The sequence below is a fragment of the Hymenobacter crusticola genome (assembly GCF_002154225.1).
Lineage (GTDB): Bacteria > Bacteroidota > Bacteroidia > Cytophagales > Hymenobacteraceae > Hymenobacter > Hymenobacter crusticola.
The window spans coordinates 1-52,758 of the sequence record NZ_MTSE01000026.1; the positions used below are offsets into that span (position 1 = coordinate 1).

A 52,758-nucleotide genomic window follows, 5' to 3' on the forward strand; every position below is an offset into this window, starting at 1 on the left:
AGGCACTACCTCAATCTTACCGGCTGGGCCTTGCGCGTGGTAGTTGAGGGCGTCTTGTTTGTTAATCTTGGACATGGGAAAAAGTAGAGGCAAGGGGTGGAGGAATTTGCATCTGGCAGGCAAGTTGGCAATTTTGAACGGAATGGAAGGTTCCAGCAACCAACTTAACCATAAAAAAGCCCTGAGCTACAGGATAGCTCAGGGCAAAGAAAATATCTGAATGTCAGCGGTTTGGTAACCTAGCTAGTGCCAAGTTGAAATTAGATTAATCTGGACAGTGCTTTGTCGTAGCAACTAGCCAGCCCCAGCTCTAGATGAGTATGTTAGCTTTGCTCCAGCACTAACTTTTGACCAGGCTTTACTTCGTCCGATTTCAGGTGGTTGAGCTTGCGGAGCTGTTCTACCGTTACGCCATGATAGCGGCGCGAAATATTATAAAGTGTATCGCCAGGCTGTACTAAGTGCACTTTGGGCAATGGCACAGTAGCTGATTTTATTGCAGCCTTAGCGGTAGCACGAGCAGCTACTACCGGGGTAGAGCTGCTAGCTACCACTGCTGGTTCTGGAGCAGCTTCTTCTGCCTCCGAACCATAGAAAACTAGTTTTTGCCCAATACTTAAACTTCCCGACTGAAGGTGGTTCAAGGCCATCAACTGGGCAGTTGTCATTCCGTGCGTACGAGCTAGCTTACCTAGGTTATCGCCGCGTCGCACGCTGTAGCTGATCAATGCACTATCAGTCGTAGTATCGAGGCCAGTAGTTGTTTCTAGCGGCGCCGATATAGGTTTTGATTCTTTGGATACGCGAGCTACCGAAGTTGCTTTAGGAGCTGTTGGAATGGCTTGCGCAACTGCGTCAGAATCTTTTTCGGCTGCAATTAGTACGGAAGGTTCTTGCGCTGTCCTGTGCGTTGCCAGCGCTTCCTTGCCACCAAGCAGCGGTAGCTTGTGGGGAATAGCTAGTTTCTGAACGGCTACTGTCGTAAGGGTGGCATCTATTGGATGCTCAATTGGGACATAGACAACCAGCTGTTGCTTTGGCGTTAAAGCGCGGCCTCGGCGTAAATTATTCCAGCGAGTAAGCTGCGCTGACGTTACATCATACTGCTCCGCTACAGCAGCTAGGTTCTCTCCACGTCGCACTGAATGGCGCAGGCGGCGGTAGCGCACCGCTGCTTTCGGAGAAGTAGCAGCTAGCATGGGCTGGGTAACGGCTGCGTCGAGCAAACTAGGTGAGCGAGGTGTAAGCAAACCCGGAGGTGGTAGCGCTACTTTGCAGAAATCAAGCAACGTGGTGCGGTCGAACGCAGCTAGCTCCGGCCGAATGCAAGCAGGAACGGTAAGCCGATAATTGCGCATCGTTTCCGGCAAATAAGGCTTCTTGATTTCCGGATTTTGACGCGAAATTTCCGCTGAATCCAGCCCGAACTGAGCCGAGAACTTGCGCAAGTCCAAGGACCGGCCCGAGATAATAAGTGTATCCGTTGGCTCTGGATAGAGGTAGTGCAACGAATCGGAGTGGAGCCCGTGTTCATGGGCGTACTTTAGCGTGTAAAGAGCCGCTGTAAAAGTCGGCACGTAGTTGCGTGTTTCTTTGGGCAAATAGGGATAAATAGCCCAGAAATTTCGCTGTCCGCCTGCCCGGCGAATAGCTTTCATAATGTTGCCCGAGCCATAATTGTAAGCCGAGAGGGCTAACTCCCAATCACCAAACATGCGGTACAAATCGCGCAAAAATCGGCAGGCAGCTTCGGTAGATTTTTCAGGGTTCATGCGCTCATCGATGTAGTCGTTGCGCACGAGTCGAAAATCATTGGCCGTGGGTCCCATAAACTGCCACAACCCGACGGCGCCTACACGCGAGCGTGCTTGTGGCACCAGCGCCGATTCTACTACCGCCAGATACTTTAGATCTTTTGGAAGGTTGTATTTCGCTAAGTATTTCTCGAAGAGAGGGAAATACAAGTTCTCCCGCTCCAAAATCCGCTGCGTATAAGCCCGATTATTTATCGTGAAGTAATTCACGAAACTCATCACCGTGTTATTAAACAGGTGTGGCACGTCAGTGTCGAGGCAACCAATGCGGTCCGCTACTAAATCGCGCAGAGTAGGAGGGGTACGTAGCCAAGCAAGCTGCACCGAATCAATTAAGACCGGCGCAGCTACTAGCGAATCCGGCAGCATAAGCTGCACCGAGTCGGTTCGCTCATAGCCTAGGTTTTGTTCAGGTACGATTTGCGCCACCGTCGGCGAGGCAAAAGCGAGCAGCAACAGAAGCCCGGCAATGGTACGAACCAACATGTTTTTCATCAGGGCAATGCAGGGGTGAGCGACTCCGTAACCAGCTTCGAAAAGGCCAGCAGGTGTTCTTCCCGGAACGCGCCGCTGAGAATTTGCAAGCCAATGGGCATACCTTCTGAATCGGTGCCCGATGGCACTGAAATGGCGGGTATGCCAGCCAACGACGCTTGTACCGTAAAAATATCAGCTAGGTACATCGCCAACGTGTCTTGCTCTACATCACCTATATGGAACGCCGTAGTAGGCGTAGTCGGCAACACCAGAAAATCGTACTGACGCAATAATTCGTCGGTTTTTTCCTTGATCAACCGGCGTACCCGTTGAGCCTTCGTGTAGTAAGCATCATAATAATCCGCTGATAACACAAAGGTGCCCAGTAGGATACGACGCTGTACTTCTGGCCCGAACCCTTGTGAACGAGTCTTCTTATAGAGCGACTCTAGATCGGTAGCATCAGGAGCCCGATAGCCATATTTCACTCCATCAAAGCGGCTCAAGTTAGAGCTAGCTTCGGCTGTGGTCAGAATATAGTAAGAAGGAACAATGTAATCGAGGTAAGGAAAATCCACTGCCTCAACTACGTGGCCTTGCCCCCGCAACACTTCTAGTGCTTCTTCCGTAGCTGCTTTAATCTCAGGATTAAGACCTGGACGTTCCAAACAGTCGCGAATGTAACCGATGCGATAGTGAGGCGCGGGCGTGAGCAACTCACTGTAGGCTGGCACAGGCTCCTTGCTTACAGTGCTGTCGAACTCATCTGGGCCCGCCATCACTTCTAATAAAAGTGCAGCGTCTTCTACTGAGCGGGTTAGTGTACCTATCTGATCAAATGACGATGCATAAGCAATCAGACCATAGCGCGAGATGCGCGAGTAGGTAGGCTTGAAGCCCACGATACCACAAAAAGCAGCCGGCTGACGTACTGAACCGCCCGTATCAGAGCCAATAGAAGCTAGGCAGAGGTCAGCTTGTACCGCTACTGCCGAGCCGCCTGAAGATCCGCCTGATACCCGGTCTGGGTCCAACGCGTTACGTACCGGCCCGAAATAAGAGGTTTCATTGGAGGCCCCCATAGCAAACTCGTCGCAGTTCTGGCGGCCAATGAAAATGGCATCTTCCTCCAACAGACGTTGTACAGCCGTGCCCGTGAACAAAGACTTGAAGCCATCGAGGATATGGCTGCTGGATTGCAACGCGTGGTCTTTGTACGCTAGTACATCCTTTAGCCCGACAACCATGCCAGCTAGCTTGCCTGCTGTACCAGCGGCTAGCTTCGCATCCACAGCGTCGGCTTGAGAGCGGGCTTCATCCGCCCAAACCTCCAGGAAGGCGTTCAAATGGCTTTCCCGCTGGATGTTATCCAGATAATACTCCACGAGCTGACGACAGGTGGTGGTGCCTGCCGTCAGCTCGTTTCGAACTTCAATAAGAGAATTAAACCGTCTCAAATCACAAGGTTAGTTGGTGGTCTGATCAAGGCGGGACCGCTCGGAAGTTGGCGGCGTAATACCTCCATCCATAGGCGGCGCTACGGTTGGCTCGGGGCCAGCGTAGGGCTGCGGCTCAGTAGGGGTACCCGGATATACAGGTTGGGTGGGTTGCTGATAGCTCGGAGCGTTGTAGTGCTGCTGGGGAGTAGGACTCTGGCCAGCGTTTTCAATTTCGCTGCGAATCTCACGCGAAGCATCTTTAAACTCGCGAATGCCTTTACCAAGGCCACGCGCTAGCTCAGGGATTTTGTTAGCACCAAAGAAAATCAGGATAACGACCAAGATCAACATCAGCTCGCTACCGCCGATGTCACCTAGAAAAAGCAAAAGGGGAGTGTTCATGGCTATTCTTATCGACGTGGTTGGGTGGGGTCATTAGGGTTGACAGGCCGGTCGCGAAACTCGGGTTTTTCCTCTTTCGAAGCATCTTTGAACTCGCGAATACCTTGCCCCATGCCCCGGAATAACTCCGGAATGCGCTTGGCGCCAAACAGTAAAATGATAGCGACAACAATAAGCAGAATCTCCGTTGTGCCAAAATTGCCGATCAGGAAAAGCGAAGCAAGTGTCATAAAGATGTGGCCTGAAGCCGAGTTAAAGGTGGTGAGCTAGCTATACGCAGTGCAGCCTGGTTCAGGATTGGTAAAAGTACCGCTTAATTTTTAAAGGAGGCGTACAAGTCTTAATCTTTTCAGCATCAGCCGTTATATTCAATCTGCGTTCTGGTCAGTTGCGTACGCTTTTATAGTACTGATCAAATCAAAACTAAGTTCATCGAAGCAAGCAGGTATTTCGCCGAAAATAGTACGAAATACCTGACGTAGAAGCCGTATTTTGTATCCTTGTAAATGCATTTTATGCGTTTGCTACGGTTCTGCTTACACCTGCAGTCGTAATCCGCCCTTTCCTAGCTCTGTTCTAATGCCGTCGAAATCAAATTCTGCTTCTGAAATTACTCGGCCCTTGCTTTCTTCCCTTCGTTCTGTAAACGAAGCAGAACGCCTCGAAGTATTACGGAATTATCAAATTCTAGACACTCCTCCCGAGAAAGCTTTCGACGATTTAGTGCGCTTGGCTGCCTACATCTGCGGTACGCCTGTTTCATTGGTCTCGCTAATTGACGCCGACCGCCAGTGGTTCAAAGCTCAAATTGGGTTTGAGGGTATTCAGAGTACCAGCCGCGATAAAGCCTTCTGTCAGCATGCCATGCTAGCCGATGATGTGTTCGAAGTAGAAGACACAACTAAAGATCCGTTATTCAAGAATAATCCTTTTGTCACGGATACAGCTAGTGGGATCCGCTTTTATGTTGGCGCTCCTCTCATCACACCCGAAGGACAACCTCTAGGTACTATCTGCGCGCTCGATACAGTGCCACGACGGTTGAGTGACGAGCAGCGCGAAGCAATGCGTATTTTGGCTCGGGAGGTTGTTGCACACCTAGAACTGCGTCGGGCGCGGCTACAGTTAGAGCAAGAACAGCAGAAGCTTGATGGGCTACTGCGTATGGCCAATGATGCCGCCGAGTCCATGTATTTAGTTAGTCGGGCCGAGATATTTATTAAGCAGGAGCAGAAGCTACTGCGCCTCAAAACGGCCGACATTCGGTACGTAGAAGCGCTTGGAGACTACGTGAACATCTACACGGGGCGCGAGCGTTTTACGGTGTACAGCACCATGAAAGAGTTGGAAACGAAGTTGCCTGCTCGTGACTTTGCTAGGGTGCACCGCAAGTATATCGTTCGGCTCGACCGCATCGTATCTATTGAAGCAGATGCTGCGCTGGTTGATACTGGGCGCGGCACAGAAGCCAACAACTTGATGCCTGTTTCGATTGGGAATTCTTATAAAAGTGCCTTGCTAAGCCGGCTTAATCTGCTTTAGGTGCTATCGTTAGCTTTCAGTGTTAGCTCCTAACAGGCAGAAGCGCGTAACTAGTCGAGAAAAAATGCCATTTGGCCGAATAGCTATGCGTAAAAGTTAAGGCTTTTTCTATCTTTCGGAATGTTAGCAGAAGAGTCTTTCAGCCAGCGGGCATTGCTGCCTTGTCGCTGTTAGGAGCTTCTGTTAGCTAAGTTTGTTTTCATAGCTTGGAAAGGCACCGTACGCTGTACGGTGTTTTTTTATTTTCCAACTGTGGGTCAAAACAACTAGGGCAAACGCGTGAGTAAGTAATGCCTAGCTATTTGCGACCTAGCCAATTTTCGGGGTTTAGGTTTGCGCTATTCCGCCATACCTGGAACTGAAGCTCAGAAGTTCCTTCCGTGTTGGTGTATACAGTGCCTATCTGTTGGCGCATCTGTACCTGCTCTCCCTCACTTACGCTCACGCTACGCAGCTTCGCATACACCGTGAAATACTCGCCGTGTTGAATCATGACGATGTTATTCATGCCGGCAATATTGGCAACAGTAAGCACCTTGCCATTGAAAATAGCCCGTACCGGCTCACCCGCATTGGTTTGAATATCAACCCCGCGGTTTTCGACTATCACATGCTTGAGTACCGGGTGGGCATGTCGGCCAAAATGTTGTGAGATAAAGCCTTTTGAGACAGGCCATAAGAGCCGGCCCTGGTTTTCGGCAAACGAAGAAGAGAGAACAGCCGCTTCGGGTGTAAGTGTCACACGGTCGACGCGCTCGGCGGCGGCTACTGCGGCATCCTCAGCAGCACTAGTGCGACTCGTGGCGCCTGGACTACGCCGCGTAGCCATATTGCTGCGGGCGGCGGCTCGGGCCGCCGCGCGAGCAGCAGCGGCTCGGGCGGCTCGGGCAATTTCTTCCCGCACGCGCTCCGCAATAAGGTTATCAAGCCGTACTACTGCTTTCTGACGCTCCGCTAACTCTTGACGCAACTGCTCCTCTTGCTGGCTGAGCTTCGTAACGACTTGGTCTTGCTGAGTTTTCAGGGAAATCAGGTTGCGGTTCTCTGAAAGTTGCGTGGTAAGTAGGCTACTCTTTTCTTGCTTTTTCTCCGTCAGACCTGTGAGTTGCTGGGTCAAGCGTTGTTGGGTACTGGCAATCTGGGCGGCTTGGTCGCGGCGCACCTCTGAGTACTGGCGCACGTAGCGCAAGCGCTGCATAAACTGGTTGAATGACTGCGCCGCAAACAGAAACATGATACGATTGTAGCTGTTCGCCGTCTTAGAAGAGGCATACACCAGCCGGCCGTATTCTTCCTGTAGTTGCTTCAGGCTTTGGGAAGTGCGCTGCACTTGCGTCTCCGTCTGCTGCACATCCGACTCGATGTACTTCAGCTCGGAAGAAATGTTGCGGATAACGCCCTGCTGTACGGTGAGCTTTTCCTTCAGTGCATTCAACTGACCTAGGGATGCTTCTTTTTGGCGCTGGGTTTGGGCAAGTATGCGGCTCGTCTCGTTAATGCGGCGCAATGTTGCCTGGCGTTCTCGCTGCAGCTGAGCCTTGGTTTTGGTCCTGGTAGTGGTACGTCGCCGCTGTTGCGCCAACGGAACCGTCACCTGACTCAGCGCCAGCAACCCCACAACTACCCAAATGCTCCAGACTTTACTTTTTCCGCGCATAGCCAGAAGGCACGGAGAAAGGAAACGCTAGGCGCTCCTTGTCTACGTCTACATTGCGGTAGTTAATAGTGGCCGACGAAGTTGGGCCTTGTGCTTGCTGAACCTGAAGCACCACGTTATAGGCAAATAGCTGGTTAGTTGGGGCAACGGCGCGGAAATCGCTAAAGTCAACGGTTACGTTATTTTGACTTTGCGAGTCTTTCACATTAAGCTTTTGCACCTTCTGCTGACCTAGGTTGATCAACTGCTCCACTAGCAAGCTAGCTTGTTGGAACTGTACGCGTTGTGTATTCCCGTCCGTCGTGACCTCCGGCGTAGTGCCACTGGGAGCCAACAAGTAGTTGCCAAGCAAAATAGCTTGCACTTGGTCGAAGGTAACAGGCACATTTAGCCGTTGGCTTAAGTACGCAAAATCACCGGCGTAATACTCCCGCTGTAGCTTGTTGAGCACCCGAACAGAGTCGCGGGTGATGTAGGCACGTGCTCCTTCAAAACCTGCCACCGAAACGGAGAGCCAAATGATGCTGTCCTTGCGGACGCGCAGCGTCAAGTTCGCTGTTGGTAGCTTGTTGCCCTCTTGGTCGATCTGTGCCTTTCCCTTGGCGGACAGATAGCGAAAATCGACGCTAGACGCCCGCGCCACGTCAACTACTGGAGTTGGCGCAGTGCTAGGGTTCTTCGAAGTGGTCGGGACGGCCTTACGAGCGCACGCTCCTAGCAGAAAAGTTGCTAGGAACAACACCAGCGGGAAGCATCTATTCATATAACTTTTTTTCTTTGATTTTGCGGTCAACAAAGGGTGAAGCACCCCCGATGGCCTTGGCACGCTGCCATTGCGCCAGCGCTTTTTCCTGGTCGCCCAATTGGTAGAGAACGTCTCCGTAATGCTCGAAAATAGTGGCGTCCTTTGAGGTCTTCAACGCTCTTTCCAAGCTTTGGCGGGCGCCAGTATAATCTTTTTGCTTGTAGAGCACCCACGCATACGTATCTAGGTAGGTGTCGTTGTCGGGATACTGCTTGACGAGTTTAGCCGCCATCTCTTTCGCTTTTTCGAGCTTTTCGCCACGTATCGACAAGAAATAGCTGTAGTTATTTAGCGCTTGTGCGTTATTGGCATCGAAAGCTAGTGCCGCCTCGTAGGCTGCATCTGACTTGGCGTTATCCTTTAGTTCGTGGTAGGCATCTCCGAGTTGTGTGTTGAACTGCGCTAACAATTCCGGATTGTCAGTGGCTAGCTTGCGCCCATATTCCAGCGACTTTACCCCTTTTGCCGGCTGCTTGTTTAATAAATGCGCTACTCCGTTATAGAACCATAGCGACGCCTGATTTGGGAAAAGCTCCAAGGCCCGTTCGGAGTGTCGCAACAGGGAATCCGTTTGGCTCAGCTCAGCGTCGATCAATACTACTTGTTGCCACAACTGAAACTTAGAGTTGTCGAGATGTATGGCCTTCAAGTACGTATCACGGGCATCTTTCTTATGCTCCGTTATTGTTTGAATATCACCTGCAACAGCATACGCTTTTGCTTCCTTAGGATGCATTCGGGTAGTGATGGCTGCTAGGTCGAGGGCAGTTTGCTCCAACTTGGGGTTAGGTAGCTGCCGAATATAATCAACCAGAATCCGCACTTTGTCGTCGATATCAAGCGCCGGGCTTTCAAAAGCTTGCTTGATTTGCTTTTCTGACTCGGGTGTGTTGCCTTGCTGCCGGTACACGTCCGCCAAGATCATGCGGGCCTGTGGATTATCCGGATCCTGTTTTAGCGCTTGTTGGGCAACGCGAATGGCATCGGGCAAGCGGTTGTTGGAGGCGTACAGTTCAGCTTGGGCAATTACATAGCGAATCTCTTCCGGATTGGTGGAGATGAGCGTTTCACCTTCCTTTAGCGCTTTGTCGAGGTTGTTCTGCTTCAGGTAGATCTGCTGCTTTTTGAACGATACCTCATCGATGGGGCCAAATTGTTTCTCGGCTTGGTCAAATGTAGCCAGTGCCTCGTTTAGTTTGCCCTGCGCCATGTACAGATCAGCTAGGTTGAACAAGTAGTAGCCCGAGTTGGGTACGTCCTGAATAAGGCTGGTATAAACCTTCGTCGCTTGATCGAACTGTTTCTGATTCGTGTAGATCTGGGCTAGTAGCAGGTAGTAATAGGCATTCTTGGGGTCGAGTTTGACGGCCGCATTCGCGAAGTTCGTCGCATCCTTGTAATTGCCACTCAACAAATTAGTCTCGGCAATCTTATAGTTGATGGCCGCGTTGCTGGGGTTGAGTGCGTAGGCTTTCAGCAGCCGCTCTAGCGCTTTGTTGTAATCTTCTAGGAGCAAATACTTTACCCCATCCACGAAAAAAGACTCGCTGATTTCGCGGTCCTTTTCCGAAAGCGGCTGGGCTTGTTGCTTGGCCGACTCCAGTGTAGCACGACGAGCTAGCTCTTTGCGCTCTTTGCGACTGAGTTTGCGCGGTTTTGCCGTAGCTGCCTCGGAACCTGAGCTAGCCTGCTGGGCATAGCTCTCCTGGGCAAGCAACAGACTTAGGAAAAGAAAAAAAGAAAGTGAAAAACGACTCATGGACGCAAGAGCGCGGACAACAGTCCGCCATTCGGATAAAGGAGTTAAGCCAACTACGCAAATAGGCAAACAAATGTCCGCGCTCCTGATAACGTCACAAGTAACAAAAATATCACACGCGCAGCGTGTTATAGTCACCTAGGCTCAGGTCTTTTGGCGTGCTCGCTACTGTAGCGAAGTTACCAATCATAGAGTTAGTTACCGTCGTGTGCGCAACCGTAGCCGACTGTTGTACGATAGAGTTCGACACAACCGAGCCGCGAACATTCGATTGATTACCGAGCGATACGTGCGGACCTACCACCGAATCAGTGATAATTACACCTTCTCCCACGTACACGGGCGGAATCAGAACGCTGTTGGTAACCTTGGCCGATTCGGCTACTAGGTTTTCGCCGCGCTCCTGCAAGTATTCTAGGTAGCGCTGGTTGGTGTACACGGTGGCGTCTTTGTTCCCGCAGTCGAGCCACTCTGTTACGCGGCCTGGTACGAATACCGTGCCTTTGTTCTTCATGTTCTCTAGTGCGTTCGTGAGCTGGAATTCGCCTTTGTCCTTGATGTTGTTGTCCAGCAGGAACTGAAGCTCTTCGCGCAGATAAGCACCATCCTGGAAGTAGTAGATACCAATGATAGCTAGGTCCGATACAAACTCCTCTGGCTTCTCCACGAAGTCGGTAATCTCACCGTTTTCGTCCAGCTTCACTACGCCGAATGGCTTAGGATCATCTACGCGCTGCACCCAAATTGTGCCAGCTGCTGAGCTGTCGAGTGTGAAATCAGCTTTGAAGAGCGTGTCAGCGAAAGCCACTACTAATGGGCCGCTCAAGGAGTCTTTGGCTGCTAGGATAGCGTGGGCAGTACCTAGGGGTTCATCTTGGTAGTAGATAGAACCTTTAGCGCCTACTGATTCAGCAATCTGGACAAGGCTTTTCTCTACCGTTTCGCCGAAGCGGCCGATAATGAAAGCTACTTCGTCAACTGGTTCCCCACACACCTTCGCAATATCTTCCACTAGGCGTTGCACAATAGGTTTGCCCGCAATTGGAATAAGTGGTTTGGGAACCGTGAGCGTGTGCGGACGCATGCGTTTGCCCATGCCGGCCATCGGGACGATGATTTTCATAGTAGGAATGGTGATAATAGGGAAATGAGAGGTGAGTTTTGTTGAGGACAGGTAAGAAAGGAAATTATGACAAAGAAGCGAAGTACAGCGGCAAAACTAGCGTGCTATTGTACGCCCGTACTGCCGTAGCCGCCCGCACCACGCACCGTTTCGCTTAGCACCTCGGCTAGCTCCCACGTGATGGTTTCGTGCCGCGCCACAATCAGTTGCGCTATCCGCTCGCCATCTTGCACGACAAACACTGTGTCGGAAAGATTGACCAGCAATACCATCAGTTCGCCTCGGTAGTCGGCGTCGATGGTGCCGGGGCTATTAACGATGGTGATGCCGTGCTTGTAGGCTAAGCCGCTACGCGGGCGGACCTGTACTTCATATCCCACCGGGATTTCCATGAACAGCCCCGTTGGGATAAGCGCCCGTTGTAGGGGCTTCAACGTAACCGGCTCCGTGAGGTTGGCTCGCACGTCCAAGCCAGCGGCGTGGGCCGTCTGGTAGGCGGGCAGCGGATGCCGGGAACGATTGATGACAGGTATTTGCATGAGCAGAACAGGAGGCGTTGGTCGTATTTCGCAACAAAGATAGACCGAACGTAATGTTAGGTACGGTAGTCCAAAAGATTTTGGAAATTTACGCAGGATGATACCTACTACCTAGGTATTACTTCCTCGTTAGTTGGGGCGCCGTAACCTGTTTGGCTGGGCGCTCAACTAGATAAAGCAGCCCTACAAAGAGGAGGCAAAGCCCTACGTGGAAAGTATGTCGCAACCAATATTCAGTTATCGGGGTGAACCAGGACACGGCTACTATTCCAATGGCAAATAATAGCCACGCTGCCAAGCGGCGCACAGGATACGGAATGGGATAATGCCGCTGCCCCAACCATCCGCATACGACCGCCATCATAAAATAGCATGCTAGGGTAGTAATGGCGCTGCCCATATAGCCGAGCACTGGAATCAGTAGGAAGTTCAGCACGATAGTTAGCACGGCACCAGCTAGGCTGATGTAGGTACCAAAGTAGGTCTTATCAGTTAGCTTAAACCAAACTGATAGATTGTAATACATACCCAAAAAGAGGTTGGCTAATAAAAGCACTGGCACCACAGCTAGGCCCGTGCGGTATTCAGGGCTGCGAAGAAGCAAGCCGAAATCCTCGATGTTGACGCTAATGAATACAAAAATGAATGCGCAACACAGCGTGAACCACTTCAGGATCAGCGCGAAAGTTGCTGGTGAATTCTTCTCAGTTGATTGGGAAAAGAAGAATGGCTCGGCTGCATAACGGAAGGCCGTAATAACCAGCGACATAAAAATGGCGAGCTTGTAGCAGGCACCATAAATCCCCATTGCTGCCTCACTCGATTTGCCAGGATAAAAGCCTTCCGGGAGCCAGTACTTGAGGAGTGGTCGGTCAAAGGTTTCGTTTACCATGCCCGCTAATCCCATGAACATAAGTGGATAAGCGTATTGCAGCATGGGCCGTAAGAAGGCTAGGTTTAGCCGGAACTGAAAGTCGGTTAGCTCTCGCCATAGCATCGGAATGTACAGCAAGTTTGCCAGTAGCCCGATAAGGAAAACGTAGCCAACCCCTAGGTTCGGACTATAGACCAAGTTCACCAGCGGTTGCAAGGCGGTCAAGTACTTGCCAGCTAGTATATCGGGACATAGCACGATGAAAAACAGCGACAAACCAACATTAAGCAAGATGTTGACGAATCGTACAGTTGCTACTTTGCGCGCTTTGTTTTCTAAGCGCAGCCGGGCAAAAGCAATGGCTGACACTGCATCAATGCCCATTACCAGTGCCAGCCAAATTAAGTACTTCTCCTTCCCTGGATACTGTAGAACCTGTGCTAGGGTAGGGGAAAGTAGCACAAACAAGCCGCTCAATACAAAGCTGGTGACTAACAGCAGGCTCAGTACTCGGTCGTATAGTTCTTGCCGATCTGCGCCAGGACGGGTAGCAAACCGGAAGAAAGCCGACTCCATCCCGTAGGTAAAGAAGATATTCAGGAAAGCTACGTACGCATACAGCTCCGTTACGATGCCATACGCAGCGGCTGGAAATCGACTTGTATACAGTGGCACTAGCAAGAACGTCAGCGCACGGCCGACGATACTGCTCACGCCATACACGGCCGTTTGCCCGACCAATTTTTTGGCTACACTCATTTAAAATAAGGCAAAGGTATCGTCGCCATCATGTGCGGCAGGAAACCAAGCAGAGAGGCTTAGTTTCCCTTGAAGACAGCCGGACGCTTCTCAAGAAATGCGCCCGTGCCTTCCCGAAAATCGTCGGACCCGCAGCAGCGGCTGAAGGCATTCGCTTCCGTTTGGTAGCCGTGGCGCTCCTGGTCGAATGCTGCATTCACACAGTCGATGACCAAGCCCACGGCAAGCGGAGCTTTTGTGAGAATACGCCCTAGTAACTGTTGGCAGAAAGGCAGGAGTTCAGCCGCCGGCACCACGTGGTTGACGAGGCCCAACCGCAATGCCTCATCGGCTTTGATCTGGTCACCCGTTAGCATGAGCTCTAGGGCCTTGCCCTTGCCAATAAGCTGGGTAAGACGCTGCGTGCCGCCGTAGCCCGGAATCAAACCTAGGTTTACTTCTGGCTGGCCGAAGCGGGCGTTTTCGGAAGCTACACGCAAGTGGCAAGCCATGGCTAGCTCGCAGCCGCCGCCGAGCGCGAAGCCATTCACGGCGGCAATTACTGGCTTAGAGCTTTCCTCGATCAAGCAGAAGGCCTCTTGGCCAAGCTCAGCGGCCCGCCGACCCGTTATTTCGTTCAGATCAGCTAGCTCGGCAATATCAGCCCCTGCTACGAAGGCTTTCTCGCCGCTGCCCGTTAAGATGATGCCACGCACATCGGCGTCATCCAGCGCTTCCTGCATGGCCTGCCGAATATTCTCAATGGTAGCTGCATTCAGCGCATTGAGCTTAGTCGGCCGGTTCAGGGTGATGGTCAGGATGCCAGAAGCAGCGTCCAGGGTGTACAGTAGGTTTTCAAAAAGAGCCATGAGCAGCAGAAGCAAAAGCCGTCAGATAAGGCGCAAAGATAGAAGCAAAACCTTGGTAGCTCGCAGATGCCGCCAACGGCCACCGCGTAAACTCAATTTCGCAACACAGATAATGAAACATTAGTCTCTATATTTAGCCGGGCTGTTCATGTTTCACTTATAAACCTTTCTAAGCTAATGGGTTTCGTAAACGAATTCAAAGAGTTTATCTCCAAAGGAAATGTGTTGGACTTGGCAGTGGGCGTAATTATTGGAGCTGCTTTCGGTAAGATTGTCACTTCCCTAACCGAAGATGTGTTGATGCCAGTCCTAGGTCTGGTAACTGGGGGAATAGACTTTAAGAACTGGTTTTTTGCCTTGGATGGACAATCCTACAAGACAATCGAACAGGCGAAAGCTGCGGGTGCTGCTACCATTAACTATGGCTTGTTCTTGAATGCCATTTTCTATTTCTTCATTATTGCCTTCTGTGTATTTCTGATTGTAAAAGCCGCAAACCGCATCAAGCTGCGGCCTCTGGCCGCGCCTGTTATTGATCCAGGGCCAACGAAAGAGCAGATATTATTAATGGAAATCCGAGATGCGCTACGCGGACCTACTCTGAAGTCCTAAAGAAAGAAAGCAGTAAGTATCTCTTTTTCTTGTAATTTGAACGAAGTTATTACGTTACCCGTTAGCGGCTTGCATGAGGTTATGCACCGCAGCTTCAGCCTAGCGAGTGGTACGACCCTTACTTCTTCCTTGCATGAAAAGACTGATTGCTGCTACTTGGTTGGCAGTTCTATTTTTTGTTTCCCATGGACAAGCGCAAACCACAGACTCGCGCTCTTCGTCCATTGTACAGGGGGCGCCAGGCACTGAAAGCAACCCGCGCAAAGCTAAAAAGAAGGATTCTGCGTCGGATGTTGCTCGTATGCAACGCCGGATGAGCATGAACCCCGACGAAGCAAAGCGTGACCAGCAGATGGAAATTCTTGCGGCACGTTCGGGAGGAACGTCCAATACCAGTTTCGGACGAGCGACCGGACCTGCTCGGCAATTTGAAAAGGGCAATGGCGGTTTCACAGTGCGCAAATTCAAAGACAGCCGCATTGGTACCGCCCGTCAAAAGCGTGGCCAGTCTCGGCCCGCCCCTGGTATCGACCCTAAGGGCAAGCCTCTTAAGCATACGTATAAAAAGAAGCACCATTTTTTGTTCTTCTAAACACGAAAAAGCCCTGGCAATGTTGCCAGGGCTTTTTCGTGTTTAGTACGGTCGAGTCATGCCAGTTATATCAGCTTACGCTAAGCGCTGTTGGCATCCGCTGGCTCTGCGCTCGGACTTAAAACTTAGCAGTAAGACCTAGCTTTAAATAAGTCATATCGTAACCAGCCTCTGCAAAAACGCCTACTTTTTCCGTTACAAAGTAACGGCCACCTAGAAAGATACCCGTTGCTAGGTGCAGGCCGTCGTCCTTGTAAGTATCCCGCAGAGTAGAATTCGTATTAGAATAGGTGTTAAGACGTACACCTACCGTCAGACCGGCGTACGTATCTATCTGCGGATTGCTAGTCAGGTTATAATGGTAAGTGCCACGAGCCATTAAAAGAATATCTGTCCAACTCGCTTTGTAATCCGTTTTCGGAAATTCGTAGTAGTAGTGCTTATAGCCTAGCAGACCCCCTAGGCTAAGGGTTCCAGGGCCGAAGCTATCCGTGATACCTTGTTCATAGGTGACGCTTAGCGCCGGCGATTGTTTGAGGCTTCCGAAGACGTCATACCCATGGTTGGCGCCTAGTAACCCAATACCAACGTTCAGTGCCTTATCGCCGGGATGAAATGTGGAGGTGGTTTGCGGTTCATACATAGTGTTCAGTACCGTTTGCACCTGCGTCACGCCCTTCTGTATGGTGGTTGGTTCTTGAGAAGCAGGCGAACTGGCTTTCGTTGGAGAGCTGGCGGGCGCTTTTGAGGTTGCCTTTGAAGAAGAACTTGGCGTTTTTGTCGACTTTTTGGTTTGAGCTAGCCCTGATCCGCTAGCAAGTACAAAGGAGAGTAGGAGTAGCGGACTGGCAAGCTGCTTTATCATGAGCATAGGTGAATGGTGCAAAAGACCTAGGTAGAGTCTACGCCCTATATACGATTTCTTAGGTGTTTGTAGTACAAAACTCTTTACTTAATCTACCATTCGTTGAGCTGAAATCATAGAAGAGGTAGTTGCCGGGAAGAAACAAAAAGCCCCAACGATAATCGTTGGGGCTTTTTGTTTAAGTGTATTTCGCAAGCGAAGCTTACAAAGTACGCTTCACTTCTTTCTCTTCGAAGCCTTCGATGTTGTCGCCTTCTCGCAAGTCATTGAAGTTCTTCACACTGATACCGCATTCGTAACCTTGCCGCACTTCCGATACATCATCTTTAAAGCGCTTGAGGTCCTGAATTTCGCCTGTATGCAACACAATGCCGTCGCGTACTACCCGCACTTTGGTTTTGCGGGTGAACGTGCCGTCGGTAACCATACAGCCAGCAATGGTACCTATCTTGGTGATGTTGAACACCTGACGAACCTCGGCGTTGGCTACTACTACTTCCTGCACCGTTGGGGCAAGCATGCCTTCCATGGCATCCTTCACCTCGTTGATGGCGTTGTAGATGATCGAGTAGAGGCGGATATCGATCTGCTCTTGCTCAGCCAGTTTCCGAGCACTCTGCGAAGGACGCACCTGGAAGCCGATGATGATAGCATCGGAAGCCGACGCCAACAGTACATCCGATTCGGAGATGGCACCCACTCCTTTGCTGAGGATATTCACTTTCACCTCAGGCGTGCTCAATTTCAATAGCGAGTCGGAGAGGGCTTCTACCGAACCGTCCACGTCACCTTTCACCAACACGTTCAGTTCTTTGAACGAGCCAATAGCTAGGCGGCGACCAATCTCATCGAGCGTGATGTGCTTCTTCGTGCGCATGCTCTGCTCACGAGTGAGTTGCTGGCGCTGGGTGGCCAGTTCGCGGGCTTCGCGTTCTGTCTCCATCACCTGAATCTTATCACCCGCTTGTGGAGCACCCGTCAGACCAAGCACCTGCACCGGAGTAGCCGGACCAGCTTGCTTCATCTTCTTGCCACGGTGATCCGTCATCGCCTTTACACGGCCATAATGCGGACCTGCCAGCACGATGTCACCAACGCGCAGCGTACCAGTTTGTACCAGAACGGTCGTTACATAGCCCCGGCCCTTGTCGAGAGAGGCCTCAATAACAGTTCCGACTGCATTGCGGTCAGGGTTAGCTTTGAGCTCAAGGAGTTCTGCCTCTAGCAGCACTTTCTCCAGTAGATCTTCTATGCCAAGACCCGACTTCGCCGAAACTTCCTGCGACTGGTATTTGCCGCCCCATTCTTCAACGAGGATGTTAATGGCCGACAGCTCCTCGCGAATCTTATCTGCGTTGGCAGAGGGCTTATCAATTTTGTTGAGCGCAATAACAAGTGGTACGCCCGCAGCTTGTGCATGGTTGATAGCTTCCTTCGTCTGCGGCATCACCGAGTCGTCGGCTGCTACCACAATGATGGCGATGTCCGTTACTTTCGCACCACGAGCACGCATAGCTGTAAAGGCTTCGTGACCCGGAGTGTCAAGGAACGTTACGCGCTTGCCTGAAGCCGTCATTACATCATAAGCACCAATGTGCTGGGTAATACCTCCGGCTTCGCCTTTCGCTACAGTTGCATTACGGATGTAGTCAAGGAGCGAAGTTTTACCGTGGTCAACGTGCCCCATGATTGTTACAATCGGAGCGCGGGGCTGCAAGTCTTCGTCTGCATCCTCAACACCTAGGTCTGTTTCTTCTTCTTCCGCCGACAAGAACTCTACGTCGTAACCAAATTCATCCGCAATAACGGTGATGGCTTCTGCGTCGAGACGCTGGTTGATGGATACGAACATACCCATACCAAGGCAAATCTTGATTACCTCGTTGACCGATACGTCCATGAGTGAAGCTAGGTCATTGGCCGAGATAAATTCGGTGACCTTTAGCGTCTTCGACGCTAGCTCATTTTGCTGACGTTGCAAGTCAGCTGCCTCAGCGACACCTGCGCGCTTATCGCGACGGTATTTGGCGCGGTTGTTTTGTGAACCACCACGGCCACCGCTAAGCTTCGCTAGCGTAGCTTTGATTTGCTCCTGGATTTGACGTTCGTTCTGCTCGGGGGTAACAGCTGGTGCCGCTGCTGGCCGTGGAGCATGAGCGCCACCTTGACCCGGGCGTTGGTTTGGTCCGCCTGGGCGCTGCTGACCTTGGTTGCCACCTTGCCGTTGCTGGCCAGGAGCGTTGTGTGGACGGTTGCCTTGGCCTTGTTGGTTGCCACCTTGCCCACCCTGTCCTTGGTTATTACCTTGGCCTTGCTGGCCACCACCTGTATTTGGTGCACCAGGGGTAGGCAGACGTTGCCGCTTTTTCTTGGTGTCGGGGCCTAGGCCACTCTTCCGAACGTCGGAAGATGCCACTGGTCGACGGCTGTTATTGCCACCACCACCACGGCGCGAGGAGTCAACAGGCAATTCGATCTTGCCAAGTACGGTCAGGCCTTTCAGCTGATCGGCTTTAGCTACAATTGTACTCGTGTCTTCTGGCGTGGCAGGAGCTTCTACAGCGGCAGGCGCAACAGGTGCTGGTGCAACAGGAGGAGAAGCTACCGGAGCAGATGCCACTGGTGCTGGGGCAGGCGCAGGGGTTGGCTGCGGAGCTGGCGTAGTAGCTACTGGAACAGGCGCAGGAGGAGTAACAGGCGCTGGCGCCGGTGCCGGAGTAGTTACTGGCTGGGCGGCTGGAGCTGGCTTCGCCTCTGCTGAAGGCTGAGGGGTGGGGGCAACCGTAGATGCAGGCGATGGTTTGGGCTCTGCTGGCTTAGCAGCTACCGGAGCAGGCTGGGCAGCAGTAGCTGCTACCACAGGTGCAGGTGCTGGCGTAGGAGCTGCAGGACGCGGCGGAACTGGCCGGCCTTTCGCATCAAGCTCGATCTTGCCTAACACCTTCAAGCCTGGAGCACGCGGGCTCTCTGCAGGGGCAGACGGCGTCGCAGTAGCTGGTGCGGCAGGAGCAGGGGTATAAACGGGCGCCGCCGGTTGCGAAGCCGCAATCGGTGCTGGTTGTGCCGCAGCAGTCTGTTTAGATTCTTCTGGTGCTTTAGGAGCGGGAGCAGCAGGGGGTACAACAGGCGCAGCTACGCTACCATTGGCTTTGGGAGCCACGGGTTCAGGGCGGGTCGGGGCCGCCTCTAGCTCATTTTGGCGCTTTGCCTGGCTGAGCTTTGAGGCTTCTATCTTGTCCTGAGCCGACGATTCGAATGCTTTGTTGAGCAGGGAAACCTGCTCCGACGTTAGCTTCGTCGTTGGCTTGTTTTCGATTTGATGCCCCTTTCCCGCCAGGAAGTCTACAACAGTAGACAATCCGATGTTGAGGTCTTTGGCTGCCTGCTGTAGCCGTTTGGGTGTTGCTTCCGCCATTCTATGCTCGCGAACGATACTCGTATTCAGTTGCAAAGGTACTACATTAAATCTTGCCGAACGGCGTTAAATCACGCCACTTGGCGTGATTTAATGCCCTTGCCGGACCGGCCGCCGCGCACTCATTGCGCGTCGCCGGGATTTGCTTCTTCTTCGGAATCCTCAAATTCCTGCTGGATGATGCGGAAGACGTCCTCTACGGTCTCTTCTTCCAACTCCGTCCGGCGTACTATATCTTCTTTACTTACGGCCAAAACGGCCCGTCCTGTATCCAAACCGATCTTTTTGAACTCAGCCAAGACCCAGGGTTCAATCTCGTCCTGGAACTCGTCCAGTGCGATATCCTCGTCGTAGTCCTCAGCTTCCCGGAACACGTCGATTTCCATTCCTACTAAGCGGCTAGCTAACTTAATGTTAGCACCACCCCGACCAATGGCCAAGCTGACCTGGTCTGGCTTTAAGAACACAGAAACCCGACCAGTTTGTTCATTAATTTTCATTGAACCAATCTTGGCCGGCGACAGGGCCCGTTGGATGTAAAGCTCAAGGTTGTCCGTGTAGTTGATGACGTCGATGTTTTCGTTTTCCAACTCCCGAACAACCGCGTGGATACGCGAGCCTTTCATTCCTACGCAGGCGCCTACTGGATCGATCCGGTCGTCGTAGCTTTCAACGGCTACTTTGGCCCGCTCACCAGGTTCCCGTACAATGTTCTTGATAGTGATTAAGCCATCATAGATCTCCGGAACTTCCTGCTCGAACAGGCGCTCCAAGAACGCAGGGGCTGCGCGCGACAAAATGATCTTTGGCGTACCATTGATGATTTCGACGCGATGTACTACAGCCCGTACAGTGTCTCCTTTGCGGTAACGATCTTTGGGGATCTGCTCCGCTTTCGGTAGCACCAGCTCGTTCTCTTCTTTATCCAGAATAAGCGCCTCACGGCTCCATACCTGGTATACCTCGCCAGTGATAATTTCACCGACTTGGTCCTTGTACTGCTGGTAGAGGTTGTCCCGCTCAAGGTCTTTCACCCGCTGAATCAGCGTTTGGCGGGCCATGAGCACGGCACGACGACCAAAGTCCTCTAACTTTACTTCTTCAGCTACCTGCTCGCCTACTTCGTAGTCGGGCTCAATCTTCTTGGCTTCTTCCAGCGGAATTTTGTCGAAGTCCCAGATATCCTCCGAGTCATCGTCCACGATTTCGCGGTTACGGTAAATTTCAAGGTCGCCCTTGTCGACGTTGAGAATGACGTCGAAGTTCTCGTCGGTCGTGTACTTTTTCCGAATCATCGTACGGAACACGTCCTCCAGGATGCTCATCATCGTGGGGCGGTCAATGTTCTTGGACCGGGCGAACTCGGCAAACGATTCGATTAAGACGTGACTGTTCATTGTACGAATTGATGACTGTTAAGCTGTTGATTATTGTTGCAGGGCTGAGCTTGTAGGCCCTAGGTACCAACGACAATCAGCCTGTTAACTATGCAACCATTTATTTAAATGAAATAACCACTTTAGCTTCCTGAATGTCCGCATACGGAATAAAGGCAGCTGGTAAGGTCTTCTTCTTATTCTTTTCTTTAACTATTTCAGCTAACTGAATCCCGTCGGCATCAGAGGATTCCAGCGTGCCAGTTTTCTCCGTGCTATCGGTCATCTTCAGGCTGAGCGTACGGCCGGCATGGCGTACGTACTGCCGCGGGTTGGTAAGCGGCTGATCGGCACCCGGCGAGGTAACTTCCAAGGTATAGCTAGCTTCCTCTCCGTATGCTTCGTCGATACGACGAGCTAGCCGCCGGCTTACCTGGGCGCACTCATCAATACCTAAACCTTGCTCGCCATCCAACACTGCCGTGACTTTAGGACGGACAGCCGAATCAGACACCGAAAGGCTCACCATAAAAAGGTCCAGGCCAGCAAGGCTGTCCTGAAGCATCTCAGTAAGCTGAGTGGGATTGAATTTCATGGGAATGGAGCTAGGTGGCAAAAGAAAGAGGGGACTACGCGTCCCCTCTTTCTTTTTCAATTGCTGGTGCAAAGATACTACAAAAATCAGCTAAATACAAGGTGGGGCCTCGTGCCAGCCAGAGGCTTGGGTTTGCCGCTAATTGCGAGCCTACGAAGAAACCTGCTGCCTACGACGCATACCATCTAATAGGAGCAGCATTCAGCATGTAAAGCGTATGCATACTGGGTAGACTGCTGTTCGCGAAGCTTTCAGCGAGAATGATAGTACCTAGAATATGGTAGCGCAAACCTCTTAGCACATGGGTGCTCATTCACCAACAACGGCAGCTTGTGATTTAGTCCATATATAAGAGCCAGTAAAACGATCAATGTTTTATTTCTAGCCAACCTTTTGCCGCTCTTCCTTCAGTGTCGCGCAAATGATAGTAATACACGCCGTCCGCTAGGTCGCCGCCGTGCCAGTCGTTGCGGTAGTTGTCTGTTTCGTACACTTTGCTGCCCCAGCGGGTGAAGATGCGCAACGAGGCTGGCTGACAGCTAAAGCGCGGAATGAACAGCTCATTTTTGTTGTCACCATTGGGAGTGATGATGTTTGGGACAAATACTTCGCCTACCTCAACGGGCGCAAAGCGCGTTTCCACTTGGCAGTTAGTGTAGCGCGCGACGAGCTTCACTTGGTAAGTGCCAGGCTTTTCGTAGCGGTGTACCGGCGCCTCCTCTGTCGAAGTGGTTTGGTCGCCAAAGTCCCACTCATAGGTGCCACCCGTTAGTAAGGGCGCAAACTGGCAATTGAAAGGAGCTAGGCCAGTGTACTGCGGAGCTGCTTCACAAATGGGAATATCGAGCGGAACATTGCTGCTGGAAGTAGGCGCAATAAGTACTTTGCGCGTGGCGGCCAGCTCACAGCCATTCTGTGTGAAAGTGTAGCGCAGAGTAAAAATACCGCCTCGGTTGTTTGTATTAGGCGGCGTAAACATGCCGTCAGTCGTTACGCCAGGTCCGCTCCAACTACCGCCAATAGGGCTAGCTTTTAATAGGCGAAAAGAGCGGGTCTGGTCGGCGCAGAGTGTGGTGTCGGGGCCAGCTTGCACAGTGGGTGGTGCACTGACGGTAATCGTCTGTGCGATGCTGCCACAGGCCACCGAGTCGGGCATGGTGTAGCGAATTACGTGCGTGCCTACTCCGGCTTGTGCGGGGTTGAAGCTGTTGCCACTCATACCAGGGCCACTAAATACTCCACCTGCCGGGCTGGCAGTAAGAGCGACGGGCTTGGCATCACGGCAAATAGTAGGTACGCCAGGAAACGTAGGGGAGACTACCGGAACTACAGTCATCCGCAGCGTTTTGGTGCTGTAGCAAATACCGGCTGTTGCCACTACGTACGTGAGCGTATTGCGCCCAAGTAGTGCGGTAGAGGGAGTAAACTGGTAGCCGCCACCCGGCAAGGCGGTTACGCCCGAACCACTCCAGACGCCCCCTGCTGGGCTGCCCCCTAGGCGAATCGGGCTGGCATCGGCGCACACGTTGCGGCTAGGACCAGGGTCAGCCGTGAGTGCACCAAAATCAATCTTGAAGGAGGCATTATTACAGTTCGAGGAGTTGTTGTCGGGGGTGTAGGTCTTGGCTCCAGGTGGCACCGGGAAGCCGGTTATTCCGCCGCAGCCGCCGCACACGGCTTGGTAGATTATTCCCCGTTTGTCGAAGCGCGACGTACCACCGTCGACGTGTTCGCGTGAGCCCGACTGCCCGAAGAAGGTAGCATACTCCAGTGCTTGCATCCCAGGGGTAAACTCAGCTAGGTAAAAATCGGAGCCGTCAGTTGTGCGCTGAATGGCATTGGCGGTAACGGGTAAGTTGCTCGTACTGCCTAGGTCATAATTGGTTGATCCGCCCCACCCGCTGATGTACACCCGCTCGCAATCGTCGACTAGAAAAGCCGTGAGCGCCAAATCCAGAGTAGTGCGACCACTGCCAAACCTAGTAGAGTAGAGACTCTTAGAAAGCGTATTGTCTAGCTTTTGCACGAACTGCCGCCCGTTGGCCACGGCGAACAAGCCCGCAGTAACCGGAAAGGCACCCTTCGATTGCCCGAGCAGGTACACCTCATTGCTGCTATCGAGTTGCAAGAAATAAGCTTGGTCGTACGCGCTGGTGCCGATGTAAGTGCCTCGTTGTAGCACATTGCCAGCACCGTTTAAGCAGGCCACGAACCCATCAGTGCCGCCCTGCGCGGCTGGGTGCAAGCTGCCACTAGTAGTAGGAAAGTTGGGGCTGGTAGTGCCGCCGCACACATATACGTTGCGGCTAGCATCGAGCTGAATAGAATATGCACCATCGTAGCCGGAACCACCTAGGTAGGTACTCCACACAAGCTGTTGCAAATCGGAGGAGAACTTACACACAACGGCATCGGACCCGCCAGCCTGGTAGCTGGTGCGAAAGCCATTCCGAACGGGAAAGTTGTTGCTCGTGGTGGTAGAAGCTAGGTAGATGTTGCCCTCGTCATCCGTGATAACGTCGCCGCGAAATTCGTCGCCGTAGTTGGCGGCTAGGGGCGAATTGATGTGCAACCCATCCGTGCCGCTGCCACCGAGGAAGGTAGCACCCGTTAGAGCTGAGCCATTCGCGCTGAGTTTGGCCACAAACATATCAGCGCCATTTGGATAGTTGGGCCCGGTGTCAGGTTGGAGCAAGGGTGTTGGGAAAGGCTGTACTGCGGGGCCGCCGTTGAATGAGCGGTCGTACGCGCCGTTGGTAGTTGGGAAATTATTAGAGCCCGTCGAGCCGAAAATGACTAGTTCCCCTTGCTTGTTCACGATTAAACTATGAGGAGCATCCGCTTGGTTGCCACCTAGGTAGGTAGCGTATAGCCGGGCTGCTGGGCCACCTACGGTTGTGTTGTACTTGATAATGCTGATATCTTCATTGCCGCTAAAGCTGGTGTCGTAGGCACCGTTGGAGGTCGGAAAACCCACGCCGAACACAATGCCACCCGAGTACATATTGCCCTGGGCATCGTAGGTGGCGGTATAGCCCCAGTTGTCGGCTCTGGAACCGGTGCTGGTCGAGAAGATTACCGTTGGGTCGATGACCAGTGGATACTTGGTGTCATACTTCCCTAGCCTGAAGCTTAGCACCTGGTCTTGCAGGACGAAAGCACATGACACGGGCACGCGCTTGTCACCGATCTGTTGCCACGCTTGCGGCGCCTGCTCTTGCACGTTGCCCACCGAGGTTTGAATCAGCAAGTTGCCATTTTGGAGCCTCAGCCGGTCGGCGCCCTGGTAGCGCAAGCGGATGTCGTTGGGCTGAGCGCCGGGCGCTATCGTGAAGTCATATTCAAGTTGCTGCCGCTGGTTCTCGTAAAGTTTTAGGCCAATGCCCGCGTAGACATCGGCGTAGTTCACTGTGCGAAAACCTTTTACCTCGGAAGCCCACTTACTAGGGTCGGCGCCCACAAAATAATTGTGCCGTTCGGTTGTTGCTTCGCCGCCGCGCAGGCTTGTATTAGGGCTCGCACCTTCGAACGTTACTGAATAAGCGTGCACCCGCAGCTGGCCCGTGCCTTGTTTCGACTGCGTTTTGTTGCTGTTGTGGTCGTGTAGCGCTTGGGCATCTAGGAGGGCATAGGTGAAACCGGCTTCACCCAAAAAGAGTCGGCCGCAAGGTAGCTCAGCCATGTAGCGGGCGCGGGCATCCCATTGCCCTTTGTTCTCCACAAATTCCAAACTGCGATTATCGGGGAGAGCATTTGCGGGTCGGCCCACCGCAGGTAAGAGCGCGACACTACTCAAGACTCCTATAATGAAACCACGAAGAGTAGAAAGGAACATAGGCGAAACCAGATAGAAGGCAGGTGTTTAGTGTGCAAGATACAACGCAATGAGGGGTAGTAAACGCATGCGAACCGCTGAAGCTAGGGAGCTTTCCGGCTGCAACGCCTACCTTTGCCGGCAGACTATTTCTTTGTTTTGGCGGTGCGTCGTTCGTTTGCGTTTACCTGTACTGTGCTCGTGGTGCTGTGGCTGCTGGTGGCCATTGCCTGCGTCCAGATTCCGCCGCATACTTTCTGGCCTGCTGCTTTTGGGGCGCTCACGCTGCCTATTGCTCTTGGGCTTAACCTAGCTTTTGTCTTCTACTGGCTGCTACGCAACTGGCGACTGGCAGTGCTGCCGCTGCTGGTGGCGGTGCTCACGTGGCCGCACTTTCAGCGGGGGCTAGCCTTGCACCCGTGGCGTACTGTGGAAGCGACCAGCACGCCCGACAACCAAGTGCAGGTGCTGAGTGCCAACGTGCGCATCTTCAACGTGTACCCGCAGCTGCGCGACCCCGACCTAGCTTCATCGCGTAATATGGTGCAGTGGCTCGCCGAAAGCTCAGCCGATATCATCTGTTTGCAGGAGTTTTATAATGAGCCGCGTAATATGCGCAGTCGCGACGGCAACGTATTTCGCACCGTCGAGCAGATTGGGCGCAAGGCAGGGCGGCACGCATTTGTGTCGAAGAGCCTGACCAATAGCGCCGGCGCGGAGTTCGGTATTGCCATTTTTTCGCGCTATCCAATTTTGCACCGCGGCACCATTTCGTTCGGCAAGCTCACGCAGAACCACGCTATGTTTGCCGACTTGCGCTTGCCCGGCGGCGACACCATTCGGGTGTACAACTTCCACTTGCAAAGTATGAGCATGGAAGAGAAAGACATTGTGCAGAGCTACTCCAGTAAGAGCGGCTTCGAGCAGAAAAGCCGCGGGTTGCTGCGCCGCTTCAAACGCGGGATGATTGCGCGCAGTGTGCAGATCGATACGCTGGTGCGGCGCTTCGAGCGATGTCGCTACCCGATCTTGCTTTGCGCCGACCTCAACGACTTGCCCTACAGCTACAGCTACGACCAGCTAGCTGATCATTTCCAGAACGCGTGGGCCACGGTGGGCACTGGTGTAGGTAGTACTTACAATGGCCGGCTACCCTTCATACGCATCGATAATCAGTTTGCTAGCTCCCGCTGGACGATTGAGGAGTGTCAGGTGCACCGCGAAATCCCGTACTCCGACCATTTTCCCACCACTGCGATTTACGATTTAAAAGCTAGGAGTAAGGGAGATTAACACGCACCGCAAAGGCACTCATTTGGGTCTGTGCGGTGCATGTGCTGATGCTTGTGATAAGGTTGCTTTGGTCTGATCACTCTAGTTTTAACCGTCTGATAACAAAGCACTGGTATGTATTTCTACGACACCAAAACTGAATAAGATCTATTACTTACTGCAATGCGTTTGTACTGTTCATTGAACTTTATATACTGATCAACTTGATTTTTGTGCCGCACAAACTAGTAAGAGAACTTTGTTGCTGTTAATAAGCGCAATTTGTTCTTCTGAACGCCACAAAATAAGCTAGTACAAAACTTTCTGACGCTTTGAATAGATGAATGATACTCATCTCGATTTTGCGCCGGAAGGCCCATCAAATCTTTCTACTTTTGCCGAATGCAGCACGCGCTTTCGCTTTATAATACCCTGACTCGCCGCAAGGAGGCGTTTGAACCTCTTCATCCGCCATTTGTAGGCGTTTATCTCTGCGGCCCGACGGTCTACAACGACGCTCACCTTGGCAATGCCCGCGGTCCGGTTGTGTTCGATGTGCTGGTGCGCTACCTGCGCCACCTAGGGTACACGGTGCGCTACGTGCGCAACATCACCGACGTCGGCCACCTCGAAAGCGACGCCGATGAGGGCGAGGATAAAATCTCGAAGCGTGCTCGCGCTGCCCAGCTAGAGCCTATGCAAGTGGCCGAGTATTATGCCAACCGCTACCACAGCCACATGGAAGCGTTGGGCTGCTTGCCGCCCGATATTGAGCCGCGCGCTAGTGGCCACATCACCGAGCAAATCGGGATGATTGAAGAAATTCTGGCCAACGGCTTCGCCTACGAAGCGAACGGGTCGGTGTACTTCGATGTACCGCGCTACAACGAGCATCACAACTACGGTAAGCTCTCCAATCGTAACATTGAAGAGCTGCTTGCCGGCACCCGCGACAACCTAGCTGGCCAGAACGAAAAACGCTCACCGCTCGACTTTGCCCTGTGGAAGAAAGCGTCGGAGGCTCACCTCATGCGCTGGCCTTCGCCCTGGAGCGACGGATTTCCCGGCTGGCACTTGGAGTGCTCGGCCATGAGCCGCAAATACCTAGGCGAGACCTTCGACATTCACGGCGGCGGCCTCGACCTAATGTTCCCGCACCACGAGTGCGAAATCGCGCAGAGCCAGGCCAGCCACAGCCACTCCAATGAGGCCCGCGTGTGGATGCACAACAACATGATTACGGTGAACGGGCAGAAGATGAGCAAGTCGCTCGGCAACTTCATCACGTTCAATGACCTGTTCAAAGGCGGCGCGGCGGCCCTGTCGCAGCCCTACTCGCCCATGACGGTGCGCTTCTTTCTGCTGCAAGCCCAGTACCGCAGCCCCATCGACGTGAGCGACGAAGCCCTACAAGCGGCCCGAAAAGGCTACCGCAAGCTTATGAACGGCCTGCGCTTGCTCGAAAAGCTGCAACTGCCTGAAGGCACTGAGCGCGCCGCCGACACCGAGAAAGCCGATACCGAACTGCGCAAGTTGGTGGCCGATTGCTTCACTGGCCTGAACGACGACCTCAACACGGCCCGCACGGTAGCTAGCTTGTTCAACCTGCTGCGCAAATTTAATGGCTTCGGTGCCAACCTCGCCACGCTGGCCACTGTCAGTGAGGCTGCCTTGCAGGAAGCCGTGCAGGCTTACCGCACCATGGTAACTGACATCCTAGGGTTGGTCGACGAGCCACGCGCCAACGCCGAAGACCTGCTTAGCCTTACGCTCTCATTCTATCAGGAAGCTAAAGCCACTAAAGCCTACGACAAAGTCGACCAGATTCGGGCGGCGCTGAAGGAGCAAGGCATTGTAGTGAAAGACACCAAAGCCGGTGTTGATTGGGCGTACAGCGAGGAGTAAAAATATTCACCGGAACTTTAGAACGTCATGCTAGCTTGCGCAGGCATGACGTTCTTTTCTATAACAACCTATGAGCAAATCGTCTTGGCTAGCGCCCGCGCTGGCTTTCTTGCTGCTGGCAGCCGGCTCCGGCTGTAACCGCGACAAGCAACAAACCACCGAAACGGTAGAAACGGAAGAAGCCGAAGTGCCCGCCGCACCTAGTTTCGTCGCTGACTCAGCTTACGCCTACACGGCCAAGCAAGTAGCGTTCGGCCCGCGCGTGCCCAATTCCAAAGCCCATATTGCTACCGGCGACTGGATCGTGCAGAAGTTCAAGGCCCTAGGATTAACGGTAAAAGAGCAACCCTTCGATGCTATGGCTTTCGACGGAAAGATGCTGCACTCGCGCAACATCGTCGCGCAGTTTCAGCCGCAAGCAGCGCGCCGGGTGGCGGTCTTCACGCACTGGGATACGCGCCCCTTCGCCGACAAAGACGACCAGCACAAGAACGCTCCGCTCGATGGCGCCAGCGACGGCGCTAGCGGCGTAGGTATTGCCCTGGAAATGGCCCGTGTGCTAGCCGCCCAGCCCGACAGCCTTAAGCCAAGCGTCGGCATCGATTTCATCCTTTTCGACTCCGAAGACTACGGCTACGACAGCAGCACCCAGAGCGAATTGAAAAACCAGTTGCAAGCCCAAGAGGAGCAGGGCAAATCGAGTTGGTGCCTAGGTTCGCAGTACTGGGCGCAACACATGCTGCCTGCTAACTACAAGCCCGACTACGGCGTGCTACTCGATATGGTGGGCGCCAAAAACGCCAAGTTCAGCCGCGAGCAACTCTCTGTGGAAAAAGCGAAGGACGTTGTGGATAAGATGTGGAATACGGCCGCCCAAATCGGCTACTCCGACTATTTTCTCTTTCAAGATAGCCCCGGCATCACCGACGACCACGTGTACACGAACCAAGCTGGCGTCCGTACCATCGACATCATCGACCACTTGCCCGTCGGCGACGAGTATTTCCCGGCGTACCACCACACCACGCAGGACAACATGAGCATCATCGACAAACGCACACTTAAAGCCGTAGGCCAGACGGTGCTCCAGACGATTTATGCCGGATAATATCTAGCGTACTCTTGCGTTGAAAAACCCCGGCCGCGTGAGCAGCCGGGGTTTTTTGTTGACGTCTATTCCCAACCTAGCTTATGGTTCGCGTCGAAGATCTGCGAGTGTCAACGGACGTATTATCGCTAGTCAACTTCACCTACAACAGTGAGGCCGAAAGAGCGCTGTTAGCGTTTCTGCAAAAGGTACCTAGCTCAGTAGATGAGGTACTGGAGCGGCAAGCAATAATCAAAGGGTTCCTGGCAAACTGGAATGTGCTGGCAGATTTCTCCTACCAGAAAATCCAGTACATGGAAGTGCATAGCTTCCTAAACGGCGTGAGCGATGGACGTATACCACTCGAAACCAACCACTTCAAAGCGTCTTTGAAACTACTAGTTTCCGAGGAAGTACGGTATGCTATGCGCGCCAAGTACGTACAAGCGTTGCTCTTCCTACACCGAATTTGGCAGCACTACTTAATACGGTTGTCCACTACGGAGTTTCCAGTGAGCTTCCAGCGCCAGCTGCTTGTACTGGTTCGTTTCATGGAACGGTTTAGCTTGGAAGCAAATGCTACCGCGATTCAGGAGGATGATTTCACCGCCGCTCGAATGGTCCAGTTCGCCCGCGCCTTGCAAGCGGTAAGCTTCGCGGAGATGAAGGCGTTTTGGGAGACCTTCTACGATTTTGAAGCGTATTGGTCGCTGGCGAAAGGTATGCTAGCACATGGTTTATCTTTTCCGCGCTTTCAGGAAGGTACGTTTCAGCTACGGGAGTTCTACCATCCGCTGCTCAAAAACCCCGTTAGGAACACCTTGACACTACAAGCTGGTGAAAACGTGTTTCTGCTGACGGGCCCAAACATGTCGGGCAAATCAACGTTGCTCAAAGCCGTGGGTTTATGCGTGTATCTGGCGCACATCGGGCTAGGAGTGCCAGCCGCCGCTTGCACCTTGCCCTTCTTCAAAACGATTGTGGTCACTATCAACCTCAGCGACAACCTACAGGATGGCTACAGTCATTTCATGGCGGAGATTCAAAACCTGAAAGCAGTGCTAGTCGCTACCCGCCGCGCCGACAAAACCTTTGCCATCTTCGACGAGCTGTTTCGCGGCACCAATGTCGACGATGCGCTAGCCATTACCCAAGCTACTCTCAGTGGATTACAAGCTTTTCCGCAATCCTTTTTCTTTATCTCAACGCACTTGCTTCAACTGAAGCAGCAGCAAGCGCAAAACTCAGTGAAGGAGCATTACATCGACTGCACGTTGCAGGCCGGCGTACCTACTTTCTCCTACAAGCTAAAGCTAGGTTGGTCGGAGCTAAAAATTGGGAAGGTACTCTTTGAGAAAGAAGGGTTAAACGAACTGCTAAGGGCTAGTTAGGATGAATTACGTCGTGCTATACGCCACACGTACTCCCGCCGCGTCCACTATCATCTGCGCCGTGCGGCCGCACACCAGTGCCATATTCTGCGGCTCGTGCCCGACGGGAAAGCCATACGCTACCGGAAAGTTGTACTTGCCAGCATACGTCTGGATGATTTCGTACGGTGTCTGGCCGAACGGAACGCTGTTGTCATGCGGGTCGGTGAAGTGGCCGACGAGCAAGCCAGCTAGGTTTTGGAGCTTGCCAGTGCGGTCGAGGTGCACCATCATCCGGTCGATGTTGTAGAGGTACTCGTCAATATCCTCCAGAAACAGGATGCGGCCCGTTGTAGGGCAGTCGGAGCGGGTGCCGCTGAGGTTCTGTAGCAAGCTGAGGTTGCCGCCTACTAGCTCGCCCGTGGCGGTACCTAGGCGATTAAGCGGGTGCGCAGGGGCCGCATAGCTCACTTCCTCTCCGAACAGCACATGCCGCAAGCTTTCCAACGATTCTTCGCCGCCGGCTTGGTCAAACAGGAGCGGCATCACGCCATGGATGCTTTCGTGCTCGAGGGCTAGCAAGTGACAGTTGAGCACCGTCACGTCGCTAAAGCCAGCAATCCATTTTGGATTTTCAGCGAAGCGCGAAAAATCGAGCTGATCGATGATCCGAGAGGTGCCGTAGCCGCCGCGGGCGCACAAGATGGCCCGAATGTCGGGCGCGTCGAGCATGCGTTGGAAGTCGGCACGACGTAGTTCGTCAGTTCCAGCAAACTGGTGATACTCCGCCGTCACGGTATCACCTAGCATCACTTCCAATCCCCAACTGGCAAGAATAGCCACCGCCGCCGCTACTTCAGCATGTGACACTTTGCGCGCAGGACAAACAATCGCAACCCGGTCGCCGGGCCGTAAAGAAGGAGCAGTGGTAGGCATAGAACAGCAAGTAAAGCTGCGACAAACTTACCGACAATCTGAAAAAGCTAGGGTCCCTTGGGCGCTTAGTTTTGCTAAGTCGTCCGAGGGACCCCAGGGATAAGGTTGCTAAAAGGCTAGCTTTTAGGAATGCACTAGTCTACGCGAATAAAATCGCTCTAAGAAACGGGTGATTTGTACAGTCTCAATCAAAAAACCATCATGGCCGAAATGCGACTCCATCTCCACGTATTGCGCAGTCGGGATGTGGCGAGCCAACAACTGCTGCTCTGCGGGCGGAAACAGCACATCTGAAGTAATGCCAATCACCAAGGTGCGCGCCTGGATCTGCTTCAAGGCAGCGGCCAAACTACCACGCCCGCGGCCAACGTTGTGCGAGTCCATCGCTTTGGAAAGCGTCACGTAGGTGTACGCATTAAAGCGCGCCACGAGTTTGTCGCCTTGGTACTGCTGGTAGGAGCTAGCCCGAAACTGGTCGAGTTTATCGCCTTCTACTTCGGCCTGCGTGGTGCCATATGCTTCGTAGCTGCGGTAGCTCAAAAGCGCCATGGCACGTGCGGCTTTCAACCCATGCTGACCACCTTCCGGCGTTGCCGAGTAGTAAGTCTGGTCAGCCTGAATAGCGAGACGCTGCGACTCATTGAAGGCGATGCCCCACGGCGAGTGCTGGGCGTTAGTAGCCAGCACCACCAAGTTCTCGAACAATGTAGGCTGCTGAACAGCCCATTCTAGCGCCTGCTGCCCGCCGAGCGAGCCACCGATAAGCGTATGAATTTTGGAGAAACCTAGGTGCTGGCGGAGCTGGTCGTGCGCCGCTACCATGTCGCGGATGGTAACCAGCGGAAATGCCTGATAAAGCGGTTCGCTACCCTCCGAAACGGGCGTAAGCGGCCCCGTAGAACCGTAGCACGAGCCTAGCACATTGGCACAGATAATAAAGTAATCGGCTGGGTCGAAAAGGTAGCCTGGACCAAACAAGCCCGACCACCACGTCAGCACATCAGCATTAGCGGTAAGGGCATGGCACACCCAGACCACATTATCCTGGGCCGCATTGAGCGTCCCGTAAGTGTGGTAAGCAACCTGCACAGTTGGTAGCGTGGCCCCGCATTCAAGCTGTAGAGGTGTAGGCAGATTAAAAAGCTGGCTTTCGGTCATTCATTACAAAAACAAAAGAGCTTCTCAATAGTCCAGGTTGAACCGGAACGTTGGCAAGTTGTTAACCCACCCCTGAATTGACGTTCGCCAACGTCGGTTCAACCTGAAGACCATTGAAGGATAGTTGAGTTCGGTCCCTCTCAAAAAACCAACTTACTATCCGCAAACGGCAGCCAATTGGAAGGTCAGGCGCACCCTGGTTAGGTAGTGCGCCTGCCTACGTCTCCTCTTTAGACTTCCAGCGGCTGCGCGTGTTCTACTTCTGGCTGCAACAGTGCGCTTTCCGACTCGTCGGTCGTAGCCACATTAGCCACGGCATCGAATGCGGCAGACAGATCACCTTTGATGTCTTCAAAATGCTCGATACCGACCGACAAGCGCAGGAGCGTAGGCGTTACGCCCGCAGCGTGCTGCTCTTGCTCCGATAGCTGCTGGTGCGTCGTCGCCGACGGCTGAATAATCAGCGTTTTGGCGTCGCCTACGTTCGCTAGGTGGCTTACCAGCTTGAGATTGTCGATAAACTGTGTAGCGGTTTCTTTGCTACCCTTGATGCTGAACGTGAGCACGCCACCAGCACCTTTGGTCAGATATTTCTGCGCTAGGTTGTAGTAGGGGCTGCTTTGCAAGCCAGGGTAGTTGACGCTTTCCACCTGTGGGTGCTGCTCGAGCCAAGTAGCAATCTTCAAGGCATTTTCCACTGTGCGCTCAACACGGAGCGACAGGGTTTCGAGACCAATCAGCAGCTGCCACGAGTTGAACGGGCTGATTGACGGACCTAGGTCGCGCAGACCTTCTACCCGAGCCCGGATGATGAAGGCGATGTTGCCGAAGGGGCCGTTCTTGCCAAATACGTCGTTGAATACAAGTCCGTGGTAACCTTCGCTGGGCTCAGTGAATTGCGGGAATTTGCCGTTACCGAAGTCGTACTTACCACCGTCTACAATCACGCCGCCAATGCTGGTGCCGTGGCCACCGATCCACTTTGTCGCCGACTCTACTACAATGTGCGCGCCGTGCTCTAGGGGGCGGAACAGAAAGCCACCCGCGCCGAAAGTGTTGTCAACTACCAGCGGCAAGTCGTGCTTCTCGGCAATAGCCGCAATCTTTTCGAAATCTGGAACGCTGAAGCTAGGGTTGCCGATGGTTTCCAGGTAGATAGCTTTGGTGTTCTCGTCAATCAGCGCTTCGAAGCTCTCGGGCTTATCGCCGTCAGCGAAGCGGGCTTCAATGCCGAGGCGCTTAAATGCTACCTTGAATTGATTATAAGTGCCGCCGTAGAGGAAGGAGGTGCTAACGAAGTTGTCGCCAGCTTGCAGGATATTATTAAGGGCAATAAACTGGGCCGCCTGCCCCGAGCTTACGGCCAATGCCGCTACACCACCTTCTAGCGCCGCTATCCGCTGCTCAAATACGTCCGTCGTAGGATTCATCAGACGGGTGTAGATGTTGCCAAACTCCTTCAACGCGAAAAGGTTAGCACCATGCTCAGCGTTCTTGAATACGTACGAAGTAGTTTGGTACAACGGTACAGCACGAGCACCAGTAGTAGGATCGGGCTGCTGACCAGCGTGGAGTTGGAGGGTCTCGAAGTGGAGGTTTTGCGTTGACATGAGTGAGAGAAGTATAAAAGAGGAGGTTCTTGAAAACAATTGGAAAAGTGCAATTGAGAGTGCACAAAAAGCCCGCTAGTGACTGCGTCGAGACCAAATCTGGTGTTGGCCGAGCAGGGTAACCTAGGTAGCTGCGCGTAGAAAGGCGCTAGCTAGTAGTAGGTTGGGAGGGAAGCGGGGAAAGCTAGGGTCAGCTAGCAACAACACGCGCCACAAGTGCGCATTCGCATTCGCTTGGTGGCTGGGCTGACGAGTAAAATGCACGAGCAGCCAGCGGCAGAAGCCGAAGCATACGAGTTCATCGATGAGCCAACGCATGCGTGAGCAGTGGCAGCAGATGAAGAATAATCGGTGGTAAGCGGAGAGTTTTTCATGGTACTCAACTTATATTTCCCACTTTCAATTTTTGAGTGGGCAGGAATTGGCACCTTTCGATGATCGATGGTTGCCAGCGGGTCCTAGAGCCTAATCTCTCGCCGCTTCTGTATAAATCTTAAGAAAACTACTCCGTCTCTAACGGAGGAGTACCGGGTTGGTGAGGGCAAATGTACAGCCGGATTTTAGAATTGCAAATGCAGAGACAAAAAATTTCAAAATTTTTGTTGGCAGGTCATTTCACACTTGGTAATAAGTCCTGCCAAGTTGGTTTGCTCAATAAATCATATTTCCTCCTCACACGGAATATCAATTCAAGGCACGTATAAATAAAAAACGCCGCACCAAAATGATGCGGCGTCTTCGGCCCTTTTTGCGCAAAAGGTATAAACTAAATCTTCGGCAGGGTCAGGACCTGACCTACTTCAATATGGTCGGGGTTGGCTCCGATGGTGGCTTTGTTGGCTTCGTAAATCTGGTGCCACTTAGCGGCATCACCGTAGTGGTTTTTGGCAATTTTCGAAAGCGAGTCGCCGCTTACGATGGTGTAGGTTTCGCCAGTAGCAGCTGCTGGAGCGGCATTGTTGCCACCGAAAAAGTCGGTAGCGCCGGCTGCGGCTGGCTTAGCGGTAGGTTCAACTGGCTTTTCCTCGCCTTTGGTCAAAAAATCAAATAAGCCCATGGTCGTAGTATCAATTTAGGTGAGAGGAGAGAGTAGTGCAAGGTAACGGGCTTACAGCCACATCACTTCAAACGCTCATACGCGGTCAATATGAATAAGTTGTGGCGTACAAAAAGCAGTTGAGCTACTCAACTCCTGCTGCTGTTTAGCGTAAGAAGCGCCTAGTTGCTGCTGCGCTATCGGCAAGGCAGTCGATCTTACTTCTCTCTCCCACACCCTAATCGTTCATTTTATGAAAACCCTTTCTTCTCCCTTGCGCTACTTAGCTAGCCTGCTCGTGCTCGTGTCACTGTTTACGTTTAGCTGTAAGCAGGAAAACAAAGTAGGCGAAACAAACCTCCTGTACGGCACCGAAAGCAAAGTTTGGAAAACTGACAAGGAAACGAGCGCTACGGGCGACAAGGTGGCCCAAACCAGCGCTGATAAGAAAACGGAGCTACGCTTCTACGCCAACGGCAACTTCAACATGACTTCGCCAGCGCAGTCGATGCAGGGTAAGTACACCTTCGACCAAGCAGGCAAGAAAATCACGCTAACTCCTGAAGGCGCCCCGAACTCCTTAAGCTTCGACGTGGTAAACCTTACCAAAGACGAAATCACGCTGAAAGCTCCCGACGGCTCGCAGATGATGTTAGAAGCTGACTAAGCTAGCTTGCTAAATCTTTAAAATAATAAGAAGCCCTTCTACAGTATGTAGGAGGGCTTTTTTTACGTGCTTGGAAAGCGGAAATACACGCGCAATGCAAGGCTAGCTATATGTAATTGCTTGTGAAAAATAGTCTGCTTCTATCCAATCTGAAGTATCTTCCTTGCTCACTAACGCTTACACGATGAAGCCAAAACTACTCAGCTTATTCTTGTTGCTGCCACTTGCAGCTTCGGCTCAACAGCCTGCCGCGCCTGAACGGCGTGAGGAGGGCAGCCTGATCATGGAGCGAATTCCAGCCCCTTCCACTGAGCTGCGCGAGCGGCTAAGTACGTATCAGAACGCCAGGTCAGCGGCTTTTCTAGCTTGGGCACCGCAGGGCGGCATCTACATCAGTACGCGTTTCGCGGAGGCTGCGCAGGTGCACCACGTCGCTACCCCGGGTGCTGATCGACGGCAGCTAACCTTTTTCCCGGAGCCAGTAGGCGGCGCTTCCGTCAGCCCCGATACCAAGCAGCAGGGCTTTGTGTTCTCGAAAGACGTGGGCGGCAACGAGAACCGGCAGAACTATTGGTTCAGCACGCAGACCAGCCAATATACATTGCTCACCGACGGCAAAAGCCAGAACGGGTCCGTGCATTGGAGCCGACGCGGCGACCGGTACGCTTACAACAGTACGCGCCGCAACGGCCGCGACTACGACTTGTACCTAGCTCCGCTCGGCAATCCTAAGCAAGAAAAAATGTTGGTTCAGGTGCAGGGCGACTGGGACATTCTGGATTGGAGCCCCGACGACCAATCGATGTTGGCCCTGGAATACATTTCTGCCAATGAAAGTCGGTTGCACCTAGTAGATGTGGCGACTGGTAAAGCCAAGCAGTTGCATACCAGCGACCAAAAGATTTCCTACGGCTCGACTTTCTTTAGTGAGGATGGTAAAGGCTTGTATCTTACCAGCGACGAGGGCACCGAGTTTCACACCTTACGCTACTACGACCTAGCTTCCGGCAAGCAAACGCCACTGACAGCTAGCCTCAACTGGGACGTGAGCGACTTGGACGTGGCGCCGAAAGGCGACTTATTGGCCTTCGCCGTCAATGCTGATGGGTACAGCGAACTGTACCTGCTGAACACCAAAACGCGCAAGTACGAGGCGGTCAAAAATGTGCCGCGCGGTATCCTTGGTGGCTTAACGTTCAGTCCGGACGGCCAGAAGCTAGCTTATACCTACAGCGACGCTCGCACCGCCGGTGACGTGTACTCGCTAGACGTAAAAAGCGGTGCCATCACCCGCTGGACGCAGAGCGAAATTGGTGGTATCAATGCTTCGAAGCTGGTAGCGCCTACGCTTATTCACTATCCAACCTTTGACCAAGTGAATGGCAAGCCGCGCCAGATTCCAGCTTTTGTGTACAAGCCTACTAAGATCAACGGTAAGGCACCTGTGATTATCAACATTCACGGCGGGCCGGAGGGCCAGAGCCGCCCCGGCTTCGACCCAAGCACGCAGTACATGGTGAATGAGCTAGGTACGGCCGTTATCTTCCCTAATGTGCGCGGCTCGGAGGGCTATGGTAAAACGTACCTAGCCCTCGACAACGGTATGAAGCGCGAAGAATCGGTGCAAGATATTGGCAAACTGCTCGATTGGATTGCCACCCAGCCCGACCTCGACCCAAGCCGCGTGGCAGTGTATGGGGGCAGCTACGGCGGCTACATGGTGCTAGCCTGCATGACGCACTTCAACGACCGGCTGCGCGCGGGCATCGACGTAGTAGGCATTTCCAACTTTGTCACCTTCCTGCAAAACACGTCACCCTATCGCCAAGACCTGCGCCGTGCCGAGTATGGCGATGAGCGCCAGCCCGCCATGCGTGCCTTCCTGGAGAAGACTGCACCGCTGAATAACGTGCAGAAAATCACCAAGCCGATGATGATTGTGCAAGGCCGAAACGACCCGCGCGTGCCTTACACTGAAGCCGAGCAGATGCTAGCTGCCCTCAAGAAAAACGGCAACGATGCGTGGTTTATGATGGCCAAAGACGAAGGCCACGGCTTTCGCAAAAAGAGCAACCGTGACTATCAATCGGCGGCTATGTCGGAGTTTATTCAGCAGTACGTCGTAAGCCCGCCATTGAAGTAGGCTAACAGTCAAAAGCTAGCTCTCCTGCCGGTTACCAGGTAGGGGAGCTAGCTTTTGGTTATAAACAGGCAGCACTTATTCTGCCGTAGCAGCTGGGCGGCTGAACACCCTAGCTACCCAGCGCGGCAGGAAGATGGCTCCTAGCACTAAATACAAGTAATAAGTGACGATGCGATAAAACAGGATGACGAAGTTGGTCATGGTAGGTGTACCAATAAAGCGGCCGAAAAAGGTAGGAAAAGCACCTTCCGCGATGCCTGCGCCGCCGGGCGTAATGGCCACCAGCAGCACCACTTTATAGATCATGTTGCGGCTGAAGATCACCCAAAACTCTCCAAAGTTGATCGGGATAAATGCCGCGATGATGCAGCCAATAACTAAGTAACGCGCCGTCCAAACGAAAGCAGTGGCCACCGCCGTACGAATCCAATAACCTGCTTTGTTGCCCCGAAGCTGCGCGGAAGCCGCTACCATTTCGTTGCCGTGCTTGTAGGCGCTAGGCCGCCACCGGCGCAATAATCGAAACGAAAACAGCCGCACCAGAAACCGCTTCATGGCCGTCGGGTTGATGAACAAGGCATAAACCATAGCGGCCGCGTACAAGGTCACGGAGATGTAGCTCACCACAAACGCCACGCGAATAGAAGCCGCGAAAGCGCCTTTTAACTCCTCCGGAAATAAGCCTTCGCCCGCCCATAGTACCACGAGCGGCACCGCAATAACGTAGTAGATATTGTCCAGCAATGCCGTCACCATCACGTAAGCCAGCGACTTACCGAGTGTAATGCCTTCTTTGTTCAAAATAAATGGTGCCACCGATGTGCCGCCCGCCGCCGAGGGCAATATGCAGGAGGAAAATTCCCAAATCATAATCACATCAAGGCTCTGGCGCCAGCTAAGCACCCGCTCCGAGATTTCGCGGATGCGATAGATATACCCTAGGTCACGGGCAATGAGCACCAAAAAGGTGATGACCAGCCACTGCTCTTTGGCATTGCGCAGGGGCGCTAGGTCGCCCGGTTGGTAGCTGCGCCAAAACATAAAACCAACTACCCCAATGCCGATCAGCACCGGCAAAATAATGCGCGAGGGCTTAAGCTTATCGAGTAGCTGTTGGTCCTGACTTTGTTGGGTGAGAGGCATAGGCGTGGGGTGATAAGCAAAAGTACGTAGTACCAGCCGAGCTGGCTGTGAATTCGTTGTTACGGTTGCAGAAAGTAAAGTGATGGTAAGCCGTGGCGTAGTCCTTGCACGAGCCCTGGGGCTAAACCAAGGTTGTTGCGTAGGTAACACAACAACCGGTCAAGCGGAAAACCCGTAACTTTGACTATTGTACGTGTCAGCACACCTGCGAAGACTCAACATTTTAAGCTCGACGTCTGTTGCTCACTGTTATTTACTCTCTGCTCCCTTCCAACGATGATTGTCGAACCTGGTGAATTGCTGGCGGCTATAAACTCGCCCGATGATCTTAAGAAACTCCGTGAGGATCAGCTGGTACAGCTAAGCCAAGAACTCCGACAATTTATTATTGACTCCGTTTCGATTTACGGTGGCCACTTTGGCGCTTCGCTCGGAGTAGTGGAGTTGACGGTGGCCTTGCATTATATCTTCAACACACCCTTCGACCAGCTCGTGTGGGATGTGGGTCACCAAGCCTACGGCCACAAGATTCTGACCGGCCGGCGCGACCGATTCCCGACCAATCGGCGCTACAATGGCATGTCGGGCTTCCCAAAACGCAGCGAAAGCGAGTACGACGCGTTTGGTGTAGGCCACAGCAGCACCAGTATTGGGGCAGCTCTTGGTATGGCGGTGGCTTCTGAATACAAAGGCGAAAAGGACCGGCAACACATTGCTGTAATCGGCGACGGTGCCATGACGGCCGGTATGGCCTTTGAAGCGCTGAACCACGCGGGCGTAGAGAAGTCAAACTTGTTGGTGATTCTGAATGACAACTGCATGAGCATTGACCCCAATGTGGGCGCGCTCAAGGAGTACCTGACGGACATCACCACCTCGCGTACCTACAACAAAGTGCGCGACGAGCTATGGAATGTGCTTGGCAAGCTGAGCAAGTTCGGCCCCAATCCGCAGCACATTGCTCGCAAGGTAGAAACTGCTATGAAGGCTACTTTGATGAAACAAAGTAACCTGTTCGAGGCGCTCAAATTCCGCTACTTCGGTCCCGTCGATGGGCATGATGTAAATCACTTGGTCACCATCTTGCGCGACTTGCGCAGCATACCGGGTCCGAAGCTGCTGCACTGCGTGACGGTGAAAGGCAAAGGCTACGCTTTAGCTGAGAAAGATCAAACGTTATGGCACGCGCCGGGCTTGTTCGACAAGATTACGGGCGAGATTTACAAGAAGCACCACGAGAAGCCGCAGCCCCCGAAGTACCAGGATGTGTTCGGCCACACCATTGTGGAGCTCGCGAAGCAAAACTCCAAAATCATGGGCGTGACGCCGGCCATGCCTTCAGGCTCGTCGCTGAACATCATGATGGAGGCTATGCCCGATCGGGCTTTCGACGTGGGCATTGCCGAGCAGCACGCTGTGGTATTCTCGGCAGGCCTAGCTACGCAAGGTTTGGTGCCGTTCTGCAACATCTACTCCTCATTCATGCAGCGGGCCTATGACCAAGTCGTGCACGACGTGGCGCTGCAAAACCTGAACGTGGTGTTCTGCCTCGACCGTGCTGGTTTTGCGGGCGCTGACGGCCCCACGCACCATGGCTCTTACGATATTGCTTATATGCGCTGCATCCCGAACATGGTGGTATCGGCTCCCATGAACGAGAGTGAGTTGCGCAACCTTATGTACTCGGCGCAGCTGCCCGATGCTGGGCCATTTAGCATCCGCTACCCACGCGGCGAAGGCGTGATGCCGGAGTGGCGCACGCCGTTCAAAAAAATTACGGTGGGCACGGGCCGCGTGATTCGCGAAGGCGAAGGCGTTGCTATCCTAAGCTTTGGCCACATTGGTAACTACGCCGTACGCGCCACCAATCAGCTGCTAGCCGAAGGCCTGGAGCCTGGCCACTTCGATATGCGTTTCGCTAAGCCGCTCGATGAGGAAATGTTACATGACATCTTGAGCCGCTACAAAGCTATTGTGACGGTGGAAGACGGCTGCTTGCAGGGGGGCTTCGGCTCGGCTGTGCTAGAGTTCATGGCCGACCACGGCTACAGCGTGCCGGTGAAGCGCCTCGGCATACCGGACCGCGTGGTAGAGCACGGTACCCAAGATGAGCTTTACAAAGAGTGTGGCTTCGATGCCGCCGGTATTGCCACCGCCGTGCGTGAGCTGACGGGCAAAGTAGCCGCACAAATCGGCATCGAAACAGTGATTCTGTAGAAAAAGCTAGGTTCGCATCACTAAAAAGCTCCACTGGACACTGGTCTGGTGGGGCTTTTTGGCTTGAGTAGCGCTAGGAGAAAAGCAGGCGATTTAACGTGGCCCAACCAACAAAAGGCCCAAACCGATAGGTTTAGGCCTTTTATGCAATGACAAAATAATAGGGCAAAAAGGAAACACCCGCTTACTTAGCGGAAAGAATTTGTTTGGCAATTTCCGTGTGTTTGTCGTCTGCTTGCTTGGCTTCGTCTACCGAGGTTTTCATTTCCTGTGCAATCTGCTCGTAGCCAGCGGCACCGGCGTAAGAAGCCATTGTGCCAAATGAAGCAATCCAGTAGTGCAAGGCCAACTGGCCACTGGTAATGATGCCTAGGTCGCGTACGTCGTCGGTTTTAGCTTCGCCCCGGATTTCTTTGCTTACTCGGTAGTGCGCTTCCAGAATTTCGTTGTTCTGCTTCTCAACCTCACCTATTTCAGCAATGGCGCGCTCAATGCGCTTTGCCCATTCCTTGGAGGTAGCGTTACCTTGTTCGAGGGCGGCCTTCAGTTCCGGATGCTTTGCATCGTTCTGGATTTCGTCTGTAGCAGCAGCAGCTACTTGGCTACCGGCTTGTTGAGCGGCTAGGCCGTTTTTGACGAGTTCTTTTAGGTCTTCGGTATTCATGGGAAAATAAGAATATAGTGCAAATGACAAGCTTGTCTTGTCTGGCTATTCGAACGGATACAGTTACAATTTGTTCCTGCTGATAGTACTGTTGCAGATGAGTGAATAAGTTTGTAATTGTTGCTAATTATCAATATTTTACACATGTTGAGCTTTCTTTACTTAGGACGAAATCACATGCAATTGTAAGGCTCTCATCTGAGAAACAATACTTTTTAGATGGTTTTATTTATATTGGTATTGTTCAATTTGATATAGTGTGATATTGAACTGATAATCAATTATATCTTGGTTTGGCGCATAATGGATTTGTCAAAAAGTAGCTTGCCCTCCAAGCAGCTTTCCAGCATTATTTAATGACACAACAATAGCATGAGCGCAGCACATCCATAAGTAGTTGGCGTACGAAGTTTAGCCACCTTGTGAAACTGAAAAGCGGCCGATGAGTACCACCTGAAAGGACAAGATTTTATATGTGTTATTCTGCAAACAGCCATAGTTGATACTGATTGCTTCAGTTCACTCGGCGTGATGAGGCCTAAATCTATTAGATTGAGCGGCGCCGCTTGCTCATTTTGCTCTAGCTCAGCCTGAGTCTGACTGTTATGCACTGCGTTCGCCCTAGCTTATTTCCGATGGGCAATCAACTATAGTAAGCAGCGCACAGCGTTGTGAAGCGCAATGCCACGATACGATCGGGGACAGAGAAAGCAGTAAAAGCCCCCTATGCCTCAAAAAGCGAAAGCGACTAGTGTTATAAACACTAGTCGCTTTCGCTTCTATAAAGTTTTGTGACCTCTTAGTACCAGAGACGGGGCTACATGATTCTGCTGAGTAGCAGGTGTTTATAAGGACTTTGGTAAACACGTGCTAAACGTTTTCCTGCGTTGGAGCAGGTGTATCGTAGTAGCTCAGCATCTCCAGCACGCAGGCTTCGTCCAATACTTCGCAGAAGTGCTGGTGCCAATCTCCTGCCGCCTGTTGCCAAATCAGTGCGGTTACATCGTAGTAGCGCTTCTTATCGCTGACGTCACCAGGTAGGAGGGCGGCCACCGGCGTGGTGAGTTCGATATCACCGCAGCCCATAGCCTGGCGCAGGGCGTCGTACGCCGCACTCATTTTTGCATCGACATCAAAAGGCCGTTGTATTTGTGTAGCACTTCCGTGTAGAGGCTATACACGTGCAGCAGCTTGTTCTTGCAATCATCTAGGCTCTCCAGTTGGAAGGCTTCGATAGGGGCTGGTGGTATGGGCTTGGGCGGCTTGAGCTCAGGGAACTCAATGGAAAAGTCATGCGATATGGCCTTGCCTACTTCCCGGATGAAGTCGAACTCCAGGTTTGGTTCTTCGAATCGACGGTATAGGGTGGGCCTACTGATTTTCAATGCATTGTGAAGTTTGCTCAGCTTGATGCCGCTTTTACGCACTGCCTCAGCAACGATTTCACCACGGTGTGCCATACTTGACATCTTTTAGTCTCACAATGAGACAAAAATGAAAAGTTCGGCAGGTAAATCGTTTCCCATATTCTTAATGATTTTGTTTTGGTTTTGTCTCTTAATGAATCATATTTGTAAAACACTCGTTAAAAGTGTTACAAAAATGGTTCAGCAAGAACTAAACCAAGATAAAATGGCACTTACAGAACAGTCTCAGCAAAATGGAGCTGAACAGCAGCCGACTAAAGAGCAACTGATTGAGGCTCTGCAAAGCTTCCTGAAAAAGAAAGACCGGGAAGAAATTTGCAAAGACTACAAAATCAGCAGGCCGACCTATTACCGCATTGTTCGTGAACTGGATTTGAGCCACGAAGCTATGCCAGAAATGCTGAAACGCGCCAACGCTGAGAAGAAGCGGCAGGAAGATGCGCGCCGGTCATTGACCAATCTAGTGTAGTAGCGGCGCCGCCCACCCCCAAACAACTTATTTCTATCCATTAAATCTGATCTATAAAAGATGAGAAAGCGCCTTCTTTTTGCCCAATGCAAGCAGTTGTCTTTTTCTAAGATTCTTGCATTTAGCTTCTTTTTATTAGTATTCTTTTTAGTCGTGTCGCTTATCCCAGCACCCCTAAAGCCTCTCGGTTTAGTACCCTGCCTTTTATTCCTACTGGCCTAATGAGACCGAGATCCATCACCGAATTACTGCTGTGCGGCTCTCCGGAAGATAAGCTGCGGCTGCTCATGTGGATGCACCGCTACATGCAGCGGCGCCTGGCTAGGCTGGAGCTAGACAAACTAGCCTACTACGAGCAAGGAAACCATCAGGCGTGGGAGCTAGAACGCACCGAGGTGCAAGAAGCTATCGATGCAGTATTGGCGGCTCTGGAGCGCCATTTTCCTTTTCCTGAAGCCCTACGAATCTCTATTTAACCAACCTACCGCTATGCCCCAAAAAGCCGTTTTTAAAGCCCCAAACAACGAAAAGCTGCGACAGTTCGCGCACGCATTCGTGCAGAGTGAAATCAATATGCAGCTAGGTGAAGAAGGCTTGGATGCCTGCTTTATCATCGGTATTCAGCTTGAGCGCGTGCTGCCAGCTTACCGCAAGTATGCTGATATCGTGAGCCAAACCAACATCCGGCTAGAGCGAGTAAAAGATCATTTCGGTGAGCATTGGTACAAGCTTAGCAACGGACAACGGCGTACACTGGAGGCGTTCATCCGGAGCGATGCAGAGGTCACTGGGAAGCAGATTGAGGCGCATATCAAGTACCTAGAAACTTACCAGCAACATATGGCATCCTTCGGCCCAAACGGCCAGAAGGAACTGCAAAAGAAGATTGCACAGGTGCTTGGCTGGAGCATGCAGGAAGAGGAGCAGGGAGCCATTGAGCATGAAGAAGGAATTGCAGCATGAGCAAGAAAATCTCATTACTCGACTGTACCATCGAAAACGTGCGCTCGGTGAAGCTAGCCTGTATCGAAGAGCACTTGTTCCTAGGGGGCGCCGAAATCATGTTGATCGATGATGGCACCCCGACCCTGAGTAGCCTCTTCGTTCACCCGCACTATCGTCGCCGCGGTATTGGGGAAGCTCTTGTTCGCGCAGCCATGCGGTGGGCCGATCAGAATGGCACCGACCTCTGGCTGCACGTGATGCTCGAGAACGAAGCCCGGTCACTTTACGAGCGGCTATTATTCGAATACACCGGCGAAAAAACAGAGATCGGCAGCTTTTGGATGGTGAAGGTGGCGCATGACGGCCGGTTAGCTGAACCTGCAGACGTGGAGAAGCTTCTGGCCAAATGATCCTAGGTTTCAAAAAACGCTTCGTGTCGGCTGTAGCAGACGGCACGAAGCCCCATTCAATCCGAGCCGGTGACCGCTGGCGGGTGGGCATGAGCATCCAATTCTATGAAAACGTGCGCCAGAAGTCGATGGCGAAGATTCGGGAAGATGGTGTGGCTCATGTGGTGCAGAATATTGGAATCTGGCCGCTACTGGAGCGCACTATTGGGCCTGCAATTCAGCCTTATATCACCATTGATGATCGAAGGCTCACGCCACTAGAATGTCAAGTACTGGCTTGCACCGATGGTTTCGATGATTTCAAAAGCTTGCTCGACTTCTTCCGAGAGGAGCACGGCCTTCCTTTCACTGGCCAGCTAGTCTGCTGGACCGATATCAGATACTAGTATGAAGAATTATCAAGTTCTCCAACGCCTAGCGACTATCGAAAGCAACCTGCCACCAGCATCAAACACCTGCCCTGAATGCGGGGGGAAACCTGTGCTGATTGCTGATTGCGATGAATGCTACGGTGCAGGCACAATTGACTACACTTACTCTGGCGACGCTGATCAGGATATCGCTTGGCTGGCCAGTGAGCTGCGTAGCCGTATTCCAGTAGGCATTCCACAAACCTTGGAAACACTTTTCCAGGCTTACGGCCAAGAGTTACTGGAAAAGGCACTACGTGCACGTGTCAAGTATGGCTTTCCGGAGGATGGTTGGAAGCAGGAAGGCTGGCAGGACACACTCGTAAAAGAATTGCTGGAACACGTCTACAAAGGTGATCCACGTGATGTAGCAGTCTATTCTGCCTTTGCATGGTGGCACGGATGGAGTATCCGGCCCACCTGCCCATCAATAGTGCCTGAGCAGCTGCATGTCAAACAACAGGTGCCAAAGGCAACGCTGCCGCACTTGCGAAAGCTAGTTGCCTCCTGGGATGAAGATGCTGTATCTGATAGCAAGTATCCGACTGCTATTGAAAGCGAAGTAGATCAGGGTGACGGCCTTACGCTAGTAACCATCAGGGTTCGAAATGCTCATGATGCCTTCAACCTAGGTAAGGCATTCGAAGCAATTGATGACCGAGATCCACTGTAATTAGTGAACAGCATATCGACCTCGACCAACAGGAATTAAACCGCTGGGTTAGCTTCTACGATTCGGGCTTCTTCCTGCCGCAGGCCTGGCGCGTCGACCTCTACGAAATGGAGAACAAGATACGCTGCTTCCATCCGCATGATCGATGGGAGATTCCTTACCGCATGGCAGCCCTGCGGTACCTGATCAGCCAGCTACCTCCTAACGAAACCGCCTCTTCTGATGCCTTTCCGAGCTGACCGCTACCCCGATAACTGGAAAACCGAGATCCGGCCGCGTATCCTGGCTCGCGACAAGAACTGCTGTAAGTTCTGCGGCATCGCCGACCGCTTGGAAGGATGGCGCTTTCCCTCCGGAAATTTTTATACCGCTGAGCAGATTGCCAGTGACGCAATGAGCGAGGAGGACGAGGATGCTTTGGAGACTGTTTTGCGCAAGCCGCCGATGCGCATCATTCTCACGGTAGCCCACCTCGACCACGGCCTTGATAACCACGAGGATGAAAACCTAGGTGCTCTTTGCCAGCGCTGCCACTTGAACTACGACCGACCTTATTGCCAGGAGCAGCGCAAAAATTCCATTCGATACGGCCGACGCAAAGGCCAGTATTCTCTCTTCTCGAATGACTAGCCTACCCCACTAGTCATCTTACATATTGCTTTTGACCGCTATGAGTACCCCCCGTTATTCGCTTGAAAAGCACCCCAAACCAAAAGGCACCTGCCCCCAGTGCCAACAGAAAAAAGTCTTCCGTTACTTCCAGGATGCCGATGGCAACCGGCTCGATGAGCAGTATGGTATCTGCGACCGAGCGGCCAAGTGCGGCTACGATCATCGCCCCAGTGGCGAGCTATTTACCGCCACTGGCGCCGCGGCCGACGCACCCGAGCCGGAAACGCTGAAGCCCTCAGCTGAGGAAGCCGAGCAGCTGCTGGCCAAGACCAAGGACCACACGAGTAACCTGCACCGCTACGCCCGCTCGATTACGATACCCGATGAGCACCTGGAGCGCTGGGCCGTCGCCACGGACCGCGACCGCACGGTGTTTCTGCACCTAAATGGCGAGCAGCAACTGCTCAACGCCAAGTGGTTCAAATACACGTCCGAGGGCAAGCGTGACAAGCTTTCGCAGGTGTATTCCTTCGCCGGTACCGATGAGGAAAAGAAGAAGGGTGCCAAGTACGCCTTCTGCTTTTACGGGGAGCACCTACTGCGCCACGACGACCCCACGCGCCCGATCTGCGTCGTAGAATCGGAGAAATCTGCGGTCTTCGCTTCCTTCCACTATCCGCACCTGGACTAGCTAGCGTGTGGCGCGGCAAACGGCATCACGGACGCCAAAATCCCGGTGTTGTTCAACCGACCGATCTGGTGGATTGCCGACGCCGACGGCAACGTGCCCAAGCTGAAGGATGGCCAGCCGGAGATGAAAAACGGGAAGCAGGTACTGACCGAAGGAGGCCGCAACAACAGCAGCCTGCGCAAGCTCAAAGCCTTTAAGCAGGATTTCACCGTCATCGACCTCTTCCCCGAGCGCACCGACGGCTACGATATCGCCGACGCGCTGCGCGATGGATTGCGGCCCGATATCGTCGCCCCCGCCAAGCCCAAAGAGAAGGAGAAGAAAGCCAAGGAACTGCCGGTGCTGCCGGCCGCGGTGGAAGACTGGAGCGTGCAGATGAAAGACTATCTGTACAAGACCACTAAGTTCGTGGAGGAATTTGAGCGCCGCGGCATTTGGGTCGGCAAGAGCAAGGAGGACTGGACCAATACGGCCAACGCCCTGGCCGTGCTCGGGGAGCAAGGCCGGGAGCTGCTGCACCGCCTGGCTCGCCCTGAGCAGACCTACTCCAAAAAAGACGTCGACGCCGCGTTCGATGAAGCACTGGAGCTGAAGATCTGCACGTCGCCCGCTAAGTTTTTTCAGATTGCCAAGCACTACAACATCACGCTCACGGAGCTAAAGGAGAAGGACGATTCGGATGCTGAGCTGCGCAGCATGCTGCCGGCAGGCGTCTCACCGGAGGACTACTTCAAGCACGGCTTTTACGAGCACGACAACGCCTACTACTCCGTGGGGAAGGATGGCGCCAAGATGGTCTGCGGCTTCACGATTAAGGTGTTGTACCTGGTGAAGAGCAAGGATGCCCCCAAGCGCATCGTAGAGCTAAAAAACCAGTATGGTTACACCACTACCCTCGACTTGCCAACTGATGCGTTCGTGAGCCTAGGGGCCTTTAAAAAGTACGTTGAATCCGTCGGCAACTTCGTCTTCGAAGGCAACGAAACGGATCTGACCCGCCTGAAGAAAAAACTCTTTCGTGAGGAGAAGGTAACCACCGAAATCAACACCCTCGGCTGGCACGAGCGCGGCAACTTCTACGCCTTCAGTAACGGAATTTTCAACGCCAAGTGGACGAGCGCCGACGAGTACGGCATCGTGGAGCACGGGGGCCACAACTACTTCCTGCCCTTCTGGAGCGGCATCAACGAGGACTACAGCGCCTACGTCAACGAGAAGAAGTTTCAGCACAAAGCCAGCCCGGTGAAGTTCAAGCAGTGGGCCGATTTGATTTACAAGGTGTATGGCCTGAACGGGGCCATGGGCATGTGCTTCTATGTCGCCTCGCTTTTTCGCGACTACATTTTCGACGTCCACAACAGCTTCCCGATGCTCTACTCCTTCGGCCAGCGGCAATCGGGTAAAACCGAGTTTGGTCTGAGCTTCAAATATCCCTTCGGCACGCCCCAGGACTCAATATCACTGGAGAACCCAAGCACGGTGATCGGCGTGATCCGGACGCTGGCCAACTTCAGCAATAGTATCGTGATGCTGGACGAGTATAAAAACTCGGTCGACAAAAAGACGGTCGGCATGCTCAAAGGCTTCTACGACGGCTTCGGCCGCACCACCGGGGTGAAGAGCAACGACAACCAAACCAAGGTGACCAAGCCTAGGTCGGCGGTGTGGATCAGTGGCCAGGATATGCCCAACATCGACAACGCACTGTTTACCCGCACGATCCTGCTGGAGTTCCTGGAGAAGGGCCGCGATTATGAGAGCTTCGCCAAGCTCAAGAAGATGCAGGAGCAGAGCCTGACCAGCATCACGCTGGAGGTACTCGCCCACCGCGGCGAAGTCACCGAGTGGTACACGCAGACCTACAAGATCGTGCGTGACTATCTGAAAGGGGAAGTTGAGAAGCAGGGCAAAACCATCGAGGACCGCATGCTCCAGAACATGGCCATTATTCTGGCCCCGATGCTGTTTCTGATGGAACAGGAACTGCTGCAGGTACCGTTCACGTCGGAGGAGCTTTACAAAATGGCGCTGCACATCATTTACCGCCAGCACGAGCAGATCAGCCAGAGCACCGACAGCCGGCGCTTTTGGGACGTGTTCGTGGGCATGGTCAGCCACAAGCCTCAGCCGCTCATTGTGGAGGGCGTCGACTACAAGTTCCACAAAGGCAACCTCTACATTCGCCTGGGCAACGTACACCCGCCCTACATGATGCAGCACCGCAGCCAGTACAACGTGCCTGGCCTAGACAAGCTCACGCTGGACTATTACCTGAAGCACGACCCGGCGTTCGTAGAAATGAAGAACTTGCGTTTCGACATGCCGCCCTCGGCTACTGGTGGTGTGCTGCGGACGAACCCCACCAGCTGCTACGGGTTTAACTTTGAAGAACTAGGTATCGACTTGAGCTCCATCAATGGAGATATAAATACTGATTCGGAATAGCGGCCGAATCATTCTAGCTAGGTGGGGACCTGGCGGCAAAAGGGAAGCGCACGTCGCTTCCCTTTTTTGTTGGGCCGAGGTTCCGGTAGGTCAGCAAAAAGTACAACAAACCAGCCGCGGGCTGCGTGGGGGCGCGGGGGCACAAAAAGCACGAATTGATTTTGACAAAAAGTAGAGTAGTCTGAAAAAAGCCGTAAACCCCAAAAAAGCCGACCTACACCGACCTACAAACCTACACGGCTTTATAGAGTAAGAAAAAGTGCTTCTATTCTCTTTAAATAAGCTTTTACTACTTACTACGTCTATTCTACTCCCTTAAAAAGTGTAGGTCGGTGTAGGTCCGTGTAGGTCGCTCGGCATGCATACGACCTACGCGACCTACAAAAATTAGCGCCCGACCTACAGCCGACCTACACGCGAAAGTGCTTCTAGGCTTCGGAATTGAGGTTTTTAGCGTTGTAGGTTCGTGTAGGTCGTGTAGGTCGGGTTTTTCGCTGTTTTCAGCGGAAAAAGCATCACTACTTTTTTCCGCGCAACTTTCTCGCGCATTCTCCTCTCCTTCTGCCTAGTCCGCTCAGGGTGCGCGCTTCTTACCGGAGTACCATTCTAACCTATATAGTCTTCTGGCGAAGTTGTTGCTGATACATTTTTGTAAAATATCAAGGCTTTTTTCACTAAATATTTTATAAAAAAGCCTCACATCTATTCGCTTCATGCCCAATCGCTACGCTCTACGCGTGGTTTTGGAATAGCTCCGTCAGTGCTTTTGCTGCGCAATAGTTTTGACTCATTCCAAGGCCGCTCTATGATTCCTATGCTTGCCGTTGGAGAACTCACCGAGTTGCTCCCAACCCCTGGTTCTCGCAAGAAGGCGCAGATCCTCAAATTCCCCGTTAAAAAGCACCTGGTAAAGTACCTGGCTGCGCACTTAGGAGAGGACTACAGTCTCTCCGAACGTGATCAGTTTGGCGCGCTTCTATTTCATCTGCTGCGCAATGGTTTGAAGGATTGCCAGAAGGACAGCACGATGGACCAGTACAAGGGGCGCTTCAACGTTCGCCTGAGTCGCTACCCCATGAAGCAGTACGGCCTGAAGGGCATGAACTCCAACACCGTTTTCCTTTTCAATAACTACGTCGACGGCCTGTTTCGCTCAGAGCTGTTCGCGTGGGTTGAGATCATGGGGCAACGCATGGATATGACCACGAAAGATGCCATCATTGCCTTCATGGATATCTACGATCTGGAGGAGGAAGATATCTCGTTTGAGACCCTGAAGAAGGCCGTGCAGCGCGAGCAAAACGCCTTAAAAAAGGCTGAACAGAAGGCGCAAAAACCGCCAAAAAAGACTAAAAAATCGGTCGCACGTTTGTCCCGCAAGAATCGAGTTTTGTCCCTTACCAAGGAGCTAGATAAAGTGCCGCTTCCCCTCACCCAATTAATCGCTCAACTCCGTGCCCGATAGCATCCAACTCAATCAGCCGGTCAGCTCAGACCTAGTTGGCTACACGGCGTTGTACGCGCTGGCCGTCGAAGAGGTACTCGCTGACCCAGTGGTGGCGCAAGGTCAGGTCATTGGTGACTTAGAGCTTCGCGAAGGAGCCGGTTGGCACGAGCTGAAGGTGACGCCTGGTTCCATCAAGTTCAGCGAACCACCCAAGGCAAACGGTCGGCACGGCACTATCTACCCTACCAAGGTGACCGCGCAACGTGGCCACCCTAACGCCCAAACACTGTACGCGCTGGACACAATGGAGCGTCGTCGCTACCTAGTGAGCGTGCGTGATACATCAGGCCGTTTGCGCCTGATTGGTAACCGGCAGCAGTACCTCACCTTCGCCGCGGGTACGGAGGGCAGCAGTCCGTCGGCTCGCGCTGGTGTAGACCTAAGCTTTACGGGCGACACACTCATGCGCGCACCGTACTACCTCGGTTCCTTCCCCCTCACGAGCGGTGGCTACGTGCCAGTGCCATCGGGACCGATCACAGGCAGCGTCGAACTACGCACCGCTGGCGGCCGTCTGCTGGCCACCGTACCAGCTGGCAAACGCATCGTGCTACGCAGTGGATTCAAGCTTTCTTACGAAATAGAGTAGGCGGCAGCGTCCTTTCCAGGCGCTGAGTAGGGTAGGAGCTTTGGGGCATGACGCCTGATGAGTTC

46 protein-coding genes and 1 riboswitch are annotated in these 52,758 nt (G+C 52.9%); of the genes, 21 read left to right on the top strand and 25 right to left on the bottom strand.

The window, feature by feature from the left end; all coding sequences use genetic code 11:
* Positions 1-323: 323 nt before the first annotated feature.
* From BXP70_RS25085 to BXP70_RS25100, 4 genes are read right to left on the bottom strand one after another with little or no spacing between them, the layout of a single operon-like run.
* Positions 324-2,309 carry a LysM peptidoglycan-binding domain-containing protein gene (locus BXP70_RS25085; protein WP_086596877.1) on the bottom strand — a complete coding sequence of 662 codons (1,986 nt, stop codon included), beginning with the start codon at positions 2,307-2,309 and terminating at the stop codon, positions 324-326.
* Entirely contained in the window at positions 2,309-3,748 is a 1,440-nt protein-coding gene (gene gatA / locus BXP70_RS25090; RefSeq protein ID WP_086596878.1) for an Asp-tRNA(Asn)/Glu-tRNA(Gln) amidotransferase subunit GatA, read from the bottom strand. The genes BXP70_RS25085 and gatA overlap by 1 nt, the downstream gene beginning before the upstream one ends.
* Before the next feature lie 9 nt (positions 3,749-3,757).
* A complete protein-coding gene (gene tatA / locus BXP70_RS30975) occupies positions 3,758-4,132 on the bottom strand; it encodes a Sec-independent protein translocase subunit TatA/TatB (RefSeq protein ID WP_086596879.1) in 375 nt (124 codons plus the stop codon).
* Positions 4,133-4,140: 8 nt separating this feature from the next.
* The gene (locus tag BXP70_RS25100) at positions 4,141-4,362 is read right to left on the bottom strand and encodes a Sec-independent protein translocase subunit TatA/TatB (RefSeq protein ID WP_086596880.1); all 222 of its coding nucleotides are present in this window, start codon (positions 4,360-4,362) and stop codon (positions 4,141-4,143) included.
* 391 nt (positions 4,363-4,753) lie between these two features.
* On the opposite strand from BXP70_RS25100, the gene BXP70_RS30045 reads away from it, so the two are divergent.
* A complete protein-coding gene (locus BXP70_RS30045) occupies positions 4,754-5,674 on the top strand; it encodes a GAF domain-containing DNA-binding protein (RefSeq protein ID WP_218779866.1) in 921 nt (306 codons plus the stop codon).
* Positions 5,675-5,972: 298 nt separating this feature from the next.
* Here the strand turns inward: BXP70_RS30045 and BXP70_RS25110 are convergent, their stop codons facing one another.
* From BXP70_RS25110 to BXP70_RS25140, 7 genes are all read right to left on the bottom strand, one after another.
* Positions 5,973-7,331, bottom strand: a complete 1,359-nt coding sequence (locus BXP70_RS25110) for a murein hydrolase activator EnvC family protein (RefSeq protein ID WP_086596881.1) — start codon at positions 7,329-7,331, stop codon at positions 5,973-5,975.
* Positions 7,315-8,094 (bottom strand): DUF4292 domain-containing protein, encoded by a 780-nt coding sequence (locus BXP70_RS25115; RefSeq protein WP_086596882.1) that lies wholly within the window; start codon positions 8,092-8,094, stop codon positions 7,315-7,317. Before BXP70_RS25115 ends, BXP70_RS25110 begins: the two co-directional genes overlap by 17 nt.
* Complete coding sequence (locus BXP70_RS25120) at positions 8,087-9,895, bottom strand: tetratricopeptide repeat protein (RefSeq protein ID WP_086596883.1); 1,809 nt, start codon at positions 9,893-9,895, stop codon at positions 8,087-8,089. The genes BXP70_RS25115 and BXP70_RS25120 overlap by 8 nt, the downstream gene beginning before the upstream one ends.
* Positions 9,896-10,007: 112 nt before the next feature.
* Positions 10,008-11,018, bottom strand: coding sequence for a sugar phosphate nucleotidyltransferase (locus BXP70_RS25125; RefSeq protein WP_086596884.1), 1,011 nt, complete (start codon positions 11,016-11,018; stop codon positions 10,008-10,010).
* Between the two features lie 104 nt (positions 11,019-11,122).
* Positions 11,123-11,557 carry a dUTP diphosphatase gene (gene dut / locus BXP70_RS25130; protein WP_086596885.1) on the bottom strand — a complete coding sequence of 145 codons (435 nt, stop codon included), beginning with the start codon at positions 11,555-11,557 and terminating at the stop codon, positions 11,123-11,125.
* A gap of 118 nt (positions 11,558-11,675) precedes the next feature.
* The gene (locus BXP70_RS25135; RefSeq protein ID WP_086596886.1) at positions 11,676-13,190 is read right to left on the bottom strand and encodes a lipopolysaccharide biosynthesis protein; all 1,515 of its coding nucleotides are present in this window, start codon (positions 13,188-13,190) and stop codon (positions 11,676-11,678) included.
* Between the two features lie 59 nt (positions 13,191-13,249).
* A complete protein-coding gene (locus BXP70_RS25140; protein ID WP_086596919.1) occupies positions 13,250-14,038 on the bottom strand; it encodes an enoyl-CoA hydratase/isomerase family protein in 789 nt (262 codons plus the stop codon).
* 177 nt (positions 14,039-14,215) lie between these two features.
* On the opposite strand from BXP70_RS25140, the gene mscL reads away from it, so the two are divergent.
* Positions 14,216-14,650 (top strand): large conductance mechanosensitive channel protein MscL, encoded by a 435-nt coding sequence (mscL, locus tag BXP70_RS25145; RefSeq protein WP_086596887.1) that lies wholly within the window; start codon positions 14,216-14,218, stop codon positions 14,648-14,650.
* 133 nt (positions 14,651-14,783) lie between these two features.
* Positions 14,784-15,242 (top strand): hypothetical protein, encoded by a 459-nt coding sequence (locus BXP70_RS25150; protein ID WP_086596888.1) that lies wholly within the window; start codon positions 14,784-14,786, stop codon positions 15,240-15,242.
* A 118-nt stretch (positions 15,243-15,360) separates the two neighbouring features.
* Here the strand turns inward: BXP70_RS25150 and BXP70_RS25155 are convergent, their stop codons facing one another.
* The 5 genes from BXP70_RS25155 to BXP70_RS25175 all read right to left on the bottom strand — a co-directional run bounded on the left by BXP70_RS25155 (position 15,361) and on the right by BXP70_RS25175 (position 25,328).
* A complete protein-coding gene (locus BXP70_RS25155; protein WP_143436674.1) occupies positions 15,361-15,885 on the bottom strand; it encodes a hypothetical protein in 525 nt (174 codons plus the stop codon).
* Between the two features lie 424 nt (positions 15,886-16,309).
* Positions 16,310-19,522, bottom strand: coding sequence for a translation initiation factor IF-2 (infB, locus tag BXP70_RS25160; protein ID WP_086596890.1), 3,213 nt, complete (start codon positions 19,520-19,522; stop codon positions 16,310-16,312).
* Positions 19,523-19,644: 122 nt separating this feature from the next.
* Complete coding sequence (nusA, locus tag BXP70_RS25165; protein ID WP_086596891.1) at positions 19,645-20,919, bottom strand: transcription termination factor NusA; 1,275 nt, start codon at positions 20,917-20,919, stop codon at positions 19,645-19,647.
* A gap of 100 nt (positions 20,920-21,019) precedes the next feature.
* A complete protein-coding gene (locus BXP70_RS25170) occupies positions 21,020-21,493 on the bottom strand; it encodes a ribosome maturation factor RimP (RefSeq protein WP_245849749.1) in 474 nt (157 codons plus the stop codon).
* Positions 21,494-21,860: 367 nt separating this feature from the next.
* Positions 21,861-25,328: a DUF7948 domain-containing protein gene (locus BXP70_RS25175; RefSeq protein ID WP_086596892.1), complete on the bottom strand. Its 3,468-nt coding sequence runs from the start codon at positions 25,326-25,328 to the stop codon at positions 21,861-21,863.
* Positions 25,329-25,472: 144 nt separating this feature from the next.
* On the opposite strand from BXP70_RS25175, the gene BXP70_RS25180 reads away from it, so the two are divergent.
* The 4 genes from BXP70_RS25180 to BXP70_RS25195 all read left to right on the top strand — a co-directional run bounded on the left by BXP70_RS25180 (position 25,473) and on the right by BXP70_RS25195 (position 30,962).
* Complete coding sequence (locus BXP70_RS25180) at positions 25,473-26,600, top strand: endonuclease/exonuclease/phosphatase family protein (RefSeq protein WP_143436675.1); 1,128 nt, start codon at positions 25,473-25,475, stop codon at positions 26,598-26,600.
* 381 nt (positions 26,601-26,981) lie between these two features.
* The gene (cysS, locus tag BXP70_RS25185) at positions 26,982-28,484 is read left to right on the top strand and encodes a cysteine--tRNA ligase (protein WP_086596894.1); all 1,503 of its coding nucleotides are present in this window, start codon (positions 26,982-26,984) and stop codon (positions 28,482-28,484) included.
* A 70-nt stretch (positions 28,485-28,554) separates the two neighbouring features.
* Positions 28,555-29,592, top strand: a complete 1,038-nt coding sequence (locus BXP70_RS25190; protein WP_086596895.1) for a M28 family peptidase — start codon at positions 28,555-28,557, stop codon at positions 29,590-29,592.
* 83 nt (positions 29,593-29,675) lie between these two features.
* Positions 29,676-30,962, top strand: a complete 1,287-nt coding sequence (locus tag BXP70_RS25195) for a MutS-related protein (protein WP_086596896.1) — start codon at positions 29,676-29,678, stop codon at positions 30,960-30,962.
* Between the two features lie 6 nt (positions 30,963-30,968).
* On the opposite strand, the gene BXP70_RS25200 is transcribed toward BXP70_RS25195, so the two are convergent.
* The 5 genes from BXP70_RS25200 to BXP70_RS25220 all read right to left on the bottom strand — a co-directional run bounded on the left by BXP70_RS25200 (position 30,969) and on the right by BXP70_RS25220 (position 35,702).
* Positions 30,969-31,877: a S66 peptidase family protein gene (locus tag BXP70_RS25200; protein ID WP_086596897.1), complete on the bottom strand. Its 909-nt coding sequence runs from the start codon at positions 31,875-31,877 to the stop codon at positions 30,969-30,971.
* A gap of 123 nt (positions 31,878-32,000) precedes the next feature.
* A complete protein-coding gene (gene metX, locus BXP70_RS25205; RefSeq protein WP_086596898.1) occupies positions 32,001-33,035 on the bottom strand; it encodes a homoserine O-acetyltransferase MetX in 1,035 nt (344 codons plus the stop codon).
* 230 nt (positions 33,036-33,265) lie between these two features.
* Entirely contained in the window at positions 33,266-34,645 is a 1,380-nt protein-coding gene (locus BXP70_RS25210) for an O-acetylhomoserine aminocarboxypropyltransferase/cysteine synthase family protein (RefSeq protein ID WP_086596899.1), read from the bottom strand.
* A gap of 123 nt (positions 34,646-34,768) precedes the next feature.
* Positions 34,769-34,963 carry a hypothetical protein gene (locus BXP70_RS25215; protein WP_086596900.1) on the bottom strand — a complete coding sequence of 65 codons (195 nt, stop codon included), beginning with the start codon at positions 34,961-34,963 and terminating at the stop codon, positions 34,769-34,771.
* A 63-nt stretch (positions 34,964-35,026) separates the two neighbouring features.
* A riboswitch (SAM riboswitch) is annotated at positions 35,027-35,138 on the bottom strand.
* A 273-nt stretch (positions 35,139-35,411) separates the two neighbouring features.
* Positions 35,412-35,702 (bottom strand): LysM peptidoglycan-binding domain-containing protein, encoded by a 291-nt coding sequence (locus BXP70_RS25220; RefSeq protein ID WP_086596901.1) that lies wholly within the window; start codon positions 35,700-35,702, stop codon positions 35,412-35,414.
* A 232-nt stretch (positions 35,703-35,934) separates the two neighbouring features.
* Here BXP70_RS25220 and BXP70_RS25225 point away from each other — a divergent pair, with 232 nt between their 5' ends.
* Positions 35,935-36,348: a hypothetical protein gene (locus BXP70_RS25225; RefSeq protein WP_086596902.1), complete on the top strand. Its 414-nt coding sequence runs from the start codon at positions 35,935-35,937 to the stop codon at positions 36,346-36,348.
* Between the two features lie 184 nt (positions 36,349-36,532).
* Positions 36,533-38,491 (top strand): S9 family peptidase, encoded by a 1,959-nt coding sequence (locus BXP70_RS25230; RefSeq protein ID WP_218779867.1) that lies wholly within the window; start codon positions 36,533-36,535, stop codon positions 38,489-38,491.
* 75 nt (positions 38,492-38,566) lie between these two features.
* Here the strand turns inward: BXP70_RS25230 and BXP70_RS25235 are convergent, their stop codons facing one another.
* Positions 38,567-39,634 carry a lysylphosphatidylglycerol synthase transmembrane domain-containing protein gene (locus tag BXP70_RS25235; RefSeq protein ID WP_086596903.1) on the bottom strand — a complete coding sequence of 356 codons (1,068 nt, stop codon included), beginning with the start codon at positions 39,632-39,634 and terminating at the stop codon, positions 38,567-38,569.
* Positions 39,635-39,910: 276 nt separating this feature from the next.
* Here BXP70_RS25235 and dxs point away from each other — a divergent pair, with 276 nt between their 5' ends.
* Positions 39,911-41,851, top strand: a complete 1,941-nt coding sequence (gene dxs, locus BXP70_RS25240; RefSeq protein WP_086596904.1) for a 1-deoxy-D-xylulose-5-phosphate synthase — start codon at positions 39,911-39,913, stop codon at positions 41,849-41,851.
* Between the two features lie 184 nt (positions 41,852-42,035).
* Here dxs and BXP70_RS25245 read toward each other — a convergent pair whose 3' ends face one another.
* The 3 genes from BXP70_RS25245 to BXP70_RS25255 all read right to left on the bottom strand — a co-directional run bounded on the left by BXP70_RS25245 (position 42,036) and on the right by BXP70_RS25255 (position 43,975).
* Positions 42,036-42,515 (bottom strand): YciE/YciF ferroxidase family protein, encoded by a 480-nt coding sequence (locus BXP70_RS25245; RefSeq protein ID WP_086596905.1) that lies wholly within the window; start codon positions 42,513-42,515, stop codon positions 42,036-42,038.
* An 870-nt stretch (positions 42,516-43,385) separates the two neighbouring features.
* Complete coding sequence (locus BXP70_RS25250) at positions 43,386-43,634, bottom strand: hypothetical protein (RefSeq protein ID WP_086596906.1); 249 nt, start codon at positions 43,632-43,634, stop codon at positions 43,386-43,388.
* Complete coding sequence (locus BXP70_RS25255) at positions 43,631-43,975, bottom strand: hypothetical protein (RefSeq protein WP_086596907.1); 345 nt, start codon at positions 43,973-43,975, stop codon at positions 43,631-43,633. The genes BXP70_RS25250 and BXP70_RS25255 overlap by 4 nt, the downstream gene beginning before the upstream one ends.
* Before the next feature lie 34 nt (positions 43,976-44,009).
* On the opposite strand from BXP70_RS25255, the gene BXP70_RS25260 reads away from it, so the two are divergent.
* From BXP70_RS25260 to BXP70_RS25310, 11 genes are all read left to right on the top strand, one after another.
* Positions 44,010-44,411: a hypothetical protein gene (locus tag BXP70_RS25260; RefSeq protein WP_143436676.1), complete on the top strand. Its 402-nt coding sequence runs from the start codon at positions 44,010-44,012 to the stop codon at positions 44,409-44,411.
* 221 nt (positions 44,412-44,632) lie between these two features.
* Positions 44,633-44,887, top strand: coding sequence for a hypothetical protein (locus BXP70_RS25265; protein ID WP_143436677.1), 255 nt, complete (start codon positions 44,633-44,635; stop codon positions 44,885-44,887).
* Between the two features lie 13 nt (positions 44,888-44,900).
* Positions 44,901-45,374, top strand: coding sequence for a hypothetical protein (locus tag BXP70_RS25270; RefSeq protein WP_086596910.1), 474 nt, complete (start codon positions 44,901-44,903; stop codon positions 45,372-45,374).
* Complete coding sequence (locus BXP70_RS25275) at positions 45,371-45,766, top strand: GNAT family N-acetyltransferase (protein WP_086596911.1); 396 nt, start codon at positions 45,371-45,373, stop codon at positions 45,764-45,766. Before BXP70_RS25270 ends, BXP70_RS25275 begins: the two co-directional genes overlap by 4 nt.
* Positions 45,763-46,152: a hypothetical protein gene (locus tag BXP70_RS25280; protein WP_086596912.1), complete on the top strand. Its 390-nt coding sequence runs from the start codon at positions 45,763-45,765 to the stop codon at positions 46,150-46,152. Before BXP70_RS25275 ends, BXP70_RS25280 begins: the two co-directional genes overlap by 4 nt.
* 1 nt (position 46,153) lies before the next feature.
* Positions 46,154-46,849, top strand: coding sequence for a hypothetical protein (locus tag BXP70_RS25285; protein ID WP_086596913.1), 696 nt, complete (start codon positions 46,154-46,156; stop codon positions 46,847-46,849).
* A gap of 222 nt (positions 46,850-47,071) precedes the next feature.
* Complete coding sequence (locus BXP70_RS25290) at positions 47,072-47,479, top strand: hypothetical protein (protein WP_086596914.1); 408 nt, start codon at positions 47,072-47,074, stop codon at positions 47,477-47,479.
* 40 nt (positions 47,480-47,519) lie between these two features.
* On the top strand, positions 47,520-48,152 hold the full coding sequence (locus tag BXP70_RS25295) for a DUF6371 domain-containing protein (RefSeq protein ID WP_086596915.1): 633 nt from the start codon (positions 47,520-47,522) through the stop codon (positions 48,150-48,152).
* 45 nt (positions 48,153-48,197) lie between these two features.
* Complete coding sequence (locus BXP70_RS25300) at positions 48,198-50,597, top strand: hypothetical protein (protein WP_143436678.1); 2,400 nt, start codon at positions 48,198-48,200, stop codon at positions 50,595-50,597.
* A gap of 805 nt (positions 50,598-51,402) precedes the next feature.
* Positions 51,403-52,062 (top strand): hypothetical protein, encoded by a 660-nt coding sequence (locus BXP70_RS25305; protein ID WP_086596917.1) that lies wholly within the window; start codon positions 51,403-51,405, stop codon positions 52,060-52,062.
* Entirely contained in the window at positions 52,052-52,693 is a 642-nt protein-coding gene (locus tag BXP70_RS25310) for a hypothetical protein (RefSeq protein WP_086596918.1), read from the top strand. Before BXP70_RS25305 ends, BXP70_RS25310 begins: the two co-directional genes overlap by 11 nt.
* Positions 52,694-52,758 lie beyond the last annotated feature (65 nt).

Bases quoted from the DNA above. Each gene is read 5' to 3' on its own strand.
- BXP70_RS25225 (WP_086596902.1), top strand. From the start codon at position 35,935: ATGAAAACCCTTTCTTCTCCCTTGCGCTACTTAGCTAGCCTGCTCGTG.
- BXP70_RS25305 (WP_086596917.1), top strand. From the start codon at position 51,403: ATGATTCCTATGCTTGCCGTTGGAGAACTCACCGAGTTGCTCCCAACC.
- BXP70_RS25210 (WP_086596899.1), bottom strand. From the start codon at position 34,645: ATGTCAACGCAAAACCTCCACTTCGAGACCCTCCAACTCCACGCTGGT.
- BXP70_RS25135 (WP_086596886.1), bottom strand. From the start codon at position 13,190: ATGAGTGTAGCCAAAAAATTGGTCGGGCAAACGGCCGTGTATGGCGTG.
- BXP70_RS25255 (WP_086596907.1), bottom strand. From the start codon at position 43,975: ATGGCACACCGTGGTGAAATCGTTGCTGAGGCAGTGCGTAAAAGCGGC.
- BXP70_RS25220 (WP_086596901.1), bottom strand. From the start codon at position 35,702: ATGGGCTTATTTGATTTTTTGACCAAAGGCGAGGAAAAGCCAGTTGAA.
- BXP70_RS25285 (WP_086596913.1), top strand. From the start codon at position 46,154: ATGAAGAATTATCAAGTTCTCCAACGCCTAGCGACTATCGAAAGCAAC.
- BXP70_RS25215 (WP_086596900.1), bottom strand. From the start codon at position 34,963: ATGCGTTGGCTCATCGATGAACTCGTATGCTTCGGCTTCTGCCGCTGG.
- dut (WP_086596885.1), bottom strand. From the start codon at position 11,557: ATGCAAATACCTGTCATCAATCGTTCCCGGCATCCGCTGCCCGCCTAC.
- BXP70_RS25265 (WP_143436677.1), top strand. From the start codon at position 44,633: ATGAGACCGAGATCCATCACCGAATTACTGCTGTGCGGCTCTCCGGAA.
- nusA (WP_086596891.1), bottom strand. From the start codon at position 20,919: ATGAACAGTCACGTCTTAATCGAATCGTTTGCCGAGTTCGCCCGGTCC.
- BXP70_RS25120 (WP_086596883.1), bottom strand. From the start codon at position 9,895: ATGAGTCGTTTTTCACTTTCTTTTTTTCTTTTCCTAAGTCTGTTGCTT.
- BXP70_RS25245 (WP_086596905.1), bottom strand. From the start codon at position 42,515: ATGAATACCGAAGACCTAAAAGAACTCGTCAAAAACGGCCTAGCCGCT.
- BXP70_RS25140 (WP_086596919.1), bottom strand. From the start codon at position 14,038: ATGGCTCTTTTTGAAAACCTACTGTACACCCTGGACGCTGCTTCTGGC.
- BXP70_RS25170 (WP_245849749.1), bottom strand. From the start codon at position 21,493: ATGAAATTCAATCCCACTCAGCTTACTGAGATGCTTCAGGACAGCCTT.
- infB (WP_086596890.1), bottom strand. From the start codon at position 19,522: ATGGCGGAAGCAACACCCAAACGGCTACAGCAGGCAGCCAAAGACCTC.
- BXP70_RS25290 (WP_086596914.1), top strand. From the start codon at position 47,072: ATGCCTTTCCGAGCTGACCGCTACCCCGATAACTGGAAAACCGAGATC.
- BXP70_RS25280 (WP_086596912.1), top strand. From the start codon at position 45,763: ATGATCCTAGGTTTCAAAAAACGCTTCGTGTCGGCTGTAGCAGACGGC.
- cysS (WP_086596894.1), top strand. From the start codon at position 26,982: ATGCAGCACGCGCTTTCGCTTTATAATACCCTGACTCGCCGCAAGGAG.
- BXP70_RS25110 (WP_086596881.1), bottom strand. From the start codon at position 7,331: ATGCGCGGAAAAAGTAAAGTCTGGAGCATTTGGGTAGTTGTGGGGTTG.
- BXP70_RS25235 (WP_086596903.1), bottom strand. From the start codon at position 39,634: ATGCCTCTCACCCAACAAAGTCAGGACCAACAGCTACTCGATAAGCTT.
- BXP70_RS25175 (WP_086596892.1), bottom strand. From the start codon at position 25,328: ATGTTCCTTTCTACTCTTCGTGGTTTCATTATAGGAGTCTTGAGTAGT.
- BXP70_RS25125 (WP_086596884.1), bottom strand. From the start codon at position 11,018: ATGAAAATCATCGTCCCGATGGCCGGCATGGGCAAACGCATGCGTCCG.
- BXP70_RS25085 (WP_086596877.1), bottom strand. From the start codon at position 2,309: ATGAAAAACATGTTGGTTCGTACCATTGCCGGGCTTCTGTTGCTGCTC.
- BXP70_RS25250 (WP_086596906.1), bottom strand. From the start codon at position 43,634: ATGAGTGCGGCGTACGACGCCCTGCGCCAGGCTATGGGCTGCGGTGAT.
- BXP70_RS25195 (WP_086596896.1), top strand. From the start codon at position 29,676: ATGGTTCGCGTCGAAGATCTGCGAGTGTCAACGGACGTATTATCGCTA.
- tatA (WP_086596879.1), bottom strand. From the start codon at position 4,132: ATGAACACTCCCCTTTTGCTTTTTCTAGGTGACATCGGCGGTAGCGAG.
- BXP70_RS25150 (WP_086596888.1), top strand. From the start codon at position 14,784: ATGAAAAGACTGATTGCTGCTACTTGGTTGGCAGTTCTATTTTTTGTT.
- BXP70_RS25260 (WP_143436676.1), top strand. From the start codon at position 44,010: ATGAAAAGTTCGGCAGGTAAATCGTTTCCCATATTCTTAATGATTTTG.
- BXP70_RS25230 (WP_218779867.1), top strand. From the start codon at position 36,533: ATGAAGCCAAAACTACTCAGCTTATTCTTGTTGCTGCCACTTGCAGCT.
- BXP70_RS25200 (WP_086596897.1), bottom strand. From the start codon at position 31,877: ATGCCTACCACTGCTCCTTCTTTACGGCCCGGCGACCGGGTTGCGATT.
- dxs (WP_086596904.1), top strand. From the start codon at position 39,911: ATGATTGTCGAACCTGGTGAATTGCTGGCGGCTATAAACTCGCCCGAT.
- BXP70_RS25100 (WP_086596880.1), bottom strand. From the start codon at position 4,362: ATGACACTTGCTTCGCTTTTCCTGATCGGCAATTTTGGCACAACGGAG.
- mscL (WP_086596887.1), top strand. From the start codon at position 14,216: ATGGGTTTCGTAAACGAATTCAAAGAGTTTATCTCCAAAGGAAATGTG.
- BXP70_RS25275 (WP_086596911.1), top strand. From the start codon at position 45,371: ATGAGCAAGAAAATCTCATTACTCGACTGTACCATCGAAAACGTGCGC.
- BXP70_RS25115 (WP_086596882.1), bottom strand. From the start codon at position 8,094: ATGAATAGATGCTTCCCGCTGGTGTTGTTCCTAGCAACTTTTCTGCTA.
- BXP70_RS25295 (WP_086596915.1), top strand. From the start codon at position 47,520: ATGAGTACCCCCCGTTATTCGCTTGAAAAGCACCCCAAACCAAAAGGC.
- BXP70_RS25155 (WP_143436674.1), bottom strand. From the start codon at position 15,885: ATGTATGAACCGCAAACCACCTCCACATTTCATCCCGGCGATAAGGCA.
- BXP70_RS25270 (WP_086596910.1), top strand. From the start codon at position 44,901: ATGCCCCAAAAAGCCGTTTTTAAAGCCCCAAACAACGAAAAGCTGCGA.
- metX (WP_086596898.1), bottom strand. From the start codon at position 33,035: ATGACCGAAAGCCAGCTTTTTAATCTGCCTACACCTCTACAGCTTGAA.
- BXP70_RS25190 (WP_086596895.1), top strand. From the start codon at position 28,555: ATGAGCAAATCGTCTTGGCTAGCGCCCGCGCTGGCTTTCTTGCTGCTG.